Source organism: Nocardioides sp. URHA0032 (assembly GCF_000620645.1).
Classification (GTDB): domain Bacteria; phylum Actinomycetota; class Actinomycetes; order Propionibacteriales; family Nocardioidaceae; genus Nocardioides.
Genome location: NZ_KK211160.1, coordinates 339,204 through 393,281 on the forward strand (window position 1 = coordinate 339,204; position 54,078 = coordinate 393,281).

Below are 54,078 nucleotides of genomic sequence, written 5' to 3' on the forward strand. Positions count from 1 at the left end.
GCGGTCGGTGGCCGGGCAAGGTCGTGACCGAAGTGACCCCCGCCGGTCCGTTCTGGGAGGCGGAGCCGGAGCACCAGGACTACCTGGTGAAGAACCCGAACGGTTACACATGCCACTACGTCCGGCCGTACTGGCACCTGGCCGAACAGCACCCGGCCGGAACCTGAGACCCATGGGTCCGGGCGAATGACACTCGCATGGTTGCTGTTCGAGACCGACGGTGCCGTCCACGACCTTGCGTACGGTAGAACCTGGCTGGTTCGGGCGGCGTACCGCCAGTGAGTCCAAGACGGTCGAGACGCAGGCTGTGACGTGCTCCTAGCGCGCAGGCCGCAGAGGTCCGCTGGACGACGGCCGACCCACTGCCGGCGATACGCTCTCAGGCGCCCGCATTCAATCGGAGCCGAGATTGCGGGAAAGGGCAACCGAGTACGCAGACGAGACCAAGACCGACGAAGGTGGACGTGTGGCGAACAGTGCGCAGAACGATGCGAACGAGCAGCACAGCGATCACTGGGACCGGCTCGAGGCCTTCCTGCACACGGACCCCCGAGATGCGGGGTGCGACACGACGATGGAGATGCTGGACGTGTATGCCGAGCTCGTGGCGGCCGGCTCTGACCCAGCAGAACGGTTCCCGGGTATTCGTGCGCACCTCCTGGCATGCGGACCGTGCGCGGAGGACCTCGAGGGCCTGCTCATCGCCATCACCGGCGGGTCCTCACCGACGACCCCGGATGTGCCATGACCTCGGCGCTCAGGACGATCGACGGACCGCACCACGGCGCGGTCGCGTCCTGACGCACCACACGACCGACCGGGCGGCACTCGTGCGGCCGGGCCGCTCGAACGTGGGGCAGGCAGAGCGTTCTATGGACCAGATAGTCCAAGGTAAAGTTCCCATCGCGGTTGACGGTCAGCCTTGTTTGGACTGGATAGTCCGAACTACTGTGCAGAGACGAGACGTTGGACAGGTACCTGATCGGCGCGATGCCGCCTCGGGTCTCTCATGAAAGAGGTTGCAGTGGACGACGCGGTGATCGCTGGCGAGAACCGCCGGTGGGTGCGCGACCTCGGCAGTGAGGGACCCGCCAGAGAGGCAGCCTGCAGCGACCTGTACACGCTGCTGCTCCGCGTCGCGAAGTCAGAGGCGCGACGCCGGGCGCCGATCCTCCGCCTGGACGGTCCGGAGCTCGAGGACATCGCTCACCAGGCAGCCGCGGACGCGCTGATGGCTGTCACTGCACGCCTCGACAGGTTCCGGGGAGAGGCGCGATTCACCACGTGGGCGACCAAGTTCGTGATCTTCGACGTCGCCACCAAGATGAACCGTCATCACTGGCGGCGCCATGAGGTCTCCTACGCGGAGGAGGACTGGTCGAGGATCGCGTCACGGTTCGATCTCGGGCCGGAGGACGAAGCGCAGGTCCGCGAGTTCGTCGCAGCCGTGTCGGCCGCGGTCGAGGAGAGTCTGTCCGAGCGCCAGCGCCTGGTCTTCGTTGCCACCGTCCTGAACGGCGTGCCGACCGACGTCCTGGCCGATGAGCTCGGGTCGACGCACAACGCGCTGTACAAGGTGCTCTTCGACGCCCGCAAGAAGCTCCGTGCGGCGCTGGTGGCCGGCGGCTACCTCGCCGACGCCTCGGTGGCCCGCTCGGCCTGATCGCCACGGACGCCGGCTCCAGCGCGACCGGCACCGCAGCCCGCGCGGCAGGGCTGGAGGGCCGCCGCCACCTTCCTGCCGTACGCCGTGGACGAACAGGGATCGTGCCTGCGCCGGCGTTCAGTCCCGGGCCTCTCTCAGCGCGGCCTCGGCGGTGGCGCGGTCGGCGTAACCGGGGTGGCGTGGGTCGACGAGGTCGGTGTAGGCGGACGTCTTGGACAAGAAGTCCACGACGAACGGACAGATCGCGGTGACCGTCCCGGCTCGCGACCTGACCTCCTCGAGCACCTGGGTCACCATCGCGCCCGCGACCCCTCTCCCCCGGTGGGCGGCATCGACCTCGGTGTGCCGAAGTGCGTACCGGTTCGGGCTGAGGTGCGTGTAGTAGAGCCAACCGGCGAGGCTCTCGCCACGGTAGAGCTCGAACCGACCTTTTTCGGCGTTGTCGACCAGGTGCTCGGCCACGCGCCTCGGGGCGGCCGGCTCATCAGCGGCGAGATCTCGCCGGTCCTCGTCCATGGGCATGTTCGACCTCCTGTACGTCGTGACTCTTCTTGGGGGATGTGGGACTATGGGGTCCAAGTATGTCCTCGGTGGCCTGGCGCTTCCAAGCCCGCCCTCTCTTGGCGTGGACTGAACGGTCCGGTTTTGCCACTCGAGGTTGCGCGAGACAGGCGACCGACACCGAACCAGACGGGAAGAGACCATGGAGTCACCAGCCGCATCCGTCGAAGTACGCAAGAACGTCACTGCTCGCCTCTACGAGGCACTGATCGCCGGACAGGTCGTCGGCACCCTCGCCTACGAGCAGGTCGGCGGCCGGATCGCACTCACGCACTCCTACGTGGATCCGGAGCAGCGCAATCATGGGATCGCGTCGTCGCTGGCCCGATTCGCCCTCGAGGACCTCCGCGACAGCCAGTCACGGGCTGGGGTCTACTGCGGGTTCGTCGCCGACTACGTCCAGGAGCACCCTGAGTACGAGGACTTCGTCGAGATCAGCCGGTCTGCTTTCCTCGCGACGCGCACGGCTCTCGACACGAACCGCGGGCGCTGACGCATGGACGACCTGCATGTGACGATCGAGCCGGAACGCATCGTGACGGCCACGCTGGTGCTGCGGAGCTGGGCGGCTGAGGATGCGGTGGAAGCGCTCGAGATCTACGGCGATCGTGAGACGGCCGCGGCGATCGGATGGCCCAAGCCGGTGGTCGGCCTCCCTGAGATGCGCGAGCTGCTGACGCAGTGGGACCTACAGTCGTCCCGACGTCCGGTGCCGCAGGGCCTGTGGGCTGTCGAGGCGACCGAGGACGGCAGTCTTCTCGGCGGAGCAACGCTGCTGCCGTTCAGCTCCAGGGTCCCGGAGCTCGTGATGGGCTGGCACCTGAGGCCCGAGGCTCGCGGTCATGGGGTCGCCGGACAGATCGGGCACGCACTGGCCCATCACGCGTTCATCTCCGGTGACGCCAGCGCCGTCTACGTCGCTGCGCCGGCAGGGAGTGCGGCGGTGCTCGCCGTCGGTCGACGACTGGGGATGACGGCGGTGGACGACCTGGGTTGGACTCATGCCGGCACCCGTCTCGAGGTCCTCCGGATGGTCCGCGACGACCTCCACAGGATCCGCCCTGGTATCTCCCTCGACAGTTCCTACGACCCGGAGGGTCTGGGCGACTGGTGAACGGGGCTCGTCGACCGGTTCCCGTCCCGCCGTGCGAGCTGGCGGGCGCCGGGTGGCGGGGACTCCCGGCGCACCGGGGGTCCTAGCGGGAGGTCGAAAGACTCTCGATGTGGGCGAGCGCCATGTCGACCGACGTCGCCATCGGAGCGACGTCGCGCTCAGCCTGGGCCAGCATGTATCCGCCCTGAAGGGCGCCGATGAGCCCGGTCGCGAGCTGGTCGACGGAGACGTCGGGCTTGAGGACCCCGTCGTCCTGGAGCCGGCGCAGCACGTCAGCGAGGAGCCCCTGCCACTCGGAGAAGAGCTGGGACAGAGCTCTCCGGGCGAGGTCATCGTGGTCGGAGACCTCCGAGGCCAGCGTGCCGAGCGCGCACCCGTAGGCGCCATGTCGGAGGGCATTGCTCTGCACCAGCGCGTCCCGCCACCGGCGCAGGCCGCGGAGGGTCGAGACATGGCCCAGAGACTCACGCTCGCGGTCCAGGGTGTTCTGACCGACGTGGTCGACGACCGCGCGTACCAGCGCTTCCTTGCTGTCGAAGTGGTGATAGAGCTGCGACTTGCTCGACCCGCTCGCGGCCAGCACGTCGTCGATGGTGGTGGCAGCCACGCCCTTGACGTACATGAGCTCGGCAGCAGCGGCGACGATCCTGGCTCGCGTCTTCGCACCGCGCGCCGTGAGGCGTCGGCCGCTGTGCGAGTCAGTCATTGTCATCTGCTCATGTTACTGCCTGGTCGTACGCCGGCGGGCCTGCCTCGTCGCCCCGCGAACCTGCCATCAACGGCGCCAGGGCGATGTCGAGAGCTGCGTCGAGGGGTGCGGGATCCTCTGCAACGCGGCTCAAGGTGCCGCCTCCGTGCAATGCGGCGAGGATCAGCACAGCGAGCCGTTCGGCATCGGCTCCGCCAGCCTGACCCTGCGCGGCGACGGAACCGGCCTCCTGTGAGTCCCCGGATCGAAGCACGCGGTCGACCGCCGCGGCGAGCAGCTCACGCCACGCGACCAGGAACTCGCGCCCGGCGTCGCCATCGATCGCCCCCCGCAGGGCGAACGCGTACGAGGTCTCCGGCCTCAACAGCTCCCGCACGACCCGACGGCGCCAGCACGTCATGCCGGCACGATCCCTGACCTGCGCGAGAGCAGCACCCTCGATCGCCAGGACCTCTGCGAAGTACGTCGTCATCCATCCCTTTCCGGCCATCGTGACAGCAGGCCGCATCTTGCCACGCGGTTGGACTAACCAGTCCATCTGGTGCCCGGTGGTCGGGTCATCCAAGCGTCAAACCAGACGCCGATGCGCCGCTCCATGGACTTCAGGATCCAATGTCGTGAGTTCACGGCGGCTCGTGGTCCGCACCCGCGTCTCCGACGACCGGTGCGGGATCTGCGGCGGCTCGGGACGCGTTCAGCGTTCGACGGGACCGGGGGCGAGCGAGGAGTTGTCGAGGTCGGCCTTGCGGAGGCGGAAGACCTGGAGACGCAAGCCGTAGTACTTCTCGGTCTCGCCGGTCCACTCCATGCCGATGCGTCGGGCGACGCGTTCGCCACGTGTGTTCCGCGGCCGCACCACGGCGAAGAGCTCCTCCTCCCCGTTGGTGAACGCATAGTGCGCCAGGGCGTGCCCGGCCTCGGTGCCGTACCCACGCCCCCAGGCCCACGGTGCGAGCTGGTAGCCGAGCTCGAGGTCGTCGCCTTCGGGTGGGAGTGGAACGAGCTGGCACGATCCCGCGACGCGTCCGGTGTCGAGCTCCTGGATCGCCCACCGTCCCACAGGGCGACCCGGAGGCCCGGGTGGAGAGACGATCCAGTCGTCGAGCAACGCACGCATCTGGCGTACGTCACCGACCTCGGGAACCGCCGGAGCAAGCCACCGCGACACCTCGGGGCTCCCGTAGATCTCGAGGGCGTCGCTGGCGTCATCAACGCTCCACGCGCGCAGGCGCAGCCGCGGGGTGCGGATGGTGGTGCCGACGATCGTCACGTCGTGAGTCATCGCTGCTCCTCGCGGTCACGAAGGCGGTGGGCCGTCGTGGACCGACGTTACGCCGGACTGGACGAACTCGTCCAACTCGTCGGCGAAGGTGGTTGACGCGGCAGCCAAGCAGACGAAAGACCTGCGGCGCATTGGTCACCAACTGGTGCCGCGCGCGAGGAACGTCCCCGTCCGCGTTGTCCTGCAGAACGAAGCGTCCGGCCACGACTCATGGGGTCGACGCGTACGGAGGGGTGAGAGGAATGATGGTCAACATCGCGGCAGTCACGTTCAGCTGCGTCGACCCGCACAAGGTCGCTGACTTCTGGGCCGAGGCGCTGGGCAGCAGCGTCGCCGCAACGGCGACCTCGGGTTCAGCAGCCGTCATCGCCGACGTACCGCTCTTCTTCCGACGAGGGGAGGCTCCCGGAGAACGCGCGAACCGGATCCACCTCGACCTCAGCACAGACAACCTCGAGGCCGAGGCCGACCGATTGCGCGGGCTCGGCGCAACCGAGGTTCGCCGCAACCGTTGGCACTCGACGGAATCCGTCACCTTCCGCGACATCGAAGGCAACGAGTTCGATCTGGTCGCCGAGTAGCCGAGAGGTCGCGACTTCTCACGGCGCATCGAAACACCCATTGCTCGCAGTGGCAGCCGGGGCCCGGGCCGCGGGGCCACGACCTCTATGAAGGAGGCACTCGTGCCCGATCTCTTCGAAGGACTCGATGTCGACGACGGCGAACCCGTTGCCGCGACGCACATGGTCGATGCCCTGACCGCTGGCACCCTGGTCTTCGACGACGGCGCGACCCAGGTCTTCACCGCTGACGGTGGGACCACCTACACCGAGCGGGGACGCCCGAGCCCGGGTGAGTGGCGCGTCCTGGCTGACGGACAGTTCGAGTCGTTCTGGCCGCCGGCCTACAGGGCGGTCTATGAGCTCACCTGGGTCGTCGAAGGTGGCGCGATCACCGGGCTGACGTTCATCGAGCGCGGTCGTGGTGACCGCTTCATGGGCCGCTATCGGTGACGATCCAGCCTTCCTGGTGGCTGTGGGTAGCCCACAGCAACGCGGCCGCGAACGACCGGTGCGGCCGCCAGCCCGCCGCCAGTGCGTCGGCCGCCCCCGGCGTCGGCAGGGACGCCATGGCCCACTGGCGTCGGATCGCGTGTCTGAGGACGGGATCGGATGCGGGGAAGACGTCGGGGCGGTGGTACCCGCGGATCAGGAACAGCTCGACCGCCCAGCGCCCGACACCGGGCAGGAGCGTCAACACCTGACAGATCTGCTCGTCGGGGAGCTCGTCGAGCGCCTCGAGGCTCACCCGGTCGCTGTTGACCGCCTGAGCCAGTGCACCGATCGCCACCGCCTTGAATCTCGCGACGCCGGCCCGCTCCACGTCGGCGACACCGACGCCCGCGATGCTGCCGGGCGTGAGCTCACCACCGACGAGCCCGTTGAGGACGTCGTACTGCTCGGCCGCGACGCTCGGCGTCACGGCCTGGCCGACGATGAGGAAGGCCAGGGTGCGGAAGAGGTCGTGGCCACGTGGGCCGTGGTCGCCCCACTCGAAGGGGTCGGTCTCCGGGTACGACGCCGCCAACCGCGCGAGGACCGCGTCCTCTCGAGCGAGGTGCAGCCACGCACGGCGTCGTTGCATCGAGCGTGCGGGTCCGTCGTGCGCCTCCCGGACGGTCAGTCCGGCACCCTCGGTGTCGACGGTCCTGCGCACGGCCGGCGCTTCCGGGACTTCCGAGACCTCAGACGGGTGCGGGACGTCGTGGTCGGTCAGACCGTGCGAACAGGCGACCTCCTCGCCGGGGTGACGGGGGCTGGTCACGTGATCAGAGCAGTCCCATGTCGGCCCGCGACTCGAGCAGCACGACCTGGACCGGATCGAACGCGACGTAGCCACCGAAGTCGATGCCGACGTGGTCGATGGCCGTCGGCAGGGGCGACGGGTAGCTCCAGGCCGCGTCGGCGTGGGTGCCGGCGGGCGTGGTGACGTTCCAGTACTGCGCAGCACCCTTCCAGGGACACGTGTACGGCGTCGCGCTGTCGTCGACGAGATCCCACCTGACCGCTGTCGGTGGGAAGTAGAGGTTCCCCTCGATCCGGACCAACTGCTCTTCGTCGGCCTCGGCCACGACGGTGTCACCGATCCATGCCTGCACGCGAACCTCCTGGTCTCGGGCGCCGGCCAGGTCAGTGACGCCGTCATGGGTTGGTTCCGTTCGTGACCGCTCACGGGCGCCGTCTTACGCCTGGGCGACCTCGCGAGCGGCGCGCGGTCGTCGATCCCGGACGGTGCCGAGAGGTAAGACCTGGGCCTCGGCGACCTACTCACCTCCTGACACAACCAGCCGCACGAAGAGGGAGGGGTCGACCCATGACGGTGGTCAGTAGAGGCTTCGGAGGTCGTCGGGAGGTGGATCCCAGGGTCCCGCCCGGTCAGTACCGAACTGACGACTTCCCCGTTCTCACTGCCGGCCCGACGCCACTGATCAGCACCGGTGACTGGGCGCTGGACGTCACGTCCCTGGACGGCACGAGTCAGTCACTGTCATGGCCGGATCTGATGGCGCTTCCCGTCGAGGAGTTCACCGTCGACCTCCACTGCGTCACCAAGTGGAGCAAGCTCGGCACCCGGTGGCGGGGGGTGCCGATCGCCCATGTCCTGGAGGCGGTGGGCGCCGACCTGGAGGGCGTCGAGCACGTGATGGCTCACTCCCATGGCGGCTACACGACCAACCTCCCACTCCAGGACCTGTTGGGCGGGCAGGCATGGATCGCCTTCGAGTTCGATGGCGAACCGCTCGCCGCCGCGCACGGTGGTCCGGCGCGGCTGCTCGTACCGCACCTGTACCTGTGGAAGTCGGCGAAGTGGGTCAACCGCCTCGAGCTGCGTCAGGAGGACCAGCTCGGCTTCTGGGAGAACTTCGGCTACCACGCCTACGGGGACCCCTGGCGCGAGCAGCGATACGTGGGCGACTGATGCAGCACGCAGGTCGAGATCTCGGTCGGGAGGCCGAAGGGTCCGGCGGCTCGACGCCTCCGGTGCAACCGACGGCGCGTGCCGGCGATGACGGCACCGAAGCTGCTCCCGAGGCTCGGGAGCCAGGTCCCCTCAGGTGGCTGACCGGCGAGCTGCGGGGCAGCTGGATGGAGACCCGGTCGGCGAAGACGCTGCTCTTCTCCGTTCCCGACTGGGACGGCCATGACCCGGGCCAGCACGTGGACCTGAAGCTGACGTCGGCGGACGGCTACAGCGCGCAGCGCAGCTACTCGCTGGCGTCGGCATCGTCGCCCGGGTGGGTCGAGCTGACCGTGCAGACGGTCCAGAACGGCGAGGTGTCGCCGTACCTCGTCGAGACCATGCAGACCGGTGACGAGCTCCAGCTGCGCGGTCCGATCGGCGGGTGGTTCCGCTGGCACGCCGATCTGTCCGGGCCCGTGCTGCTGATCGGCGGGGGTTCCGGGATCGTGCCGCTGATGGCGATGCTGCGTCGACGAGTCGAGTCCGGTGTCACGACACCGTTCCACCTCGTCTACGTCACCCGCACCCCCGACCACGTCATCTACTCCAACGAGCTCGCCACGATGGCGCAGCTCCATCCCGGCATCGTCATCGACCGGCTGTACACCCGTGCCGGCCTGGTCGACGACGTCCGCGCCCCGGGACGGCTCACTCTTGCTGACCTCCCCGGCTCCGTGGACGCGAGCGACGCCGTCGACGCTGTGGCCGGTACCGGCTCGAACGGCACCCACCCCGGCGCCAGTCGGACGCGGGTCTACGTCTGCGGGCCCACCGGCTTCGTCGAGAACGCCGCACAGCTGCTGCAGGAGCGCGGTCATGCCCCGGAGATGATCAGGACCGAGCGCTTCGGACCGACAGGAGCGTGAGGTGGAGCCGCTGTCGCGGAACGCAGTGGGACCGAGGGCGATCCCCACGCGCTCGAGCCGAGGCGATGTGGATGGTCCGACCTTGGTCGGAAAGAACTCACGACGACCACGACACGAAAGACGTGAGTCGATCGGCCAGGGTGCCGACCGGCATGGAGGACCGTGCGAAACACGCGACGGTGACGGGAGGTTCCAGACTTTGACCAGCGTGGACAAGACGACGCGGGAGCGGCAGGCGGTGCGGTGCGACGACGTCGCCCGGTACGGCGGCTCGGCTCTCGACGGGTCGCTACCGCTCCGAGGTGCCGCCGAGATCGGCGAGCACCTGGTGAGCTGCGACGCCTGCACGAACTACATCGACCAGGTCGCGAAGACGGTTGCGCTGGTAGCGCTGCGTGGGCACGCGAACGATGGTCATGAGGGAGTCGGCGATCGGGGAGAAGACCCCGGCTCTGATGCTGAGCTGGCGCGAACACAGTCCTGTCTGATGTCGCTGGCGCGGGCGATCGACCCTTCCCACGCGGATGAACTGGTGCAGGGCGCCTGGGACCACCTGCTGACGGATCAGCCGGCAACGGCGCGGGATCGCGGTCAGCTCGTCTCCTTCCTGCTCCGCCGCGCTCGCGAGCACGTTCGAGCCGACGACGCGCGCGACCAGGCCTGGGCCGCGGATCTCGTGCGGCATCACCCCCACAACGCGGCAGACCTGGCCGAGACGGAGCATCCCGACCCGGGAAGCCACGAGGACTGGCGCGCACTCGCCGACCTCGATGTCCTCGACCCCGATGGTGACCGCGCCGAGCTGTACCTGCCGGACCTGTACGGCGACGGGCCGGACCAGGGCGAGTGGAGCGCACCACCGAGCGCGTGGCCCTCGGTGACGAACATCCTGGGCCCCGAGGCGGAGGCGGAGACGGCGGAGCTCTACTCGGTCCTGGACGCGGCACTCGACGAACTGACCGGTGCGGCCGCGGACGCCGTCTACCTTGTCGACATCGAGGGTCACTCGCTGGAGACGGCGAGCAGCCTGCTGGGGCGGAGCATCGGCGACCTCCAGCGGGACTTGCTCGAGTCGCGAGATCAGGTTCGCCGACGGATCAGCAGCTACCTCGCCGCCGGCTGAAACGTCGACCGCCGTCGTGGCCGCTCGACGTCATTCGCGTCCCGTCGCCGCTTTCCGCACACCTCACCTTTGCTGCACCGTTCGCATGTCGCAGCGCGTCCCGCTACGACACCCGTCGGTGTCGGTACCACCGAACACGTCACAGGAGCATCCATGGACCTCGACCTGGCCAAGCAGCTACTCGAAGCGGAGCGACAGAGGCTTCGTCGTCTCCTGGCCACCACCTCCGAAGCCAAGCTCGACGACAGCGCTGCCGAGCGCGCCGCGGGCGACGGCGACGTCGATGCCGCACAACCGCTCGAGCACGAAGCCATCGACAGCGCGATCGAGCAGAGCCTCCATGAACGGCTGGATGCGATCGCGCGGGCTGAGAAGAGGATCGAGGACGGGACCTACGGGAAGTCGGTGGAGAGCGGACGTGCCATTCCCGACGACCGGCTCGCGATCGACCCCGCAGCCGAGCTCACCGTCGCTGAGGCGGCCGGGCGCCACCGCCGCGACCACTGACCCGCGCCGCCCCGTTCCAGCGGTGACCGGACTAGCTGGACACCGCGGCCGGATCGGGGACGCCGATCAGGCGCAGGCTGTTGGCCCACAGTGCATCGAGCTGGCCGGGGTCGTTGAAGACCTTCGCGAACAGGACCAGGCCCTCGAGCTGCGCCACGATCGACCTCGCCGCGGTCGGGACGTCGTCGACGGTCAGCTCGCCGGTGTCGACGGCCGACTGCAGCTGCGCGCCGATCAGCGCGACCTGCTCCTCGAAGATCTCCTGGAGTCGTTTCTGCATCGGTGCGTTCGTCGAGCTCACTTCGATGGCGAGGTTCCCGAAGAGGCAGCCGGTCACCGAGCCCGTGCCCTGGAGAGCGGCCGACTGTCGCCGGGAGGTGGCGTCGAAGATGGCGTGCAGTCGTTCCAGCGCGGTCCCCTCCCTCTCGAGGAGGGTCGTCCACTCGTGGCGCTGCCCGGCCCAGTGCTCGTCGATCACCGCCAGCGCCAGCGCTTCCTTCGAGGGGAAGAAGTGGTAGAACGAGCCCTTCTGCACCCCGGCTCGGGCGGCGATCTCCGCCACACCCACCGAGCTATAGGCGCGCTCGCTGAACAGTTCCGTCGCGGCGGCGACCAGCCGCTCGCGGGCATCCGAGGTGCGTCCCATGCCTGAATTGTAGACCGGTCATCTACTGGAATAGTTGACCGACCGTCTCTGTTCAGGTCGGCATGAACACTCACAAGGTCGCCGTGATCACCGGCGCTTCTCAAGGAATCGGAGCCGCGCTCACCGCGGCCTATCAGGACCTCGGCTACGCCGTGGTCGCGAACTCCCGCTCCATCCCCGACGCCTCGACCGACACGCTCGAGACCGTTGCGGGTGACATCGGGGATCCCGCCGTCGCCCGTCGCATCGTCGACGTCGCCGTCGAGCGCTTCGGCAGGGTCGACACGTTGATCAACAATGCCGGCATCTTCGTCGCCAAGCCGTTCACCGAGTACACGCCGGAGGACTACGACGCCGTCAAGCGGACCAACGTCGACGGCTTCTTCCACATCTCGCAGGCCGTCATCGAGCAGCTGCTGAAGCAGGACCAGGGCGGGCACGTCGTCAGCGTGACCACCACGCTGCTGGAGAACGCGTCCTCGTCGGTGCCCTCGGCCCTGGCCTCGCTGAGCAAGGGCGGAATCGCTGCCGCGACGAAGTCACTGGCCATCGAGTACGCCGGACGTGGCATCCGCGTGAACGCCGTGTCTCCCGGCATCATCAGGACCCCGATGCACGCGCCCGAGACCCACGAGTTCCTCGCCGCCCTCCAGCCCGTCGGGTCGCTGGGTGAGGTCGCCGACGTCGTGCGCGGCGTCATCTACCTCGAGCAGTCGCCGTTCGTCACCGGCGAGTTCCTGCACGTCGACGGTGGCCAGAGCGCTGGCCACTGAGCCACCGCCTCGTCAACGAAAGGAGACGGACATGATCAGCGAGATCCCGACCGCCGAGAACGAAGTGCGGACCCTCCTGGACGCCTGGGCCGCCGGCATCGCTGAGCGACGCCCGGACGACGTCGCGTCGCTCTTCACCGAGGACGCCCTGTTCCAGGGCTTCGATCCCGAGCCGGGCTCAGGCCGCGAGTACATCGCCGGCTACTACGCCAAGCAGCCCGTCGGGCTTGCTGCCGACTACGAGCTCCTCTCGGTGCGCGAGCCGGCACCGGGAGCCTTGGTGGCCTACGCGCGAGTCATGTTCGCCCGGCCAGAAGGTGACGTCCCGGTCTACCTGACCGTGGTCGCCCAGCGGGGCCGGACCGGTTGGGCCCTGAGTCACTACCACGTGTCCAGGCTTGGCTGAGGCTGACGTCGCCACGAGGGGACGATCATGACGAGCAACACCAGTCCCTGACATCCTCCGGAAGCTCGAGGCCGTGGTCCTCGGCTCCAGCGAACCCGCACCGGCGGTCCCACCGCCGGTGCGGGTCGATCCCTTCCCCGAGTCCGTGGCGGACCAGGTCGCCGTGCAGCGGGGTGACGTGGGCGCTCACGGCGTCGCCGGACCGAGCGCGCGCCGCCGCAGGGCGCGCAGCCGTGCCATCACGTCGTTGCCGCCCCGGCCGAACCAGTCGTGCAGCTGGAGGTACTCCGCGTAGAGGAGGTCGTACGTCGCCGCGTCGTGCTCGTCCGGCGTGTAGACGACAGGTCCGCGTGAGCCCATCGCGGCGGCGGCGGCGCGGACGTCCGGGTGGACGCCCGCCGCGACGGCCGCGTGGATGGCGGACCCGAGGGCCGCACCCTGGTCGCTGCCGATCGTCGAGATCGGGAGGCCGAGGACGTCGGCGTAGGTCTGCATCAGCCGGGTGTTCCGCACCAGCCCGCCCGCGGCGACGACCTCGGTCACCGGCAAACCCGCGGCCGCGAACGTCTCGACGACCACCCGGGTCCCGAACGCGGTCGCCTCGAGCAGCGCGCGGTAGCCCTGCTCCGGCCGGGTCGCGAGGGTCTGGCCGACGACGACACCCGAGAGGCCGTGGTCGACCAGGACCGACCGGTTGCCCGAGTGCCAGTCGAGCGCCACCAGCCCGTGCGCGCCGGTCGGCTCCCGGTAGCCGAGCTCGGTCAGGTGCTCGTGCACCGAGAGGCCCAGGGCGGCCGCCTCCTCGGCGTACCGTCCCGGGACCTGGTTCTCGACGTACCAGGCGAAGATGTCGCCGACGCCTGACTGGCCGGCCTCGTAGCCGAACAGCCCGTCGACGATGCCGCCGTCGACCACGCCACACATGCCGGGCACCTCGACCAGGCGGGTGTCGCTGACCAGCTGGCAGGTCGAGGTGCCCATGATCGCGACCAGCTGGCCGGCCTCGGTCGCCTGCGCGGCCGGCGCGGTGACGTGGGCGTCGACGTTGCCGACCGCGACGGCGATGCCCGCCGGGAGGCCGGTCCAGGCGGCCGCCTCGGGGCTGAGGCCACCGGCCGCGTCGCCGAGCCGTCCGATCCGGCCGTTGAGCTTCTGCTCCGCGAACCGGGCGAAGCGGGGGTCGAGCGCCGCGAGGAAGTCGGCGTCGGGGTAGCGGCCGTCCTGGAACAGGCCCTTGTAGCCCGCCGCGCAGGCACTGCGCACGTAGCGCCCGGTCAGCTGCCAGACGATCCAGTCCGCCGCCTCGACGAACAGCTCGGCGCGGTCGTACAGCTCCGGGTCCTCCTGGAGCAGCTGCAGGCCCTTCGCGAACTCGCCCTCGCTCGAGACCAGGCCGCCGTACCGGCTGATCCAGGGCTCGGACCTCTGGTGCGCGAGCTCGTTGATCCGGTCGGCGTGCGGCTGGGCGGCGTGGTGCTTCCAGAGCTTCGCGTAGGCGTGCGGGCGGTCGGCGTACTCGGGGAGCTCGCAGAGCGGGGTCCCGTCGGCCAGGACCGGGAGGACCGTGCAGGCCGTGAAGTCGGTGCCGACTCCCACGACGTCCCGGGGTTCGACGCCGGCGGCGCGGACGGCCGCCGGCACCGCGGTGCGGAGCACGTCGACGTAGTCCTGCGGGACCTGCAGGGCCCAGTCAGGTGGCAGGGCGACGTGACGGCTTGTCGCCGCCGGGCCCGCGGTGAGTCGGGCGTCCATCACTGCGTGCTGGTACTCGTGGACCGCGGCGCCGAGCTCGGCGCCGTCGGAGGTCCGGACCACCACCGCGCGGGCGGACAGCGTGCCGAAGTCGACGCCGATGGTGCACGGGTCGCTGCTCACGGGACCTCCGGGTCGGGTGGACCGGATCGCCGACCGGCGGATGCTAGCAGCCACGACGGGGGCTCCGGGCTTCCTGCTTCCCCTCGCATCGGGCAGGCTGTGCGGGGTGCGACCACACGCCGTCGCCGGCGCCGCCTACGGCGTGCTTGCCGTCACCGACACCGTGCTGGCCGCCGCGCCCCCGCGGTGGCGGCGCTGGCGAAGTGTCACCAAGCCCCTGCTGATGCCGGCGCTCGCGGTCCGTCGCGGTGCGGGCCCGGTGGTGGCCGCGGCGCAGGCCTGCTCGTGGGCCGGTGACGTCGCGCTGATGCGCGAGGGGAGACGCCCGTTCCTGGCCGGGCTGTGCTCCTTCCTCGCCGCGCACGTCGCGTACGTCGTGGCGTTCCGGGGCCGGTCCTCGGTGCCGCTGCTCGGCTCGCCGGGGCGACGCCGGGTGCTGGTGGCCGGCGGGCTCGCTGCGGCGGGGATGGCCGCGGCCGCCGCGCGCGAGGACACCGCGGTGGCGCTCCCGGTCGCGGCGTACGGCTCGACCCTGGCCGCGATGGTCGCGGCGGCCTCGGCGATCGACCGCGACCGGGGACGGACCCGGGTGCTCGCGGGCGCGTCGCTGTTCCTGCTGTCGGACACCCTGCTCGGGGTGCGCACGTTCCTGCTGCACGACCGTGCCCCCGCCCTCGACGGGGCGGTGATGGCCACCTACACCGCGGCCCAGTGGTGCATCGCCGACGGGACGGCCCGGGTCCGATGAGGGCGCGCGGCGCGGACCTCGCCCGACAGCTCGGGACCGAGCGCCTCGTCCTCGCCGCCTACCTCGCGTTCGCGCTCTGGGTCCTCGTCGACCCCAGCCGGGAGAACCAGCGGTCCTGGGCGGCGGCCGCCACGATCGGGTACGCCGCGGCGCTGCTCGGGCTCTCGATCGGGCTGGGCTCGCGGCGCTCCTGCCTGGTGGCGGTGGTCGGCGCGGTCGTCGTACCGACCATCGGCCTGGTCGCCGGCGCGCACGGCCAGCCCGAGATCCACGTCGTGCACAACGGGGCGGTGCGCCTGCTCGATGCGGGAAGCCCCTACCTGACGAACCCGTCGTCGGTCTACGACTACCGCCCGTACCTCCCGGTGCTCTACCTCTTCGGGCTGCTCCCGGTGGCCGGCGGGGACCTGCGCATCCCGGCCCTCGCGCTGCTCGTGGTGGCCCTCGCCGCCGTCCGGTTCTGGGCGCCGCGGGTGCCCGCCGGCCCGCAGGACGCGGTTGCCGCCCTCGACACCCGGCTGCTGCTGCTGCTCGCGTGCCCCGTCGTCGCCGCCGCTGTCGCGGTGAGCGGCGTCGACGTGCCCCAGGCGGCGCTCACGGTGCTGGCGATCGCCCTCGTCTCGCGGCACCGGTACTCCTGGAGCGCGGTCGCGATCGGGCTGACGATGGCGATGAAGCCGACCGGCGTGTGCGCGGCGTTCGTCCTCGCGGTCTGCATCTACCGTCGCGACGGCCTGGCAGCGGCGGCGCGGTTCGCCGCGATCTCCGTGGGGACAGCGCTGCTGGCCGTGCTGCCGGTGGCCGCCAACGACCCGCGGGCGATGTGGGCGAACGTCGTCGAGTTCCCGTCGGGGAAGTCGCTCGTGCAGTCACCGGCGGCGTCGCCGCTGCCCGGAGTGCTGCTCCGCACGGCCGGGATCCCGTCCTGGGCGTCGCTCGCGATCGTGCTCGCGGGCGGGCTCGCCTTCGCCGCCTGGTGCATCGCGCGCTCGTCACCCGAGGTCAGCTGGGCCGCGTCGCGGATCGCGCTCGGTCTCTGCCTGGCGTTCCTGCTCGTCCCGTACAGCAGGGTCGGCTACTTCCTGGTGCCGGTGCTCGTGTTCTTCCCGTTCCAGCGGGTGCGGTCCCGGGCGCCCGCGCTCGGGAATCCGTAGCCGCCGCACGGGGTTGCTCACGGTCGTGAGCCTCCTCTTCTCCCCGATCACCCTTCGAGAGGTGACGATCCGCAACCGCGTCTGGGTCGCGCCCATGTGCCAGTACTCCGCCCTCGGTGGGGTCCCGAACGACTGGCACCTGGTCCACCTCGGGTCGTTCGCCCGGGGCGGGGCCGGCCTGGTCCTCACCGAGGCGACGGCAGTGGTGCCGGAGGGCCGGATCAGCCCGGAGGACACCGGGATCTGGAACGACGAGCAGCAGGCCGCCTGGCGCCGGATCGTCGACTTCGTGCACGACCAGGGTGCCACCGCGGGCATCCAGCTCGCGCACGCGGGCCGCAAGGCCTCGACGTACTCCGGCTTCACCGGCGCCCGCGGTGGCGTCCCGGACTCCGACGGTGGGTGGCGCCCTGTCGGTCCGTCGGCGGAGCCGTTCCCGGGTCTCCGTGAGGACCCCGAGCCGCTCGACCGCGCCGGTGTCGAGCGGCTCGTGACCGCGTTCGGCGATGCCGCCGAGCGCGCGGTGGCGGCCGGCTTCGACGTGCTCGAGGTCCACGCCGCGCACGGCTACCTGCTGCACGAGTTCCTCTCGCCGCTGTCGAACCACCGCGACGACGAGTACGGCGGCTCGTTCGAGAACCGCACCCGCCTCGTGCTCGAGGTCGTGCAAGAGGTGCGGCGACGGGTTGCCGCCGGGGTCCCGCTCCTCGTGCGCCTCTCCGCCACCGACTGGGTCGACGGCGGCTGGAGCGCGGACGACACCGTGCGGCTCGCGGGTCTGCTGCGCGAGGAGGGCGTCGACCTCGTCGACACCTCGAGCGGCGGCAACGTGGTCGCCCAGATCCCGGTGGGTCCGGGCTACCAGGTGCCGTTCGCCGCGCGGGTCCGCGCCGAGGCCGGCATCCCGACCGGCGCGGTCGGGAAGATCACCGAGCCCAAGCAGGCCGAGGAGATCCTGGCCGAGGGCTCGGCCGACGTCGTGCTGCTCGCGCGCGAGCTGCTCCGGGACCCCCACTGGCCGCTGCGGGCGGCCCACGAGCTCGGCGAGACGGAGGCCGACCTCTGGCCGGTGCAGTACCGGCGCGCGGCGCCCTGAGCTGGTCGGCTGCGGTCGATCGACCGGGTACCGCGTGGCCCGTTGGTGACGGCGGGCTGCGGGTCCCTGGGTGGTGGCGACCGAAGGCAGCTAAGCGGGTACGGCGGGCTCGCGTCGAGGTCGCTTCCCGGCTTGCGGACCGCTTGGACTGGCGGCACCTCGCGGCCATCTTGGGGTTGAGACCGACATGGCAGCGACGGGAACGGCGGGCGGGTGGTCGCCGTGGCTTGCCGGCTTGCGGGTCCGCGTCGGTGACAGCTGGCTGCGGGTCCGTGGGTGGTGGCGACCGACCGGCTGCGAGGCGGGTACGGCGGGCTCGGGTGGGGGTGGCTTCCCGACTTTCGGTCCGCCGCAGCTGCTGCGAAAATCTCTGCCGAACAATTTTCCGGGATTGTCCGAATGCTGGTCAAAACAAGGGTTCTGAGCGTCTGAGTGTCGGTGGCCAGTGCTGTGATGGATCCATGACAGCGATCGCGACGCCCCGGCACCGGGTCAGTGTCGCGACCGCGCACGTGCACGCCGAGCTGGACGCGGTCGCCGAGGCGTCGGTGTGGTCGATGGACCCGGTCGAGACCGGGCAGACGCTGGTCGCGCTGCAGCGCGCCGAAGCCCGGCTGGTCGAGCTGAAGGCCCGGGTGGCCGCGCACGCCGAGGAGCTGCACGTCGGCCAGGACGTGGGCGCCTCGTCCGCGGCGAACTGGCTGGCGCACGAGACGAAGGCGACCCGGGCGGCGGCGTATGCGGCGGTGCGGCTGGGCCGTGACCTCGAGGCGCATCGCCCGACGCGGGACGCGCTGGCCGCTGGGCGGGTGTTGGCCGACCAGGCGCGGGTGGTGATCCGGTGGGTCGAGGACCTCCCCGACACGGTCCCGGCCGGCAAGGTCGCCGAGGCCGAGGCGCACCTGCTGGCCCTGGCCCGCCACCACGACGCCCAGGGGCTGAACCGGCTCGGGAAGCACCTGTTCGAGGTGGTCGCACCCGCGGAGGCCGACGCCCGCGAAGCCGCACTCCTGGCCAAGGAGGAGGCCGCCGCCGCCAAGGCCTGCCGGCTCTCGATGTACGACGACGGCCACGGCAAGGCGCACTTCCGGGGCACCCTGCCCAGCTACCACTGGGCCGTCCTGCGGAAGATGCTCGGCGCCCTGGCCGCACCCCGGCACGTGGCCGCCACCCAGGGCGCCGGGGTGGAGCGGCCGGAGACCCCCGAGGCGTGGGGGCGGGCGTTGTGCGAGCTGATCGAGCGGTACCCCGCCGACCGGCTCCCCACCACCGGCGGCGTCTCCGCGACCGCGGTGGTGCTCCTCGACCTCGACGTCCTCACCGGCCGCCTCGAGAAGGCGGGGGTGTTGGACACCGGGGAGAAGATCTCCCCGAGCATGGCCCGGCGGCTGGCCTGCCAGGCCGGGATCATCCCGGTCGTCCTGGACGGCGACTCCCAGCCCCTCGACGTGGGCCGCAAGCGCCGGCTGTTCACCGAGGCCCAACGGACCGCGATGCTGGTCCGCGACCGGGGCTGCCGCGCCGAGGGCTGCGACCGCGCCACCGGCCTGCACGCCCACCACCGCACCCGCTGGACCGACGGCGGCCACACCAACCTCGCCGACGGCATCTCCCTGTGCCCCTGGCACCACGCCCGCGCCCACGACACCAACTACCAGACCACCCACCACCCCAACGGCGACGTCACCTTCCACCGGCGAACGTGACAGAGAGCGCCTCAGCAACCCACTGGTCGGGTAGCACCGCACTGCAGCGTCGACGCCCACAGCGGCTTCACTGCGTGGCGAACGCTGCCAGCCACTCCCGGCCCTCGTCGGACAGCCGGCCGTTCGCGCCGGCCACCTTCGCCCACCTGCGGGTGGCGCGCAGGAACGTCGCGGGGTTGTAGACGTCCTCCTCGCAGGACCACAGCCCGCCGCCGGCGTAGGTGAGGATCGTGATGTTGCTGGCGCCGTGCCGCTGCCCGTCGCCGGGGTCGACCAGGTCGTTCCACACCTCGCAGACGATCCGGCCGCGCTCCTCGTCGACGACGTACCACTCGATCGGGAAGCGCGGCATCTCGCTGCCGGGGAACGTCGTCATCGTGCGCACGATCCAGGTGCGGATGTCCTCCCGGCCGGCGAAGTCGCCGTACGCGTGCTCCCGGTACGTCGCGTCCTCGGCGAACAGGTCCGCGAACCGGGCCCAGTCGCCCGACCCGGCGATCCGGTCGACCTCGTCCTGGTACTGCTGGAACGCCTGCTCGAGCTCCTCGCGGGAGTAGCTGCCCATGCGGGGACTGTAGTGGAACACGTTCTAGGTCGCGACGGCTCGAGCAGCTTCCCCGTGCGAGCTCCAGCGGCGTCCCAGCGACCGTCAAGCGGGCCGGGTGACGGTGTGGTCCGCGGAGCAATCCGCTCCCACCACCGAAGTGAGGTCCCTCCCCGCACCGACAGGAATCTCGATGAACACGCTGATGGACAAGGTGTTCCCGCCCGGCCGTCGTACCGCCGACGAGCGCCGCCGTCGCCACGTCGCGCGCTACGTCGCCCGCCACCCGGGCACCGTCAACCTCGGCGACGTCGCGCGCCGCCTGGCCGACGAGCTGCCCGTGCACCACCACGACTTCGTGCTCGCGGAGGAGAGCCGCCGCCGGATCGACGCGGCGACGCTGTGGGCCTGGCTCGACCGGTTCGGCGCGGAGGCGCTCGTCCACGTGCTCGCCTCCGACGGCGGGTACGCCGGACTGCTGCGCCGGCTCGCCACCGACGTCCCGCTGGACCGGGTCGAGCTCGAGCTGCTCGCGCACCTGTCCCGCCCCGAGCTCTTCGTCGAGAGCGCGTTCGCCCTGGAGCTCGCCCCCCGCTGACCTCCAAGTCGCCTCCCAGTGGCCTCCAAGGCCCCCGCGGGAGCGTGATCACACCAATCCGACCGAACAAGGAGCAACACCATGGACGTCTCGTCCCTCCAGCCGGCCCTCATCGGCTTCTTCGTCATCGCCGGCATCGCGATCGCGATGGCCGTCGGCACCCTGGTGGTGCTCGCGACCGAGTCGCGTCGCCGCCCGACCCAGACCGTCGTCGCGATCTCCGCCGCCCACCCGGCCGTCGCGGCGGCCGCTCGACGCGCCGCCTGACGCGTGCGCACCGCACCCCGAGTGGCGGGTCGACCGGCTCCCCGGCCCGGTCGCCCGCCACTCGTGCGAGGGTGCTCCCCGTGGCTCGCCCTTCTCGCACCCCCCGCCCCGCTCGTCCCGCCATGCCGGTCCCTCCCGGCGCCCGCGAGGTGTTCACCGACGGCGCCTGCTCCGGCAACCCCGGCCCCGGCGGCTGGGCCTGGGCGGTCGACACGAGCGTGTACGCCTCCGGCCACGAGTCGGCCTCGACCAACCAGCGGATGGAGATCCGGGCCGCGCTCGAGGCGGTCCGCGCGCTCGACGGGCCGCTGCTCGTGGTGAGCGACTCGACGTACGTCGTCAACTGCTTCCGCGACCGGTGGTGGCAGGGCTGGCTGGACCGCGGCTGGGTGAGCTCCGCCCGCACGCCGGTCGCGAACCGGGACCTCTGGGAGCCGCTGATCACGCTGTTCCACGACCGCGGCGACGTCGCGTTCAGCTGGGTGAAGGGCCACTCCGGTCACGCGATGAACGACTTCGTGGACCGGCTCGCGGTCGCAGCCTGTCGGGAGAATCCGCCGACACTCGCGTGACCTGCGAGGCCCCAGATGCTGCTGGGGCTAGCGTGATCGGACCTGACGAACGAGCTGAGGGGAAGCAGCGTGGTCCGACGGGTCCGTCTGGGGCGCCGCCATGACCTCGGCCGACCCCTGCCCCGGCGAGGGTTGCGCTGGGCGGGGCCGCCGCCACTCCTGCTGATCGCGACCGTGGCTGCGCTGGCGGTCGCGCCGTTCGTCGACGACGACCCGCAGCCGCCGGCGCAGATCACCACCACGTCGATGACGACCTCGGCCCGCGCCGTCGAGCCGCGCACGCCCGACCCGCAGCGGGTGGCGGGCGGCCAGGGGACCCACGGCGTCGCGCCCGTGCACCTCAAGCCTGCGGCCGTCGGGGTCGCCAGCTTCAACATGTTCCGCCGGCTCTCGACCGCGCATGCCCACCAGGACGCGATGCGGCTGACCCGGCACCCCGGGGTCGACGTGGTCGGCTGGCAAGAGGCGGACCGGTTCGCCGGGGCGCTGCACGACCTGCCCGGCTGGCAGACCAGGACCTTCCCCTTCGGCCAGCGGCACTCCGAGCTCGCGGTGTCGTGGCGGGCCTCGGAGTTCCGGCTCGTCGCCGCGCGCCAGCGCCAGGTCGCGTTCGGCGTGAGCTACCGCGAGGGCCGGTATCCGTTCGGCAACCGGTTGGTTGTCACCGTCACGCTGCAGCACCGGCTCACCGGCCGGCTGCTCACCGTCGTCGACGCCCACCTCCCGCAGAAGATCGAGGACTTCGCGCGGCCGGGCCGGTGGACGCCGACGATCAACGCCTACCGGGCCCGCAACCAGCTGCACCGCATCGCCGACATCTGGAAGCAGGTGCCCGGGCGCTGGATCGTCGGCACGGGCGACTACAACTTCGACGCCCGCGCGGATGCCGTGCACCACCTCTCGAGCGCGCCGCGGGCGACGCTGGGACCGATCGCGATCTCGTCGTACATGAAGCTCGGGATGGACGTCCCGCCCACCTACCCGGAGAACGGCCGCAACATCGACTACGTCTGGGCCGACCGTCAGGCGTACGCCGAGGGGCGGATCCGGTTCGCCGGCCAGTGGGTGCTCGGCGGATTCAACAGCGACCACAACGCGCTGCTCGCGCGACTGGTGCTGTCCTAGAACGAGAGCCGCACGCCGGGCTCCGCGAGCAGTGCGCTGACCTCGGCCTGGCCCGCCATGGCCTCGAGGAACCGCTGCCCCGGTGTGGTGAACAGCCGCTCGTGGTTGGCCTTCGCGACCCGGCGCAGGCCGACCGGCCAGAACGTCCCCCAGTGCACCGGGACCGCGACGGTCGCGCCGACGGCGAGCACCGCGGCTGCGCCGTCGACCGGGTTCATGTGGCCGTCCTCGAGGGTCGGACCCCACCCGCCGATCGGGACCAGAGCCAGGTCGACGTGGCCGACCTTCCCCATGTCCGGGCGCAGCTCGGTGTCGCCGGGGAACCAGAACGAGCGGTCGCCGCCGTCGACCCGGAACCCCAGCGCCGGTCCGGTCACCTTCGTGTGCGGGCCGCGGCCGCCGTCGTGGGTCGCGGGCAGCACCGTGACGGTCACGCCGGCGACCTCGAGCACGTCGCCGGGGGCGACGGGCTGCACGCGATCGGCGCCCATCGACCGCAGCAGCGACTCCCCGCCGCGCGGCACCAGGATCGGCAGCTCGCGGCCGAAGCGGCGCAGCGACGGCAGGTGCAGGTGGTCGTGGTGGAGGTGCGAGATCAGCACCACGTCGGCCTCGAACGCGCGGGCGGCCGGGCGGGCGGCGTACCGCCGCAGGTGCAGTAGCCGGTCGCCCAGCAGGGGGTCGGTCGCGACCCGCGCGCCACCGATCTCGACGGTCGTCGAGGCGTGCCCCCACCAGGTGAGGGCGAGGCCGGTGCTCACGGTTGGACTGTAGTGCGCGTGCCGGCGACCGCCTGGCCGTCGACCTCGGCGTCCAGTCCGGCCGCCGCCATCAGCGCCGCACTGACGGCCGCCTGACGGTCGCTGGACTCGACGAGCACCCGACCCCCCGGCGCGAGCCAGTCGGGCGCCCCCGCGATCACCCGGCGCTGCACGTCGAGCCCGTCGGCGCCGCCGTCGAGGGCGACCCGGTGCTCGTGGTCGCGGGCCTCGGGCGGCATCGTCGCGATCGCGTCGGTCGGCACGTACGGCGCGTTGGCGACGATGACCGTCACCCGGCCGCGGAGGTCGTCCGGCAGCGCGTCGTACAGGTCACCCTCGTGGACGCGCGGCACGTTGCGTCTCGCGCAGGCGACCGCGGCCGGGTCGATGTCGGCGGCGTGCAGCTCGATGCCGGGGACGGCTGCGAGGACTGCGGCCCCGAGGGCGCCCGTCCCGCAACAGAGGTCGACGACCACGTCGCCGGCGTGCAGGCCGGCGGCGGCCGCGTCGACCAGTGCCCTCGAGCGCTGGCGGGGCACGAACACCCCGCGAGCCACCGCGATCCGCAGCCCGCAGAACTCGGCGTACCCGACCACCTGCTCCAGGGGCTCGCCCCCGACCCGACGGGCGACCATCGCGGCGAGCGCGTCCTCGTCCGCTGCCTCGCGCAGGAGCAGCGCGGCCTCCTCCTCGGCGAAGACGCACCCCGCCGCCCGGAGGGTGGCTGTGAGGACGTCGGCATCCATGGCCGATGATGCTCCCATGCCGAGCGTCTCCACCCAGATCACCTACATCGTGGTCGGGTACGCCGTCCTCGTCGCGGTGCTCGCGCTCGTCATCGCTCTGCGTCGCCGGGAGCGGCCGCGCTGGCTGGACCAGATGGTGTGGATGCTCGAGCTGCTGCTCATCGTCCGGGCCCTCGCCGGCCTCGGCCCGCTGGTGGGTGACGACGAGCCCGACTCGACCTCGACGTACGTCGGCTACCTGATCGCGTCGATCTGCGTGCTGCCGATCGCGATGAAGTCGATCGAGGGCGATCGGGCCGTCTGGTCGTCGGCGGTCGTCGCGGTCGCCGCGCTCGCGATCGGCGTGATCGCCGTACGACTGGAGATGACCGCATGAGCACCCGCTCGGGGCCGCACAAGGTCCTGCTCGCGTTCTACGCCCTGTTCACCCTCGCCGCCGGTGCGCGGGCGCTCGTCCAGCTGACCACGCAGTACGACGAGGCGCCGGTCGCGTACTGGCTCTCGCTCGCGGCGGCGGTCACCTACGCGCTCGGGTGGTACGCGATCCGCGAGGCGTCGGCCGGCCGCACGGGATTCGCGAGCGTGATGCTCTGGATCGAGCTGGCGGGCGTGCTCACCGTCGGCACGCTGAGCATCGCGGTCGAGCGCTGGTTCCCCGACGCGTCGGTGTGGTCGGACTACGGCATCGGCTACGGCTTCGTGCCCGCGGTGCTGCCGATCGCCGGCCTGCTGTGGCTGCGGCGGCAGAAGCAGGACACTCGCACGAATCTGTAACGTGTTCTAGATTCGGCTCGTGACCGACGTCTTCGCCCCCGCGACCCTGGGCCCGGTGCGGCTGCGCAACCGGACCGTCAAGGCCGCCACCTTCGAGGGCCGCACGCCCGAGGGGCAGGTCACCGACGAGCTGATCGAGTACCACGCGTCGGTCACCCGCGGCGGCGTCGGCCTCACCACGGTCGCGTACCTCGCGATCGCGCCGGAGGGCCGCACCCACCGCGAGCAGATCGTCGTGGGCGAGCACTCGCTGGCCGGGCTGCAGCGGCTCACCGACGCGATCCACGCGACCGGCGCCGCGATCGCCGGCCAGGTGGGGCACGCCGGCCCGGTCGCCAACGGCCGGTCCAACGGGGTCAAGGCGCTCAGCGCGTCGCGGATGCCGAGCCCGCTGTCGATGCAGATGATCGGGTCGGCCTCCGAGGCGGACCTGACCCGGATCACCCGGGCGTACGTCAGTGCCGCCCGGACGCTGGTCCGGGCCGGCTTCGACGTGCTCGAGCTGCACATGGCGCACAGCTACCTGATCTCCTCCTTCCTCGCGCCCGGGCTGAACCGCCGCAAGGACCGGTGGGGCGGCTCGCTGGAGAACCGCGCCCGGCTGGGGCGCCAGGTCGCGCGCGCCGTACGCGACGAGGTGGGTGCGGAGGTGGCGCTCACGGCCAAGGTCTCGCTCTCCGACGGGTTCAAGGGTGGGGTCACGACCGAGGAGGGGCTGGCGTACGCGCAGCTGCTCGAGGCCGACGGATGCCTGGACGCGCTGCAGATGAGCGGCGGCTCGTCGCTGATGAACCCGATGTACCTGTTCCGCGGTGAGGCCCCGGTCTCGGAGTTCGCCTCGACCATGCCGCTCGTCGTACGACTCGGCATGAAGACCCCGGTCGGCAAGGGCTTCCTCAAGAGCTACCCGTTCGAGGAGGCCTACTTCCGGGAGAAGGCGCTGCGGTTCCGCGCCGGGCTGTCCCTGCCGTTGATGCTGCTCGGCGGCATCAACCGCCGCGACACGATGGAGCAGGCGGTGGCCGACGGCTTCGACTTCGTGGCGATGGGCAGGGCGCTGCTCCGCGAGCCCGACCTGGTCGACCGGCTCCAGTCCGAGCAGGCCGACGCGGGCGTCTGCATCCACTGCAACCGCTGCATGCCGACCATCTACTCCGGGACCCGCTGCCCGGTCATCACGGCGGCGCCCCTTCCGCGAAACTAGAACATGTTCTAGGTTGACCGCATGGCAGAACCACTGAAGGTCGTCGTCTGGTCCACGGGCACCGTCGGGCGGCACGCGATCGCCGGCATCGACGCGCACCCGGACCTCGAGCTGGTCGGGGTGTGGGTGTCGAACCCCGCCAAGCACGGCAAGGACGCCGGCGAGCTGGCCGAGCTGGGCCGCGAGCTCGGGGTCCCGGCGACCACGGACCGCGACGAGCTGCTGGCGATGAAGCCGGACGCGATCGTGCACACCGCGATGACCGACGACCGGGTGTTCGAGGCCATCGAGGACCTGACCGGGTTCCTCGAGGCGGGGGTGAACGTGACCTCGAGCGGCCCGGTGCTGCTGCAGTGGCCGGAGCAGATCCTGCCGCCGGAGCTGATGGAGCGGATCACCAAGGCCGGGGAGCGGACCGGAGCGAGCCTGCACGTCAACGGCATCGACCCGGGCTTCGCGAACGACGTGCTGCCGCTGGTCCTCACCAGCCTCAGCCAGCGCATCGACGAGGTGCGGGTCATGGAGATCTGCGACTACTCGACGTACTACCAGCCGGTCGTGATGAACGACCTGTTCGGCTTCGGCAAGCCGATGGACCAGCCCGGGTTCCTCTTCGCGCCCGGGATCCTGAGCATGGCCTGGGGCAGCGTGGTCCGGCAGCTCGCCGCCGGGCTCGGGATCACCCTGGACGAGCCGCTGACCGAGGACGTCGACCGACGCCCGGCGGAGGTCGACACCGAGAGCGTGTCGGGCGAGGTGAAGGCCGGCACCATGGGCGCCGTCCGGTTCCAGGTGATCGGCAAGGTCGAGGGCGTGCCCCGCGTCGTGCTCGACCACATCACCCGTACGGCGCCCGACCAGGTGCCCGAGTGGCCGACCCCGCCCGAGGGTGACGGCTGCTACCGCATCGTGATCAAGGGAGAGCCCTTCATGCAGTGCGACTTCGTCCACCACGGCGAGCACGGCGACCACAACGTGTCCGGGATGATCGTCACCGCGCAGCGGATCGTGAACACGGTCCCGGCCGTGGTCGCGGCGAAGGGCGGCCTGGTGACCGCGCTCGACCTGCCGCTGGTGACCGGGAAGGGCCTGGTGAGCAAGGCATGACCATCCTCGACCGCTTTGCGATCCCCGGCCAGGTCGCGATCGTCACGGGCGCCGGCCGCGGGCTCGGCGCAGGCACGGCCGTCGCCCTCGCCGAGGCGGGCGCCGACGTCCTCATCTCCGCGCGCACGGAGCGCCAGCTGGACCGGGTCGCCGAGCAGGTCCGCGCCGCCGGACGGCGGTGCCTCGTCGTACCGGCCGACCTCAGCGACCTGGACGCCGTCGCCGGCCTCGCGCAGGCGGCGTACGACGAGTTCGGCCGGCTCGACACGGTCGTGAACAACGTCGGCGGCACGTTCCCGACCGAGTTCCTCAAGACCAGCAACGAGTTCCTCAACGAGGCGTTCGCGTTCAACGTCACCACCGCCCATGCGCTGACCAGGGCGGCCGTGCCGCTGATGCTGCAGGACGACGACGGCGCCCAGAAGAGCGTCGTCACGATCAGCTCGATGATGGGCCGGACGGCGGACCGCGGCTTCATCGCCTACGGCACCGCCAAGGCCGCGCTCGCGCACTGGACCAAGATGGCCGCCCGGGACCTCGCGCCGCGGATCCGCGTCAACGGGATCTACGTCGGCTCGATCATGACCAGCGCCCTCGAGTACGTCGCCGGCCAGCCCGAGATGATGAGCCAGCTCGAGACGAAGACGCCGCTCGGCCGCGTCGGCGAGCCCGAGGACATCGCGGCCGGTGTCCTCTACCTCGCCTCGAAGGCCGGGCAGTACGTCACCGGCAAGCTGCTCGAGATCGACGGCGGCATCCAGCAACCGACCCTCGACCTCGGGTTCCCGGACATCGCGCCGTAGGGTCCGACCCGTGACCACGACCTCCACGGCGCACGCCGTCTCGCCGGACTCGGGCGAGCACTGGAGCAAGGAAGGCGCGTGGCGGGTGGCCGACGGGATCCACCGGATCCCGCTGCCGCTGCCGATGGACGGGCTCAAGGCCGTCAACGTGTACGCGATCGAGACCGACGACGGCCTCACGCTGATCGACGGCGGCTGGTCGATCGAGGTCGCCCGCGACCTGCTCGAGCGCTGCCTGCGCGACATCGGTTTCGGCTTCGGCGACATCCGGCGCTTCCTGGTCACCCACATCCACCGCGACCACTACACGCTGGCGACCGTGCTCGGCCACGAGTACGCCGCCGACGTCGCGCTCGGCCTCGACGAGAAGCCGGGCCTGGACCTGCTCAACGGCAAGCTCGAGCTCACCGGCAACCCGTTCCTCGACGTGCTGCGTACCGCCGGCGCGCACGAGGTCGCCGACCAGTGGGCGGCCGGTCCGGCCGAGCTGCCGGACCCGGCGTGGTGGCAGTACCCGCACACCTGGCTCGTGGGCGACCAGCGGATCGCGGTCGGCGACCGCACCCTGGACGCCGTGCACACGCCCGGCCACACGCCCGGCCACTTCGTGTTCGCCGAGCAGGCCGCCGGCCTGCTCTTCGCGGGCGACCACGTGCTGCCGACGATCACGCCGTCGATCGGCTTCACGGTGCCGGCCGTGGCCGACCCGCTCGGCGACTTCATGGCCTCGCTCACCAAGGTGCGCGCGCTGCCCGACCTGACGATCCTGCCCGCGCACGGTCCGGTCGCGCCGTCCTCGCACGCCCGGGTGGACGAGCTCCTCGTGCACCACGAGAAGCGGCTCGACCTCAGCCTCGCCGCCCTCGCCGGTGGCCCGCTCACCGGGCACCAGGTCGCCCACCACCTGCCGTGGACCCGCCACGACCACGCGTACGACGAGCTGGACCTCTTCGCCCAGGGGATGGCCTCGATGGAGACCAAGGCGCACCTGGACCTGCTCGTCGCGCAGGGCCGGGCGAGCGCCGAGCACACCGCGGACGGCGTGCGCTACTCCGCTACCGGCTGAGCCGCATCGGGGTGTGCGGGATCCCGTCCTCGAGGAACTCCGGTCCGTCGACCTCGAACCCGAGAGACGCGTACCAACGCACCAGCGGCGACTGCGCGTCGAGGACGACGTCACGGCCCTTCGAGACGTCCAACGCGGTCCTCATGATCAGGTCTGCCCAGCCGCGTCCACGGGCATCGGGCGCGAGGAGGACGCGACCGATCCGCCAGGTCTCGCCCTCGTCGAGCACCCGGCCGTAGCCGAGCAGCGCGTCGTCGATGGTCAGGAGCACGTGCCTGGTCTCCGGGTCGACGTCCCGGGCGTCGAGATCGGGGTAGGGACACTGCTGCTCTACGACGAAGACGTCCTGCCGCAGCTTGCAGATCGCGTACACCGCATAGGGATCGAGCCGGTCGAAGGGAACCGCGACGGCCCTCAGCGGAGGAATGCCAGTGTGCTTCGCCATGCGTCTCTCGCTTCCGGGATCAGGGGCAGCAGGGGATAGACGTGGAGGAGTCCGGGCCGCTCGACGTACGTGAGGTCCCAGCCGGCCTCGGCCGCGCGCCGCGCGAGCAGGCGGCAGCCCGGCGCGAGGGTGTCGCGCGTGCCGCAGAACGTCAGCGCCGGCGGCAGTCCGGCCAGGTCGCCCAGCGCCGGCGACACCTCCGGGCGGCCGAGGTCCTCGTGGGTGCCGGCCCACCAGCCGGCGTACGCCTCGAGCTTCCCGAGGAAGAGCCACGGGTCGTCCGCGGAGTACGCCGCCGTCTCCGGGGTGCTGGTCGTCAGGTCCACCCAGGGCGAGTGCAGGAGCAGCCGGCCGGGCTGCGGGCCGCCGCGGTCCCGGAGCGTCAGTGCGACCGCGAGCGCGAAGCCACCGCCGGCCGAGTCCCCCGCCAGCACCAGGTCGTCGGAGTCCGCCGCCCAGCGCTCGGTCAGGTCGGCGACCTGGTCGTGGGAGTCGCGCCACGTGTGGGCGGGCGCGAGTGGGTAGTCCGGCAGCACGATCCGCGCGTCGAGCGCGGTCGCGAGGCGCGCCAGGTAGCGGACGTGGAACGGGTCGACCCCGGCGACGTACCCGCCGCCGTGCAGGTAGACGACGGTCCGGTGCGGGTCGCTGCCGCGCGGGGTGATCACGTACGACGGGAACTCGCCGCTCGCCCCCTTCAGCTCCTCGGTGAGGACCGAGAAGCGCTTCTCGAAGCGCGGCACCAGCTCGCGGCGGACCCCGCCCTTCGTCGTCGATCGTGCCTTCGCCTGCCACGCCAGGAGGGCGGCGCGCTCGGCCTCCGGGCTCTCGAGCTCGGCGCTGCCCCGCAGTCGGGGGAGGGCCCAGGCGAGGAGCTCGTGTCGACGGCTCGGGCGCATGGGGGGAGTGTCACAGATCCGCGGTGGTCGGTGTCTCGTGGTCGACGATCGAGAACGAGGAGTCAGCATGCCCAGCACGTTCCGCATCCCCAAGGCCCCCGTGACGGGCCTCTACGGCAAGTTCCTCACGGCGTACGCCCGCCGGACCTACGGCGAGGTCCCGGACGGGGTCCACGTCTACTTCCACCACAAGCCGGTGCTCAAGGCGGTCCTCGGCTTCGAGGGCAAGGTCGCCAAGTGGCGCGAGCTCGACCCGTCGCTGAAGTCGTACGCCCAGCTCGCGAGCGCGTCCGTGATCGGGTGCAGCTGGTGCATGGACTTCGGCTACTTCCTCGCCCACAACGACGGTCTCGACGAGGCGAAGGTCCGCGAGGTGCCCCGGTGGCGCGAGTCGGGCGTGTTCACCCCGCTGGAGCGCGAGGTGCTGGCGTACGCCGAGGCCATGTCCACGACGCCGATGACGGTCACCGACGAGATGACCGCCAGCCTGCTCGCCCAGCTCGGGACACGCGCGGTCGTCGAGCTCACCCAGATCGTCGCGGTCGAGAACATGCGGTCGCGCTTCAACTCCGCCGCCGGGCTGCAGAGCCAGGGTTATTCGGATGTGTGCGAGCTGCCGCTCGCCGTACCGTCGGGTGCTGTGAGGGACGCACCGCGGGACCCATCGGGGCACGCATGAGGAACACGGACGTCTTCGTCGAGCACCGCAACCTGCTCTTCACGGTGGCCTACGAGATGCTCGGCTCCGCGGCGGACGCCGAGGACGTCCTCCAGGAGACCTGGCTGCGCTGGTCCGAGGTGGACGCCGCCGAGGTGCGCGACGAGCGCGCCTACCTGGTCCGGATCACCACCCGGCTGGCCCTGAACCGGATGCGCACCAACGCCCGCCGCCGCGAGTCCTACGTCGGCCCGTGGCTGCCCGAGCCGCTCCTCACCACCCCGGACGTGGCCGAGGACGTCGAGCTCGCCGACAGCGTGTCGATGGCGATGCTCACCCTGCTCGAGTCGCTCGGTCACACCGAGCGCGCGGTGTTCGTGCTGCGCGAGGTCTTCGCCTTCGGGTACGACGAGATCGCGGCAGCCGTCGACAAGACGCCGGCCGCCGTACGCCAGATCGCGCACCGCGCCCGGGCCCACGTCGACGAGCGTCGGCCGCAGGGCGCGCCGACCTCGTCGGAGCACGACCGGGCGATGCAGGGCTTCCTCAACGCGGTGGCCACCGGCGACATCCAGAGCCTGATGGACGTGCTCGCGCCGGACGTCGTGCTGATCACCGACGGCGGCGGCGTGAAGAAGGCCGCGCTGCGGCCGATCCTCGGGCGCGAGAAGGTGGTCCGGTTCCTCGACGCGGTCAGCGCTGGCCTCGACGCGGTCGCCGACGTGGTCGTCGTCAACGGCGCCCCGGCGCTGCGCGTGGTGGTCGACGGCGAGCTCGACACGATCGCGTCGATGGTCGTGGAGGACGGCCTGGTCACGGGACTCTACGTCGTCCGCAACCCGGCCAAGCTCGCCCGGCTGGACGCCGCCGTCACGCTCACGAGGTGAGGGCGGCGCTTCGCGCGTCTCGCTCGACCACCTTCAGCGGAGCCGCTGGCGGGTCTCCGCTACCCTCGACATCAGAAGACAGGGGAGCACGCCTCACCACGTGCTGAGAGTGCGGATCAGCCGCAGACCCTACGAACCTGCTCCGGTTAGCACCGGCGAAGGGAGTCGGAGTTGAGACGCATGCTGGCCTTGGCGCCTGCCCTGGTCCTCGTGGCCACGGGCTGCTCGGCGATCGGGCAGGACAGCGGCGGCGACGGGCCGTCGTTCGACCGGGTCGTGCTCGTCACCCACGACTCGTTCGCGCTGCCGAAGCCGCTCATCCGGCAGTTCGAGCAGGAGTCCGGCTACGACCTCGTGGTCCGCGGGTCCGGTGACGCCGGGGTCCTCACCAACAAGCTGGTCCTCACCAAGGACGACCCGCTCGGCGACGTGTCGTTCGGCGTCGACAACACCTTCGCCTCCCGGGCGCTCGACGAGGGCGTGTTCGCGCCGTACGACGCGCAGCTCCCGACCGGTGCCGACCGGTACCGGCTGCCCGGGGACGGTGCGGACGGCAAGGCCCACGACCTCACGCCGATCGACGACGCCAGCGTGTGCGTCAACGTCGACGACACCTGGTTCGCCGCCCACCACCTCGCGCCGCCGAAGGCCCTCGACGACCTCGTCGACCCCCGGTACCGCGACCTGTTCGTCACCCCGGGCGCCACCACCAGCTCGCCGGGCATGGCGTTCCTGCTCACCACCATCGCGGCGTACGGCGAGGACGGCTGGCAGGACTGGTGGTCGAAGCTGATGGCCAACGGCGCCAAGCTCGACGACGGGTGGTCGCAGGCCTACGAGGTCGACTTCACCCAGGGCGGCGGCAAGGGCGACCGGCCGATCGTGCTGTCCTACGACTCCTCACCGGCGTTCACGGTCTCCGACGGGAAGTCCTCGACGAGCGCACTGCTGGACACCTGCTTCCGGCAGGTCGAGTACGCCGGCGTGCTCGCCGGCGCCGAGAACCCGGACGGCGCCGAGGCGCTGATCGACTTCCTGCTGACCCCGGAGGTGCAGGCCGCGCTCCCGGACAGCATGTACGTCTTCCCCGTCGACTCCTCGGTCGAGCTGCCGGCGGAGTGGGCGAGGTTCGCCGTGCAGCCGACGGACCCGTACGCCGTGGCTCCTGCGGACATCAGCGCGCACCGCGACGAGTGGCTGCGCGAGTGGAGCGACCTCACGTCCCGATGATGACCAGGTGGTCACGGCCACTCACCCTGGCGGGGCTGGCTGCGGTGCCGCTCGTGGTGCTCGGCGTCTTCTTCGTGCTGCCGGTGCTCGGGATGCTCTCCGAGGGCTTCTGGGCCGACGGGAAGCTCGACCCGGGAGCGGTCGCGGAGGTGCTGGCCCGGCCGCGGGTGCACCGGGTCGTCTGGTTCACCGTCTGGTCCGCACTCGCCGGTACGGCGTTCTCGCTGCTGCTCGGCATCCCTGCGGCCCACCTCCTGCACCGGCGCCGGTTCCCGGGGCGGCGGGCGCTCCGCGCACTGCTGCTGGTGCCGTTCGTGCTGCCGACCGTGGTCGTCGGCGTGGCGTTCCGCGAGCTGATCGGCGAGGCCGGGCCGCTGGGCTTCCTCGGCCTCGACGGCTCGGCGGGCGCGATCGTCGCCGGTCTGGTGTTCTTCAACGTCGCGGTCGTGATCCGCGCGGTCGGCGCCGCGTGGGAGTCGATCGACCCGCGGCCGGCCGAGGCCGCGGCCGCGCTCGGCGCGAGCCCGGCGTACGTGTTCCGCACCGTCACGCTGCCGATGCTGCGGCCGGCGATCGTGTCGGCGGCGAGCGTGGTGTTCCTGTTCTGCGCGACCGCGTTCGGGGTGGTGCTGACCCTCGGCGGCCTGCGGTACTCCTCGGTCGAGACCGAGATCTACCTCCTCACCACGAACCTCCTCGACCTCCAGGCGGCCGCGGCCCTCTCGATCGTGCAGCTGCTCGCGATCACCGGCCTGCTGTTCGTCACCAGCCGGCTGCGGGCGGTGCCCGACCCGACCCTGGCGCGGTCGACGGGCCGGCCGCCGCGGGTCTCCCGCGGGGACTGGCCCGGTGTCCTGTCGACGCTGGTGGTCGTCGTGCTCGTCGGCCTGCCGATCGGCGCGCTCGTCGTCGGCTCGCTGCAGGTCGGCGACGGGTACGGGTTGGCGAACTACCGCGCGCTGACCACCGAGGGGTCGCGGAACGCGCTCCTGGTGCCGGTCACCGACGCCCTGACCACCTCGCTGCGGACCGCCGTCGACGCGACCTGGATGTCGCTGTCGCTCGGGCTGCTGGTCGCCGTCGCGGTCACCCGGCGCTCGCGCACCCGTGCCGAACGCCGCGCGCGCGGGTTGCTCGACGGCCTGTTCATGCTGCCCCTCGGGGTGTCCGCGGTGACGCTCGGCTTCGGGTTCCTGATCACGCTCGACCGGCCGCCGGTCGACTTCCGCGACTCGCTGCTGCTGGTCCCGGTCGCGCAGGCCCTGGTGGCGCTCCCCCTTGTCGTCCGCACCCTCGCGCCGGCCCTCGGTGGTGTCGACGACCGGCAGCGGCAGGCCGCGGCGTCGCTCGGGGCTGGCCCGCTGCGGACGTTCGTGACCGTCGACCTGCCGGTGATGTGGAAGCCGCTGCTCGCCGCCGCCGGCTTCGCCTTCGCGGTCTCGCTCGGCGAGTTCGGGGCGACGTCGTTCCTCGCCCGCGAGGACCACCCGACGATGCCGATCGTGATCTTCCACCTGATCGGGCACCCGGGTGCGATGAACTACGGCATGGCCCTCGCCGCCTCCGTCGTCCTCGCCGCCACCACCGCCCTGGTCATGCTGCTCGTCGAGCGGCTCCGCGTCCCGTCGGTGGGGTCGTTCTAGTGCTCACCCTCGACGGCGTCACGATCGCCTACGACGGCAGGCCCGCCGTCGTCGACGCCTCGCTCGCCCTCGAGGACGGCCACGTGCTGGCGGTGCTCGGCCCGAGCGGCTCGGGGAAGTCCACGATGCTCCGGGCGATCGCCGGGCTGGAGCCGACCGCGGCCGGCCGGATCTGCTGGGACGGCGCCGACCTGGCCGCCGTACCGACCCACAAGCGCGGGTTCGCGCTGATGTTCCAGGACGGGCAGCTGTTCGGGCACCTCACCGTCGCGCGCAACGTCGGCTACGCGCTCCGGCTGCGGCGTACGCCGGGCGCGGCGAGCAGGGTGCGCGAGCTGCTCGCGCTCGTCGGTCTCTCCGGGTACGAGGACCGGCTGCCCGCCACCCTCTCCGGCGGGGAGCGGCAGCGGGTCGCGCTGGCCCGCTCGCTGGCCGTGCAGCCGCGGCTGCTGCTGCTCGACGAGCCCCTGTCCGCGCTGGATGCCGGGCTGCGCGAGCGGCTGGCCGCAGACCTGCGCGACATCCTGCGCCAGGCCGGCACCACGGCGCTCATGGTCACCCACGACCAGGAGGAGGCGTTCGCGGTGGCGGACCGGCTGGCGGTGATGCGCGACGGCCGCATCGTCCAGCAGGGCGACATCGCCCAGGTCTGGCGGGCCCCCGCGGACGCGGAGACGGCGCTGTTCCTCGGGTACGCACGCGTCCTCTCCGGTGCGCCGGCCGCGGCGCTGCTCCGGGCCGCGGAGCTGCCCGCGGCGCCCGCGGTCGCCGTACGGCGCTCGGCCCTGGTCGTGGCCGCGAGCGGACCGTTGTCGGGGACCGTCGCGTCCGGCCGGGTCACCCCCGAGCAGATCCGGCTGGTGGTCGACGTGGACGGCATCGGCGAGCTCGACGCCGTGGCGAGGCTCGACTCGCACCCGGGCGCCGGCGACCGCGTCGCGCTCGTGGTGGACGCCTCACGGTTGGCGCCGACGCCGTACGCCGGCTGACTCCCTAGACTGGCGGGCGTGTACCGCCGCGCCTATGTCCTCCTCGTGGGGAACGCCGTCTTCATGGGCGTGGCCGCGATCGTCGTCGCGATCGTCTACGACAAGCGGCTCGTCGACCCCGACGGCAGCTTCCTCGGCCCGTCCTGGGCGCGGCTGCCCATCCTGCTCGGCGCCGCGGTGCTGATCGACCTGCTGCCGCGCGCGTTGTGGCTGTCGAGGATGAACCCCAAGCTGATGCCCGCCGTCGTCCGGGAGCGCTGGCGGACGCACTGGAACCGGGAGCGGCTCACCCTGGTGGCCCTCGGCGTCGTGTGCTTCTACGTCGTGTACGTGAGCTACCGGAACCTCAAGTCGTTCCTGCCCTCGGTCATCTCGACCAAGTACGACCGCGAGCTGCACATGCTGGACCGGGCCCTGCTCTTCGGACACGACCCCGCCGTCCTCCTCCACCACATCTTCGGCGAGGGCTTCATGGCCTGGCCGCTGTCGTTCGTCTACCTGTGGTTCCTGCCGCTCGTCCCCATCGCGGTCACCGTCTGGCTGGTGTGGTCGCGCAACCTGTCGTTCGGCTACTGGTTCGTGACCTCGCAGTGCCTCGCGTGGACGCTCGGCACCGCGTCGTACTACGCGCTGCCGACCCTGGGCCCCGGCCTGAAGTACGTCTGGCTCTACGAGGGCCTGCCGAACACCCCGGCCAGCCAGCTGATGGAGTCGCTGGCCAACGGCCGGCACATCGTGCTGTGGGCGGGGAGCACCGACACCGTCCAGTCTGTCGCGGGCTTCGCGAGCCTGCACGTCGCGATCACCCTGCTGGTCGCGCTGATGGTGCAGTACACCGTCCGCGCCCGCTGGCTGAAGATCGTCTTCTGGGTCAACTTCTCCTTCACCGTCGTCGCCACCCTCTACTTCGGCTGGCACTACATCGCCGACGACATCGCCGGCGTGATGATCGCGTTCGTGTCCTTCTGGGTCGGCGGGCTCGCCAGCGGCCAGAAGTTCGACCGGCAGGGCCTCTCCTCGCACCCCACCACCACCGACTCGCGGGTGCCGGTCGAGCGCTGAGGTCGGGGTAGTCCCTGCCCGAAATGTCGGTTTCGGCATGCCCGGAGAGCATTTTCGGCAGGGACTACCGCAGTCTTCGAAGAGTTACACGCGTGTAGTTCGTCAAGCCGACACGCCGTGCGTTCGAGAAAAAGTCGAGGAATTCGTTCCCTTTGTGACAAAAGTTGTCTAGCGTGCTCCGAGTGCCGCATGGGGCGGCAGTGACGACGAGGGGGATGACACGGTGCGTGCGAGCGGCGCGGCAGCGGCTCTGGCCCTGGTGCTCGTCACGGGCGGTGCCATCAGCGGCGCGGCGGTCGCGGACGACCACGGGACCCCCACCCGGCAGGACGTCCGCGACGCCCGCGCCGCGGTCCGTCACACCGCCGGCACCGTGGCCGGTGTCCGCGCCCGGCTGGTCGTCGCCAACCAGGCGCTTGAGCAGTCCGCGGTCGTCGCCGCTCAGGCCGCTGAGGCCTACAACGGCGCGCGCTGGAAGGCGGCCGAGGCCCGCAAGGCCGCCCGCGAGGCCCGCCAGCGGTCCCGGACCGCCGCCGCCGACGTACGCCGCCAGCAGGAGTCGTACGGCGACGCGCTGGTGTCGTCCTACGAGATGTCGCCCACCCTCACCGCGCTCGCCGGCATCGTCAGCTCCGACGGCATCGACACCGTCGTCGAGCGCACCACCGCGCTGCAGAACGCCGAGAGCGCGATGGACGACACCTACGACCGGTACCGCGCCTCGGCGACGCTCGCCGACGTCGCCACCAGCCAGGCGGAGGACGCCGAGGACGCGGCCGTCGCCGCGCAGCAGGAGGCCAGGGACGCCAAGGTGGCCGCGCAGGCCGCCGCCGACCAGGCCGCCGCACAGGCGTCCTCGATCGCCGCGGAGAAGACCGCGCTGATCGGCCGGCTCGCCGAGCTCCAGCACGTCAGCGTCCGGCTCGCGCAGCAGCGGCAGTCCGCCCTCGAGGAGCAGGCCGCCGCAGCCGCCGCGGCCGCCGCCCGGCACGAGCAGGAGCAGCAGGGGCAGCAGTCCGCCGGCACGCCGACTCCGACCCCCACCCCGGAGTCGACCCCCACGCCGACCCCGAACCCGACGTCGACCCCGGACCCGACGCCCACCCCGGATCCGACGCCCACCCCCACGCCCGACCCCACCCCGCCGCCACCGGCCTCGGGCGCATCCGCGGCGATCGCGTTCGCCCGGGCCCAGATCGGCGAGCCGTACCGCTGGGGCGCCGCGGGCCCGGGCGCGTGGGACTGCTCGGGTCTCACGATGGGCGCCTGGGGCGCGGGCGGGAAGCCGCTGCCGCACTACTCGGTCGCGCAGTACGAGCAGTCCACGCCCGTGTCGGCGAGCCAGCTCCAGCCCGGGGACCTGGTCTTCTGGGGTTCGTCCAGCGACCCGTCGTCGATCTACCACGTCGCCCTCTACGTCGGCGGCGGCCGGATCATCCAGGCGCCCCGGACCGGTGAGAACGTCGAGGAGACCTCGATGTACTACTGGATCTCGCCGAACTTCTTCGCCCGCCCGTAGCGGTCCAGATCACTGCTTGGCGAGTCGTCGGCGCGGGTAACGGACGGACATGGCCACCGACACCGCGGCGCCGCCGACGACCGGCTACGTCCAGCCCGAGGTCGACGTACCCGCCCTGACCGCCCTGCTCGACGGCAGGTACGCCGAGGTCCGCGACCTGGTCCGGGCCAACCTCGCGACGTACGCCGACATCCTCGAACAGGCGGAGGAGCTGTCCGTCGACGACTTCCGCGAGCGGGTCCGCGAGGTCGTCGTCGAGATGGCCGCGACCGGCCAGACCGGCATGGGCTTCCCCGAGGAGTACGGCGGCGGCGGCGACATCGGCGCGTCCATCGCGGCGTTCGAGACCCTCGCGTACGGCGACCTCTCGGTCCTCGTGAAGGTCGGCGTCCAGTTCGGGCTGTTCGGCGGCGCGATCCTCCAGCTCGGCAGCAAGCACCACCACGACGCCTACCTCGCGGACCTGGTCAGCGGGAAGGTGATGGGCTGCTTCGCGATGACCGAGACCGGCCACGGCTCCAACGTCCAGGCGCTCGGCACGGTCGCCACGTACGACGCGGACGCGCAGGAGTTCGTGATCACGACGACGACCGAGTCCGCGCGCAAGGACTACATCGGCAACGCCGCGAAGCACGCCGAGCTCGCGGTCGTCTTCGCGCAGCTCGAGGTCGGCGGCACGTCCGAGGGCGTGCACGCGTTCGTCGTCCCGATCCGCGAGGACGGCGAGCCGTGCGCCGACGTACGCATCGAGGACGACGGCCGCAAGCTGGGCCTCAACGGCGTCGACAACGGGCGACTCTGGTTCGACGGCGTCCGCGTGCCGCGCACCGCGCTGCTCAACCGGTTCGCCGACGTGACGCCCGAGGGCCGCTACGAGAGCCCGATCGAGAACCCCCACAAGCGCTTCTTCACCATGCTCGGCACCCTGGTCCAGGGCCGGGTCTGCGTCGGCGGGGCGGGCATCAACGCGGCCAAGGTGGCGCTCGCGATCGCGACGAAGTACGCCGTCCGTCGCCGGCAGTTCGAGGCCACCTCGGACACCGAGGAGGAGCTGCTGCTCGACTACGGGCTGCACCAGCGCCGGCTGTTCCCGTTGATCGCGCGCACCTACGCGCTGCACTTCGCGCAGGAGGTCGTCTCGGGTCAGCTGCACGACGTCTTCTCCGGCATCACCGACGACGAGCACACCCGGCGCGAGCTGGAGTCCCGCGCCGCCGGCACCAAGGCGCTCGGGACCTGGCACGCGACCCGCACCATCCAGGAGTGCCGCGAGGCGTGCGGCGGTGCCGGCTACCTGGCGGTCAACCGGTTCGCCGCGCTCAAGGCCGACAGCGACATCTTCACGACGTTCGAGGGCGACAACCACGTGCTGCTGCAGCTCGTCGCCAAGGGCCTGCTCACCGACTACGCGAGCGAGTTCGAGGACCTGGACCAGCTCGGCATGGTCCGCTTCGTCACGAACCTCGCGGTCGAGACCGTCATCGAGAAGACGTCGGTCCACAAGCTGTTCGAGCGGGTGAAGGACCTGCTCCCCGGCGGTGACGAGTGGGACCAGGAGGCCGGCCTCCTCGACCCGGAGTACCAGCTCGCGATGCTGCGGTTCCGCGAGGAGCACATGCTCGCCGGCGTCGCCCGTCGCCTCAAGCGCGGCATCGACCAGAAGATGAACCCCGGCCAGGTGTTCTCCCACGTCCAGGACCACGTGGTCGCGGCCGCGAACGCGCACGTCGAGCGCCTGGTGCTCGAGGCGTTCGTCGAGAAGGCCCGCGCCGTACCGGACGGCGACAACAAGGTCGCGCTGAACCTGCTCCGCGACCTCTTCGCGCTGTCCACGATCGAGGCCGACCGTGCCTGGTTCATGGAGCACGGGCGGCTGACGGTGCAGCGCTCGAAGACGATCAGCCGCGAGGTGAACAACCTGTGCCGCAAGATCCGCCCGATCGCGGTCGACCTGGTCGACGCCTGGGCGGTGCCGCCGGAGATGCTCCGGTCACCCGACCTCGTGGGGTGACGGACCGCTGCGACCGGGTCAGTGGCCGTCGGTCGCGAGCCGCTTGAACGACGCCTGCACCTCGGCCTCGGCCTCGGTGCGGCCGACCCACTCGGCGCCCTCGACGGACTTGCCGGGCTCGAGGTCCTTGTAGACCTCGAAGAAGTGCTGGATCTCGAGCCGGTCGAACTTCGAGACGTGCGAGATGTCGCGCAGGTGCTCGAGGCGCGGGTCGGTCGCCGGGACGCAGAGGACCTTGTCGTCGCCGCCGGCCTCGTCGGTCATCCGGAACATGCCGATCGCGCGGCACCGGATCAGGCAGCCGGGGAAGGTCGGCTCCTGCAGCAGCACGAGGGCGTCGAGCGGGTCGCCGTCCAGGCCGAGGGTGTTCTCGATGTAGCCGTAGTCGGCCGGGTACTGCGTCGAGGTGAAGAGCGTCCGGTCCAGCCGGATCCGGCCGGACTCGTGGTCGACCTCGTACTTGTTGCGCTGACCCTTGGGGATCTCCACCAGCACGTCGAACTCGAGCACGTCATCCTCCGGCAATCGTCTGCGTCGTCCATCGTCGAGGGGCCCGGGACGCGGGCCTCGTCCAGTCTCCCGCACAATGACCGCAAACAGTGAGTCGGGAAGGGGAGACGAGTGGGCGGACGTGACGCACGCCACCTGACGCTCTGGCTCCCCGTGATCCTCGTCCTGGCGGTCCTCGCCGCCGCGACGACGGCGTACCTCCTGGACCCCGGCGCCCCCGAGCCCGACCAGCCGGCCGCGATCCCGCCGCCGCCCGGGCTGGACCTCCCCGCCGTCCGGACGCCCGCGCCCGTCGCCGCCGCCGCCACCGGCACCCCCGACCCCGCGAAGGTGCGCCGGGCCGTCGCCGGCCTGCTCGAGGACTCCGACCTCGGCCCGCACGTCCTCGCGACCGTGGCCGGGCTCGACGGCACGCTGCTCTACACGCGCGGCACGGGCGAGGCGACGCCGGCATCGACGCTCAAGCTGCTGACCACGACCGCCGCGCTCGAGACGCTCGGCCCCGACCACACCTTCGACACCACCGTCGTCGCCGACGGACGGCACGTGGTCCTGGTGGGCGGCGGGGACCCGCTGCTGTCCCACGTGGACCTCCGCAGGCTCGCCCGGCAGGCGGCGCCGCAGCTCGGTGGCAAGGTCCGGGTCGGCTTCGACACCAGCCTGTTCAGCGGGCCGGCGGTCAACCCGCACTGGCCGGACACGTACGTGCCCGAGGGGGTCGTCGCGCCGATCGAGCCGCTGTGGGTCGACGAGGGCAGGACGAACGGCGGGTTCGGCAGCGCCACTGACCCGGCCGCGGCCGCCGCGCGGGAGTTCGCCGCCGAGCTCACCCGCGCCGGCGTCACCGTCGTGGGTACGCCGGAGGAACGGCGCGCCCCCGACGCGGCGTCGCGGCTGGCGGTGGTGACCAGCAAGCCGCTCGGGCTCATCGTCGAGCACACGCTGGCCACCAGCGACAACGAGGCGGCCGAGGTGATCGCCCGCCAGGTCGGGCTCGCCACCTCCGGCGTCGGGTCCTCCGTCGCCGGCGTCGCCGGCGTGCTCGACACCCTCGAAGCCCTCGGCGTACCCACGACGGGCGCGGTCGTCCACGACGGCAGCGGGCTGTCCCGCGAGGACCGTCTCGACCCGGACACCCTCACCGCGGTGCTGGAGACGGCGGGGTCGGCCGGGCACCCGGAGCTCCGGTCGGTGCTGACCGGTCTCCCGGTCGCCGGGTTCACCGGGTCCCTCGAGTACCGGTTCGACGCCGGGGACCCCGGCCGCGGGCTGGTGCGCGCGAAGACCGGCACGCTGTCCGGGGTCACTGGGCTCGCCGGCACGGTGATCGACCGGGACGGTACCCCGATGGTCTTCGCGCTCCTGGTCGACCGGGTCGCGCTGGTCGACACCCTCGGTGCGCGGGCCGCGCTCGACGACGTGACGAGCGCGCTCGCGGACTGCCGTTGCGGGGGCGCGGGTACGGTCGCTCCATGAGCAGCGCCGGCATGGTCGACTGGGGCCTCGCGGTCTCGTTGGGGTCCCGTCTCGCGGGAGAGGGCCCCCGGGTCTCCGGGGCCGACGCTGCCGCGGTCGTGGCCGAGTTGCGCGCGGATGCCCACCGCTCGACCGGTCTGGTCCGTGACTTCACCGGCCTCGACACCGCGTCGGGCACCGCGCCGGTCCTCGTGGTCGACCGCGCCGGCTGGGTCGCCGCGAACGCCGACGGCTTCGCGACCGTGCTGGCGCCGGTGGTCGACAAGCTCACCTCGAAGAAGGGCGCTCCGTCCGGCCTGTCGCTCGCGATCGGGTCCCGGGTCACCGGCGCCGAGGTCGGGGCGCTGCTCGGGTTCCTCGCCGGCAAGGTCCTCGGCCAGTTCGACCCGTTCCACCCGCCCAGCGGCCGGCTGCTGCTGGTGGCGCCGAACGTCGTCCACGTCGAGCGCGAGCTGGGCGTCGACCCGCACGACTTCCGGCTCTGGGTCTGCCTCCACGAGGAGACCCACCGGGTCCAGTTCACCGCGACACCCTGGCTCGCCGACCACCTGCTCGACGAGATGCACGCCCTCGCGGAGACCCTGGAGCCGACCGGCCTCCTCGACGACGGCCTCGGCCGGATCCTGGAGGTGGTGAAGGGGGAGGGCAGCCTGATCGACGCGATCGGCAGCCCGGAGCAGAAGGAGATCGTGGACCGGGTCACCGGCGTCATGTCGCTGCTCGAGGGCCACGCCGACGTGGTGATGGACGGCGTCGGTCCGAGCGTGATCCCGACCGTGGCCACGATCCGCTCGAAGTTCAACAAGCGCCGCAAGGGCTCCGGCTCGCTCGACCGGATCGTGCGTCGCCTCCTCGGCCTGGACGCGAAGATGGCCCAGTACCGCGACGGCGCCCGGTTCGTCCGCGCCGTCGTCGACAAGGCGGGCATGGCCGAGTTCAACGCCGTCTGGGAGCGGGCGGAGAACCTGCCCTCCAAGGCCGAGATCGCCGATCCCCCGGCCTGGATCAACCGGGTGCTGTGACACCCGGATGAGCCTGCACCCGGCGGTCGCGGCGGTACGCCGGTCGGTCCGCCGCTCGCTCTCCGGCGTCGACCCCGGCCGGACCGTCGTGGTCGCGTGCTCCGGCGGAGCCGACTCGCTGGCGCTGCTCGCAGCAACCGTCTTCGAGGGCAGGAGGGCCGGCTGGCACGTGGTCGGCGCCACCGTCGACCACGGCCTCCAGGAGGGATCGGCGGCGCACGCCGCCCACGTGGTCGACCAGATGGCCGTCCTCGGCGCGGACGAGACCGTCGCCGCGACCGTCCAGGTGGACGCACCCGGGCTCGGCCCCGAGGCCGCTGCCCGTCGCGCGCGGTTCGCGGTCCTCGAGGAGCTGGCGGAGCGACTCGACGCCGCGGCGGTGCTGCTCGGCCACACCCGCGACGACCAGGCGGAGACCGTGCTGCTCGGCCTCGCCCGCGGCTCCGGCGGCCGGTCGCTGGCAGGGATGCGCCGCTCGTTCGACCGGTTCGTGCGACCGCTCCTCGACCTCTCCCGCGACGACACGGTCACCGCCTGCCAGGTCGAGGGGATCGAGTACTGGCTGGACCCGCACAACGAGGACTCCGCCTACGCCCGGGTGCGGGTCCGCCGCACCGTCCTGCCGGTCCTCGAGGAACAGCTCGGCCCCGGTGTGGCGGCGGCTCTCGCGCGCACCGCCGACCAGCTCCGCGCCGACATGGACCTGCTGGACGACGTCGCGGAGGCGGCGTACGCCGAGCTCGCCGACCTGCCCGTCGACGGGCTGCTGGCCCAGCCGGCCCCGGTCCGGCGCCGGGTGCTCCGCCTCGCCGCGCTGGCCGCCGGGAGCCCCGCGTCGGAACTGTTCCACGAGCACGTGCTCGGGCTCGACGCCCTGCTGACCGACTGGCACGGCCAGAAGTGGGTCGACCTGCCGGGGCCGGTCCGCGCCACCCGGCGCGACGGCCGCCTCCACCTCGAACGGTGAGAGTTCCGGCGTTCGCGTCACGGGGAGCGCCTCGCGGCGTCACACTCGTACGCGTGCCGGAACCGAGGAGAACCATGCATCGTCGTATCGCCGCCGCGATCACCGCCTGTGGCGCCCTGATCGTCGCCTCCCAGGCGCTGCCCGCCTCGGCCGCGCCGACAGCCGCGGACGCCGGCTCATCCGCTGTCGCCGCGGCCCGGCCGCCGGTCGGCAAGGCGTGGTTGGTCGGCGTGGTCTCCGACCAGGCGAAGCACCCGCTCCAGGACGTCAACGTCGAGGCCTGGCTCGACGACCCCACGGCCGAGGCGCCGGTCGCGAGCGACCTGACGTACGAGGACGTCGCCGACGGGCAGGAGGGCTACTTCCGGCTCGAGGTCCCGATCCACGCCCACTACCTGATCGTCGTCTCCTCCGACACCGGGGACCCGTACCGCACCTTCGAGTACAACAACGGCGACCCGATCAAGGTCGGTCTCCGCAAGGTGCGCACGCTGGGCACCACCGAGATCCCGAGGGTCGCGCTCCAGGCGTCGACCACCTCCGCCAAGCTCAAGCCGGGGACCGTCAAGGTGAACAAGGCGGGCGCCATCACGATCACGGTGCGGTGCAAGAACGTCTACCCCGTCCTCGGCAAGGTCACCGCCGCGGTCGGCGGGAAGAAGGTCGTGGGCGTCCTGAAGCAGAAGGACCACGGCCAGCTGACCCTGACGCTGCCGAAGCTGAAGAAGCCCGGCAAGTACACCGTCGAGGCGTCGTACCTCGGGGACGACTTCGTGAAGAAGTCCTCGAAGAAGATCACCCTGACGGTCAAGAAGTAGGCGGCGCGGGGACCCGACCCTCGCTGATCTAGAGTCTGCGCCATGGACTCGTCCCACGTGGAGAACGACCTGGTCAACGTCCTCTTCACGGAGGAGCAGATCCAGGGCCGGCTCCGGGAGCTCGCGGCCGAGATCGAGGCGGACTACCAGGGCAAGGATCTGCTCATCGTCGGCATCCTCCGGGGGGCCGTGATGGTGATGGCGGACCTGGCCCGCAGCTTCACCCGGCACCTCGAGATGGACTGGATGGCGGTGTCGTCGTACGGCTCCGGCACCAAGTCGAGCGGTGTCGTGCGGATCCTCAAGGACCTCGACACCGACATCTCGGGCCGGCACGTGGTCATCGTCGACGAGATCATCGACACCGGGCTGACGCTGTCCTGGCTGACCTCGAACCTGACCTCGCGCAGCCCCGCGAGCGTCGAGATCTGCACGTTGCTGCGCAAGCCCGAGGCCCTCACCATGCCGATCGAGGTGAAGTACGTCGGCTGGGACATTCCTAATGAGTTCGTCGTCGGCTATGGCCTCGACTACCGGGAGCGCTACCGGAACCTCCGCGACATCGGCACCCTCGCCCCGCACGTGTACTCCTGACCGGTCCGGTGCGCCGATCGAGGTGAAGTACGTCGGCTGGGACGCTGAGCACGTTCCGGGCAACGAGTTCGTCGTCGGCTACGGCCTCGACTACCGGGAGCGCTACCGGAACCTCCGCGACATCGGCACCCTCGCCCCGCACGTGTACTCGTAGCGGATCGTCGGCTCGCCGGGCCTGCTTGCCCACCCCGACGCCTGAAGGGGTCGGCTCTGGACCGGCCTGCGACAATGGGAGGGGCCGGCGGTGCCTGTACCGTCGACTCTTCCGATCAGGTCGTCCGAGAGAAGTCTGTGAAGCGCATATTCAAGGGTCCGTGGCTCTGGATCGTCCTCGCCGTGGTGGGCGTGCTGCTCGCCCTGCAGTACCTCGCCCCGAACGGCGGGTACGACGAGGTCGAGTCCTCCAAGATGGAGAGCTACATCACCAGCGGCGAGGTCAAGGAGATCACCTTCGTCGACGGCGGTGACCAGCAGATCAAGGCGACCCTCGACGACGGCAAGAAGGTGTCGTCCTTCTGGCTGGACGGCACCCAGGCCGACATCAAGAACGAGATCCAGGCGCAGGTCGACAAGGGGGCCATCGAGCAGTACAACGTCGACGTCCCGAAGCCCAGCCTGATCGGCTCCATCCTCGCGACGCTGCTGCCGTTCGCGCTGATCATCCTGCTGTTCCTGTTCCTCATGAACCAGGTCCAGGGCGGCGGCGGCCGCGGCGTGATGCAGTTCGCCAAGTCGCGCGCCAAGCTGATCACCAAGGACATGCCGAAGACGACGTTCGCGGACGTCGCCGGCTGTGACGAGGCCGTCGAGGAGCTCGGCGAGATCAAGGAGTTCCTCCAGGAGCCGGCGAAGTTCCAGGCGGTCGGCGCCAAGATCCCCAAGGGCGTGCTGCTCTACGGCCAGCCCGGCACCGGCAAGACCCTGCTGGCGCGTGCCGTCGCGGGCGAGGCGGGGGTCCCGTTCTACTCGATCTCCGGCTCCGACTTCGTCGAGATGTTCGTCGGTGTGGGCGCCTCGCGCGTCCGCGACCTGTTCGAGCAGGCCAAGGAGAACGCTCCGGCCATCGTGTTCATCGACGAGATCGACGCGGTCGGGCGGCACCGCGGCGCCGGCATGGGCGGCGGCCACGACGAGCGGGAGCAGACGCTGAACCAGCTGCTGGTCGAGATGGACGGCTTCGACGTCCGCGGCGGCGTGATCCTGATCGCCGCGACCAACCGCCCCGACGTGCTCGACCCGGCGCTGCTGCGTCCCGGCCGCTTCGACCGCCAGATCCAGGTCGACGCCCCCGACCTGTCCGGCCGCGAGCAGATCCTCCAGGTCCACTCCCGCGGCAAGCCGCTCGCGCAGGACGTCAACCTGCTGTCCGTCGCCCGGCGTACGCCCGGCTTCAGCGGCGCCGACCTCGCGAACGTGCTCAACGAGGCCGCGCTGCTGACCGCGCGCAACAACGAGAAGCTGATCACCAACCTCGCGCTCGACGAGGCCATCGACCGCGTGATCGCCGGCCCGCAGCGGCGGACCCGCCTGATGAGCGAGAAGGAGAAGCTCATCACGGCCTACCACGAGGGTGGCCACGCGCTCGTCGCGGCGGCGCTGCCGGGCAACGACCCGGTGCACAAGATCACGATCCTGCCGCGTGGCCGGGCGCTGGGCTACACGATGGTGCTGCCCGACGACGACAAGTACTCCCAGACGCGCTCGCAGATGTTGGACACGCTGGCGTACATGCTCGGCGGCCGGGCCGCGGAGGAGATGGTCTTCCACGACCCGACGACCGGCGCCGGCAACGACATCGAGAAGGCCACCAACCTCGCCCGTGCCATGGTCACCCAGTACGGCATGACCGAGCGCCTCGGGGCGATCAAGCTGGGCGACACCAACTCCGAGCCGTTCCTGGGCCGCGACCTGGGCCACTCGCGGAACTACTCCGAGGAGATCGCGGCGATCGTCGACGAGGAGACCAAGAGGCTGCTCGCGACCGCCCACCAGGAGGCGTTCGAGATCCTGGAGGAGAACCGCGACGTCCTGGACGCCCTGGTCCTCGAGCTCTTCGACAAGGAGACGCTCGACAAGGCGCAGGTCGCCCGGATCTTCGAGCCGCTGCGTCGCCGTCCCGAGCGCCCGGCATGGACCGGGTCCGACCGACGCCACCCGTCGGCGATCCCGCCGGTGGAGATCCCGCAGTGGATCAGGGACCGCACCGCCGCCCAGAACGGTCAGAACGGCCGTCCCGAGCAGGAGGCCGGCGCCGTCCTGACGCCGCCGGGCGCCGGTGGGGACGTGCACGGCGACCCCGGCGTCGAGCAGCCCAGCTCCGGCCCCGACCTGCCTTCGCACTGATATGACCGACGCGATCCGGTACGCCGACCGCGATCCGGCCGACATCCCGCCCTACGACCACGCCCGGGCGGCGGCAGCGGTGCGCGAGCTGCTGATCGCGATCGGGGAGGACCCCGAACGGGAAGGCCTGCACGACACCCCGGCCCGGGTGGCGCGGGCTTACGCCGAGCTCACCTCCGGGCTGCGGATGCGTCCCGAGGACGTGCTCACGACGACGTTCGACCTCGGCCACGACGAGATGGTGCTGGTGCGCGACATCGAGCTCTGGTCGATGTGCGAGCACCACCTGGTGCCGTTCACCGGCGTCGCGCACGTCGGGTACATCCCGGCCGAGAGCGGCAAGATCACCGGGCTCTCCAAGCTGGCCCGGCTGGTGGACGTCTACGCGAAGCGGCCGCAGGTCCAGGAGCGGCTCACGACCCAGGTCGCCGACGCGCTGATGCGGATCCTCGAGGCCCGCGGCGTGATCGTCGTGATCGAGGCCGAGCACCTGTGCATGACCATGCGCGGCGTGAAGAAGGCCGGCGCCCGCACCATCACCTCTGCCGTCCGGGGCACCATGCGCTCCAACGCGTCCACCCGCGCCGAGGCGATGGCCCTGATCCACCGGAACCGCTGACCGATAGCCTCCGGACCCATGACGACGATCCCGGTGCTGATGGGCGTCGTCAACGTCACGCCCGACTCGTTCTCCGACGGCGGCCGCTGGCTGGAGCCGGGAGCCGCGGTCGCGCACGGCCGGGAGCTGCTCGCCGACGGCGCCGACATCCTCGACATCGGCGGCGAGTCGACGCGCCCCGGCGCCACCCGTCCGCTGGTCGAGGAGGAGCTGGGCCGCGTCGTGCCGGTGATCACCGCGCTGGCCGGTGACGGCGCCGTCGTCTCCGTCGACACCATGCGGGCCGAGGTCGCCGAGGCGGCCCTCGCTGCGGGCGCGACGATCGTGAACGACGTCTCCGGCGGGCTGGCGGACCCGCGCATCCTGGACGTGGTCGCGGCACACGACGCGACGTACGTCGCGATGCACTGGCGGGCGCACGCCGACCACATGCGCGACTTCGCCGTGTACGACGGCCCGGGCGGGGTGGTCGCGGCGGTCTGCGACGAGCTGTCCGCCCGGGTGGAGGCGATCCTCGCCGCCGGCGTACGCCGCGAGCAGGTGGTGCTCGACCCGGGCCTGGGCTTCGCCAAGCGGGCCGAGCACAACTGGCAGCTCCTCCGCGACCTCGAGCCGCTGCTCGGGCTCGGCCACCGGGTCCTGGTGGGCGCCAGCCGCAAGTCCTTCCTCGGTAGGCTGCTCGCCGACAGCGGCGGGACGATGCGCCCCGTCGACCAGCGCGAGCACGCGAACACGGCGCTCACGGTCCACCTCGCCCAGCGCGGCGTCTGGGGGCTGCGGGTGCACGACGCACGAGCCGCTCGGGACGCCCTGCGCGTCCTCGAGCGCCTGGACGGGGAGGTGAGGGCGTGACCGACGAGCCCTTCGACGTGACCGCTCGTCCCTCGCGGGTCACTCAGGACGAGCCCTTCGATACGACCGCTCGTCCCTCGCGGGTCACTCAGGACGAGCTCTCCGTGACCGGCATCGAGTGCTACGGCCACCACGGCGTGTTCGAGTTCGAGAAGCGCGAGGGCCAGGTGTTCGTCATCGACCTGGCGCTCGGCATCGACACCAGTGCCGCGGCGGCTTCGGACGACTTGCAAGACACGGTGGACTACGGAAGTCTCGTGGCCTCGGTGAAAGCCGCCGTCGAGAAGGATCCGGTCGACCTGATCGAGACCCTCGCCCAGCGGATCGCGGACGTCTGCCTCTTGGACGACCGTGTTGAATGGGCGCGGGTGACGGTCCACAAGCCGGATGCCCCCATCGAGGCGACGTTCTCGGACGTCGTCCTCACGATCACCCGGAAACGTGAGGTCCCTCGTGACTGAGACCCCCAACCCGAACATCGTCGACACGGACACGCTGACCGGCGAGATGCGCCCGATCCGGCGAGCCGTGCTGGCCCTGGGGTCGAACCTCGGCGAGCGGATGGCGAGCCTCCAAGGCGCTCTCAACGCGTTGGCGGACACTCCCGACGTCTGGATCACCGCTGTGTCCCCGGTCTACGAGACGGAGCCGGTCGACTGCCCGCCCGAGGCCAAGACCTTCCTCAACGCGGTGGTGCTGATCGACACCACCCTGGCCGCGAGCCGGCTGATGGACCGCGCGCTGGCCATCGAGGACGCCTTCGCCCGCGAGCGCGGCGAGGTCCCCAACGCCCCGCGCACCCTCGACGTCGACCTGATCGTCGTCGGCGACCGGCGCAGCGACGAGCCCTCCCTGCGGCTCCCGCACCCGCGGGCCGCCGAGCGCGCGTTCGTGCTGCGCCCCTGGCTCGACGTGGAGCCGGACGCGGAGTTCCCGGACCGCGGTCGGGTGGCCGACCTCGTGGAGAAGACCGACCAGAGCGGGCTCAAGCTGCGCGACGACCTGGTCCTCGAGATCCAGTGAGCGCCGGCCCGGCCGGCGACGAGCCGTCGGGCGGCCGGCTGAGACCCACCTCCGCGGCGACCCTCACGGTGTGGGCCGTCGTCGGCCTGGTCGGTGGCTGGCTGCTGCACCCGATCGCCGCCCGGGTCCTGGACAGCGCCCCGATCGTGACCTGGGCCCAGCCGCTGGCCCTGGTGCTGGTCGCCACGATCCTCGGCGCGACGGCGTACCTCACCTGGCGCACGATGCACGTCCAGCACCAGCGGCTCGAGCCGCACCGCGCCGTCAACCGGCTGGTGCTCGCCCGCGCCTGCGCCCTGGTCGGCGCGCTGGTGGCCGGCGGGTACGCCGGCTACGCGCTGAGCTGGGTCGGCATGGACTCCGACCTGGCCTCCCAGCGGCTGTGGCGCTCGGTCGCCGCCGCGCTCGCGGGCGTTGCGATCGTCGTCACAGCGGTCGTCCTCGAGCGTGCGTGTCGCGTCCGATCCGACGAGGACGAGGCCTAACGTGGTCGCATGGCTTCCCCCCAGGCACCTGCCGCCGCCCGTCCCGGTCGGCGTCGCCAGCGCAGCACCCGGCTGACGGTCGCCGTCGCCCTCCTCCTCGTCGCCGCCGCCCTGGTCGTCGCGACGATCGCCAGCGGCTCGCTGGTGCTGGTCGCGGTCGCCGCGGCCGGCGCCGTCGTGCTCGGTGCCGCCGCCACCCGCATCACCCACTCCGAGCTCGCCCTGACCCGCCGCGAGGCCGCCCGCGACCGCGCCGAGCAGGCGCAGGCCTACCGGGAGATCACTGCGGCCCGCACCGCCGAGAACGCCGCGTTCGCGGAGTCGATGCAGGCCCGGATCCAGCGGCACGAGGCGTCGATCCACGACCTCGAGGACGCCCTGACCGCCGCCCAGGGCCGCGCTGCCGACGCGACCCGCAAGATGAACGTCGAGGCGCGCCGCGCGGACGCCGCCGAGCGCGACGGGCAGGCCGTCTCCGTCCGGCTCGCCGAGGCCGAGCAGCGGGCCGCGGACGCGGTCGTCCGGGTCGCCGAGCTCGAGCAGGAGCTGGACGTCGTCCGGGCCGAGCTGGACGTCGTCACGACCGCCTGGCACGAGGCCGAGGCCGCGCAGCGCAAGCACGCGTGAGGTCCTCCCCACGTTTCCGCCCCCCTGCGGAGCGGGCAATGGGGGACAGTGATCCCCGATCAGAACCGCTTCCAGAGCGATCCCGACCAGCTGGTCGGTGATCGGCCCGGCCTCCCCGACGGCTGGACCGTGGGGACCCCCGACCCGGCCGACCGGTTCGACGTCGCGCGGCTGACCCACCTGCTCCGCGCGCACGAGCGGCACGGCCGCGGCTGGGCGGGCTCCGGGGTCGACGACGTGCTGGTGGAGGTCTCCGAGCGGGGCCTGCAGATGCGGGAGAACGTCGTCGTGCGCGACGCGTCCGGCGAGATCCACGCGTGGGGGAGCGTCCACGACCGCTCCGCGGGGCGGATGCTGTTCGTGCACATCGTCGAGCGCGACCTCGCCGACGAGGTCGCGGACGCCTGCTCCGACGTGCTCCTGGCGTGGGCGGAGGGCCAGGCCAGGTCGGTGGGATCGGCGCGCGGCCTGCCGGCCCAGCAGATCGACACGGGCACGTTCGACGGCGACGAGCGGCAGGCCCGGTGGCTCCGCGAGGCCGGGTACGAGAAGGTGCGTCGCTGGTGGCAGATGAGCCGCCCGGTCAGCCCCGACGAGCGGGACCTGGTGCCCGACCCCGACCGCTGGGAGACCGGCGGCGTGGTGTTCCGGCTGGTCGGACGCAGCGGCGACGGCATGCCGGACCACGACGACCTGCGCGAGGTGCACGACGTCCTCGAGGGCGCGTTCGTGGACCACTTCAACTCCAGCGAGGAGACCTTCGAGGAGTTCCTGTTCCGGCTCCGCGAGGACCCCGGCCACCGCTGGGACCACTGGTGGCTGGGCGAGCTGCTCGACGGTGACCGACCGCAGCCCGTGGGCGCGCTCATCGGCACCGTCTCGGAGAGCTCCACGGGCCCGGACGGGTCCTACGTCTCCTACCTCGGCGTCCTCGAGGCCGCCCGCGGTCGCGGGGTCGCCAAGGGACTGCTCCGCACGATCATCGCCGACGCCGCCGCCCGGGGGCGGGACCGGGTCGGGCTCGAGGTCGACGCCGACTCACCCACCGGCGCCGCTGGGCTCTACGCGTCGATGGGCTGGACGACGAAGTACGCCACGGAGTCCTGGCACCGGGACGTGCCGGTCAGCTGACGGTGGCCATCTCGGCGAGCGCGGCCCGCAGTGCCCGGTGGACGCCGTTCGGCGTGAGGACGCCGACGAACTGCGCGTCGCGCTTCACCGCGACCATCCCCCGGTCGTCGCGAAGCAGCACGGTGAGCGCCTCGCCCAAGGTGGTGTCGATGTCGATCGCCGCACCGAGGTCGCCGACGCTCACGCCGTCCAGCGGCTCGAGGTGTGCGGGGTCCAGCGGGATCACCTGGAGCCGCCGCAGCCCGGTCGTCGAGCCGACGAAGTCGGCCACGAAGTCGTCCGCCGGCCGGCCCAGCAGCCGCGCCGGAGTGTCGTACTGCGCCAGCCGTCCGCCGGCAGCGAACACCGCGACCCGGTCGCCGAGCCGGACCGCCTCGTCGATGTCGTGCGTGACGAACACGACCGTCACGCCCAGCTCCGCCTGGAGCCGGAGGAACTCGTCCTGGAGCCGGAGCCGGACCAGCGGGTCGACCGCGCCGAACGGCTCGTCCATCAGCAGGACGGGCGGCCTCGCCGCGAGCGCGCGGGCGACGCCCACCCGCTGCTGCTGTCCACCGGAGAGCTGGTGGGGGTAGCGGTCGGCGTACCGCGCGGGATCGAGCCCGACCAGCTCCAGCAGCTCGAGCGCCCGCTCCCGGGCCGTCGCCTTGGACTCGCCGTGGAGCAGCGGCACGGTCATCACGTTGGCGAGGATCTTCTGGTGCGGGAAGAGCCCGACCTCCTGGATCACGTAGCCGATGTTGCGGCGCAACCGGACCGGGTCCTCCCCGGTGATGTCCTGGCCGTCGATCTCGATCCTGCCGGAGGTCGGCTCGATCAACCGGTTGATCATCTTCAGGGTCGTCGACTTGCCGCACCCCGACGGCCCGACGAGGCAGACCAGCTCGCCCCGCCGGACGTCGAGGTCCAGCTCGCGTACGGCGACGGTGCCGTCGTCGTACGTCTTCCCGACTCCGGAGAGCCGGATCATCGGCTCGTTCAGAGCAGTCCCTTGTCCTCGAGGAACTGCTGGGCGACGTCCTCGGGCTTCTTGCGCTCGAGGTCGACCTGCACGTTCATGTCGGCGAGGTCCTCGGTGGTCAGCGCCGCGGACAGCTGGTTGAACACGTCCTCCAGGTCGGGGTTGGCGTCGATGAAGTCGCTGTTGACCGCCGGGGTGAGGTTCTGGGCCGGCTGGATGCCCTTGTCGTCGTCGAGGAGCACCAGGCCGAGGTCCTCGAGCGTGCCGTCGGTCGTACCGGTCTCACCCAGCTGCACCTCGCCCTTCTTCACGGCGTCCTTCACCTGCGCGCTGGCGAAGTCCAGCGGCACGATCTCCTTGATGTCGAAGCCGTAGGTCTTGGTCAGCCCACCCGCGCAGTCGGAGCGTCCCTCGCAGTCCGGCGGCGCGCCGAGCTTGATCGGCTGGTGCATCGCCGCGAAGTCGGACAGCGTGGTCAGGTCGTTCT

General features: G+C 71.6%; 64 protein-coding genes, 1 pseudogene and 1 riboswitch (2 of these 66 running past the window's edge). Of the genes and pseudogenes, 49 read left to right on the forward strand and 16 right to left on the reverse strand.

Translation table 11 applies throughout. The features are described from left to right. The 3 genes from msrA to N538_RS0119730 form a co-directional block, all read left to right on the forward strand. Positions 1–167, forward strand: partial view of a peptide-methionine (S)-S-oxide reductase MsrA gene (gene msrA / locus N538_RS0119720; protein WP_036571347.1) — the 3' portion only. Its footprint begins 367 nt before the window's first position; 167 of the gene's 534 nt are visible here — the last part of the coding sequence; the start codon falls outside the window, past its left edge; the stop codon is at positions 165–167. A 299-nt stretch (positions 168–466) separates the two neighbouring features. Then, positions 467–748 carry a hypothetical protein gene (locus N538_RS26385; RefSeq protein WP_036571350.1) on the forward strand — a complete coding sequence of 94 codons (282 nt, stop codon included), beginning with the start codon at positions 467–469 and terminating at the stop codon, positions 746–748. 261 nt (positions 749–1,009) lie between these two features. After that, positions 1,010–1,663 (forward strand): sigma-70 family RNA polymerase sigma factor, encoded by a 654-nt coding sequence (locus N538_RS0119730; protein WP_081790597.1) that lies wholly within the window; start codon positions 1,010–1,012, stop codon positions 1,661–1,663. A 120-nt stretch (positions 1,664–1,783) separates the two neighbouring features. On the opposite strand, the gene N538_RS27635 is transcribed toward N538_RS0119730, so the two are convergent. Beyond that, the gene (locus N538_RS27635; RefSeq protein WP_051549461.1) at positions 1,784–2,188 is read right to left on the reverse strand and encodes a GNAT family N-acetyltransferase; all 405 of its coding nucleotides are present in this window, start codon (positions 2,186–2,188) and stop codon (positions 1,784–1,786) included. Between the two features lie 181 nt (positions 2,189–2,369). Between N538_RS27635 and N538_RS26395 the strand changes: the two genes are divergently transcribed. Together N538_RS26395 and N538_RS0119745 are read left to right on the forward strand one after the other, a co-directional pair. Then, positions 2,370–2,720 (forward strand): GNAT family N-acetyltransferase, encoded by a 351-nt coding sequence (locus N538_RS26395; RefSeq protein WP_051549462.1) that lies wholly within the window; start codon positions 2,370–2,372, stop codon positions 2,718–2,720. A 3-nt stretch (positions 2,721–2,723) separates the two neighbouring features. Further along, the gene (locus tag N538_RS0119745) at positions 2,724–3,341 is read left to right on the forward strand and encodes a GNAT family N-acetyltransferase (RefSeq protein WP_028638727.1); all 618 of its coding nucleotides are present in this window, start codon (positions 2,724–2,726) and stop codon (positions 3,339–3,341) included. 82 nt (positions 3,342–3,423) lie between these two features. On the opposite strand, the gene N538_RS0119750 is transcribed toward N538_RS0119745, so the two are convergent. From N538_RS0119750 to N538_RS0119760, 3 genes are all read right to left on the reverse strand, one after another. Further along, positions 3,424–4,047, reverse strand: coding sequence for a TetR/AcrR family transcriptional regulator (locus N538_RS0119750; protein WP_028638728.1), 624 nt, complete (start codon positions 4,045–4,047; stop codon positions 3,424–3,426). A gap of 10 nt (positions 4,048–4,057) precedes the next feature. Continuing rightward, on the reverse strand, positions 4,058–4,615 hold the full coding sequence (locus tag N538_RS27640) for a hypothetical protein (RefSeq protein WP_155992278.1): 558 nt from the start codon (positions 4,613–4,615) through the stop codon (positions 4,058–4,060). A 129-nt stretch (positions 4,616–4,744) separates the two neighbouring features. After that, positions 4,745–5,332, reverse strand: coding sequence for a GNAT family N-acetyltransferase (locus N538_RS0119760; RefSeq protein WP_028638730.1), 588 nt, complete (start codon positions 5,330–5,332; stop codon positions 4,745–4,747). 242 nt (positions 5,333–5,574) lie between these two features. Between N538_RS0119760 and N538_RS26405 the strand changes: the two genes are divergently transcribed. Both N538_RS26405 and N538_RS0119770 read left to right on the forward strand, forming a co-directional pair. Beyond that, complete coding sequence (locus N538_RS26405; RefSeq protein WP_051549463.1) at positions 5,575–5,913, forward strand: VOC family protein; 339 nt, start codon at positions 5,575–5,577, stop codon at positions 5,911–5,913. Positions 5,914–6,015: 102 nt separating this feature from the next. After that, on the forward strand, positions 6,016–6,345 hold the full coding sequence (locus N538_RS0119770; protein WP_028638731.1) for a hypothetical protein: 330 nt from the start codon (positions 6,016–6,018) through the stop codon (positions 6,343–6,345). On the opposite strand, the gene N538_RS27645 is transcribed toward N538_RS0119770, so the two are convergent. Further along, entirely contained in the window at positions 6,326–7,156 is an 831-nt protein-coding gene (locus tag N538_RS27645) for a DNA-3-methyladenine glycosylase family protein (RefSeq protein ID WP_051549464.1), read from the reverse strand. The two genes, N538_RS0119770 and N538_RS27645, sit on opposite strands and share 20 nt — an antisense overlap. A gap of 4 nt (positions 7,157–7,160) precedes the next feature. Further along, positions 7,161–7,490, reverse strand: coding sequence for a DUF427 domain-containing protein (locus N538_RS0119780; protein ID WP_028638732.1), 330 nt, complete (start codon positions 7,488–7,490; stop codon positions 7,161–7,163). A gap of 215 nt (positions 7,491–7,705) precedes the next feature. Between N538_RS0119780 and N538_RS0119785 the strand changes: the two genes are divergently transcribed. From N538_RS0119785 to N538_RS26420, 4 genes are all read left to right on the forward strand, one after another. After that, entirely contained in the window at positions 7,706–8,311 is a 606-nt protein-coding gene (locus N538_RS0119785; RefSeq protein ID WP_028638733.1) for a molybdopterin-dependent oxidoreductase, read from the forward strand. A gap of 167 nt (positions 8,312–8,478) precedes the next feature. Beyond that, positions 8,479–9,219, forward strand: coding sequence for an FAD-binding oxidoreductase (locus N538_RS0119790; RefSeq protein WP_051549465.1), 741 nt, complete (start codon positions 8,479–8,481; stop codon positions 9,217–9,219). Positions 9,220–9,547: 328 nt separating this feature from the next. Next, a complete protein-coding gene (locus tag N538_RS0119795) occupies positions 9,548–10,342 on the forward strand; it encodes an RNA polymerase sigma factor (protein ID WP_155992282.1) in 795 nt (264 codons plus the stop codon). A gap of 153 nt (positions 10,343–10,495) precedes the next feature. After that, the gene (locus tag N538_RS26420; RefSeq protein ID WP_036571358.1) at positions 10,496–10,849 is read left to right on the forward strand and encodes a TraR/DksA family transcriptional regulator; all 354 of its coding nucleotides are present in this window, start codon (positions 10,496–10,498) and stop codon (positions 10,847–10,849) included. A gap of 31 nt (positions 10,850–10,880) precedes the next feature. On the opposite strand, the gene N538_RS0119805 is transcribed toward N538_RS26420, so the two are convergent. Further along, positions 10,881–11,495 (reverse strand): TetR/AcrR family transcriptional regulator, encoded by a 615-nt coding sequence (locus N538_RS0119805; protein ID WP_028638736.1) that lies wholly within the window; start codon positions 11,493–11,495, stop codon positions 10,881–10,883. Positions 11,496–11,557: 62 nt separating this feature from the next. On the opposite strand from N538_RS0119805, the gene N538_RS0119810 reads away from it, so the two are divergent. Further along, positions 11,558–12,268, forward strand: coding sequence for an SDR family NAD(P)-dependent oxidoreductase (locus N538_RS0119810; RefSeq protein ID WP_028638737.1), 711 nt, complete (start codon positions 11,558–11,560; stop codon positions 12,266–12,268). Positions 12,269–12,299: 31 nt separating this feature from the next. Then, complete coding sequence (locus tag N538_RS26425; protein WP_036571360.1) at positions 12,300–12,674, forward strand: SgcJ/EcaC family oxidoreductase; 375 nt, start codon at positions 12,300–12,302, stop codon at positions 12,672–12,674. A gap of 186 nt (positions 12,675–12,860) precedes the next feature. On the opposite strand, the gene araB is transcribed toward N538_RS26425, so the two are convergent. Next, a complete protein-coding gene (araB, locus tag N538_RS0119820) occupies positions 12,861–14,549 on the reverse strand; it encodes a ribulokinase (RefSeq protein ID WP_028638738.1) in 1,689 nt (562 codons plus the stop codon). Positions 14,550–14,655: 106 nt separating this feature from the next. Here araB and N538_RS0119825 point away from each other — a divergent pair, with 106 nt between their 5' ends. The 4 genes from N538_RS0119825 (at position 14,656) to N538_RS0119840 (ending at position 19,253) form a co-directional block, all read left to right on the forward strand. Beyond that, positions 14,656–15,297 (forward strand): lysoplasmalogenase, encoded by a 642-nt coding sequence (locus tag N538_RS0119825; RefSeq protein WP_051549507.1) that lies wholly within the window; start codon positions 14,656–14,658, stop codon positions 15,295–15,297. After that, the gene (locus tag N538_RS26430) at positions 15,294–16,451 is read left to right on the forward strand and encodes a glycosyltransferase 87 family protein (protein ID WP_081790599.1); all 1,158 of its coding nucleotides are present in this window, start codon (positions 15,294–15,296) and stop codon (positions 16,449–16,451) included. Before N538_RS0119825 ends, N538_RS26430 begins: the two co-directional genes overlap by 4 nt. 25 nt (positions 16,452–16,476) lie before the next feature. After that, complete coding sequence (locus tag N538_RS0119835) at positions 16,477–17,547, forward strand: NADH:flavin oxidoreductase/NADH oxidase (protein ID WP_028638740.1); 1,071 nt, start codon at positions 16,477–16,479, stop codon at positions 17,545–17,547. A 461-nt stretch (positions 17,548–18,008) separates the two neighbouring features. After that, positions 18,009–19,253: an HNH endonuclease signature motif containing protein gene (locus N538_RS0119840; RefSeq protein ID WP_028638741.1), complete on the forward strand. Its 1,245-nt coding sequence runs from the start codon at positions 18,009–18,011 to the stop codon at positions 19,251–19,253. Between the two features lie 67 nt (positions 19,254–19,320). On the opposite strand, the gene N538_RS0119845 is transcribed toward N538_RS0119840, so the two are convergent. Next, entirely contained in the window at positions 19,321–19,818 is a 498-nt protein-coding gene (locus N538_RS0119845; RefSeq protein ID WP_036571362.1) for a nuclear transport factor 2 family protein, read from the reverse strand. 172 nt (positions 19,819–19,990) lie between these two features. Here N538_RS0119845 and N538_RS0119850 point away from each other — a divergent pair, with 172 nt between their 5' ends. The 4 genes from N538_RS0119850 (at position 19,991) to N538_RS0119865 (ending at position 22,359) form a co-directional block, all read left to right on the forward strand. After that, positions 19,991–20,395, forward strand: coding sequence for a hypothetical protein (locus N538_RS0119850; RefSeq protein WP_028638743.1), 405 nt, complete (start codon positions 19,991–19,993; stop codon positions 20,393–20,395). An 81-nt stretch (positions 20,396–20,476) separates the two neighbouring features. Next, the gene (locus tag N538_RS0119855) at positions 20,477–20,662 is read left to right on the forward strand and encodes a hypothetical protein (protein WP_028638744.1); all 186 of its coding nucleotides are present in this window, start codon (positions 20,477–20,479) and stop codon (positions 20,660–20,662) included. A gap of 122 nt (positions 20,663–20,784) precedes the next feature. Next, positions 20,785–21,234, forward strand: a complete 450-nt coding sequence (locus tag N538_RS0119860) for a ribonuclease H family protein (protein WP_028638745.1) — start codon at positions 20,785–20,787, stop codon at positions 21,232–21,234. Positions 21,235–21,408: 174 nt separating this feature from the next. Next, entirely contained in the window at positions 21,409–22,359 is a 951-nt protein-coding gene (locus N538_RS0119865) for an endonuclease/exonuclease/phosphatase family protein (RefSeq protein ID WP_155992286.1), read from the forward strand. Here the strand turns inward: N538_RS0119865 and N538_RS26435 are convergent. Together N538_RS26435 and N538_RS0119875 are read right to left on the reverse strand one after the other, a co-directional pair. Further along, positions 22,356–23,120 carry an MBL fold metallo-hydrolase gene (locus N538_RS26435; protein ID WP_036571365.1) on the reverse strand — a complete coding sequence of 255 codons (765 nt, stop codon included), beginning with the start codon at positions 23,118–23,120 and terminating at the stop codon, positions 22,356–22,358. The two genes, N538_RS0119865 and N538_RS26435, sit on opposite strands and share 4 nt — an antisense overlap. Further along, positions 23,117–23,884: a putative protein N(5)-glutamine methyltransferase gene (locus tag N538_RS0119875; RefSeq protein WP_036571368.1), complete on the reverse strand. Its 768-nt coding sequence runs from the start codon at positions 23,882–23,884 to the stop codon at positions 23,117–23,119. Before N538_RS0119875 ends, N538_RS26435 begins: the two co-directional genes overlap by 4 nt. Here N538_RS0119875 and N538_RS0119880 point away from each other — a divergent pair. From N538_RS0119880 to N538_RS0119905, 6 genes are read left to right on the forward strand one after another with little or no spacing between them, the layout of a single operon-like run. Continuing rightward, positions 23,883–24,242, forward strand: coding sequence for a hypothetical protein (locus N538_RS0119880; RefSeq protein WP_036571375.1), 360 nt, complete (start codon positions 23,883–23,885; stop codon positions 24,240–24,242). The genes N538_RS0119875 and N538_RS0119880 overlap by 2 nt on opposite strands. After that, positions 24,239–24,640, forward strand: coding sequence for a hypothetical protein (locus N538_RS0119885; protein ID WP_028638749.1), 402 nt, complete (start codon positions 24,239–24,241; stop codon positions 24,638–24,640). Before N538_RS0119880 ends, N538_RS0119885 begins: the two co-directional genes overlap by 4 nt. A gap of 19 nt (positions 24,641–24,659) precedes the next feature. Beyond that, entirely contained in the window at positions 24,660–25,844 is a 1,185-nt protein-coding gene (locus N538_RS0119890) for an oxidoreductase (RefSeq protein WP_028638750.1), read from the forward strand. 21 nt (positions 25,845–25,865) lie between these two features. Continuing rightward, the gene (locus N538_RS0119895) at positions 25,866–26,951 is read left to right on the forward strand and encodes an NAD(P)H-dependent amine dehydrogenase family protein (RefSeq protein ID WP_028638751.1); all 1,086 of its coding nucleotides are present in this window, start codon (positions 25,866–25,868) and stop codon (positions 26,949–26,951) included. Then, entirely contained in the window at positions 26,948–27,754 is an 807-nt protein-coding gene (locus N538_RS0119900) for an SDR family oxidoreductase (RefSeq protein ID WP_028638752.1), read from the forward strand. Before N538_RS0119895 ends, N538_RS0119900 begins: the two co-directional genes overlap by 4 nt. Positions 27,755–27,764: 10 nt before the next feature. Next, positions 27,765–28,820 carry an MBL fold metallo-hydrolase gene (locus N538_RS0119905; RefSeq protein WP_028638753.1) on the forward strand — a complete coding sequence of 352 codons (1,056 nt, stop codon included), beginning with the start codon at positions 27,765–27,767 and terminating at the stop codon, positions 28,818–28,820. Here N538_RS0119905 and N538_RS0119910 read toward each other — a convergent pair. Then, positions 28,810–29,265, reverse strand: a complete 456-nt coding sequence (locus N538_RS0119910; RefSeq protein WP_081790600.1) for a GNAT family N-acetyltransferase — start codon at positions 29,263–29,265, stop codon at positions 28,810–28,812. The genes N538_RS0119905 and N538_RS0119910 overlap by 11 nt on opposite strands. Next, entirely contained in the window at positions 29,235–30,164 is a 930-nt protein-coding gene (locus tag N538_RS26440; RefSeq protein WP_051549467.1) for an alpha/beta hydrolase, read from the reverse strand. The genes N538_RS0119910 and N538_RS26440 overlap by 31 nt, the downstream gene beginning before the upstream one ends. Before the next feature lie 67 nt (positions 30,165–30,231). On the opposite strand from N538_RS26440, the gene N538_RS0119920 reads away from it, so the two are divergent. The 8 genes from N538_RS0119920 to N538_RS0119955 all read left to right on the forward strand — a co-directional run bounded on the left by N538_RS0119920 (position 30,232) and on the right by N538_RS0119955 (position 40,163). Then, complete coding sequence (locus N538_RS0119920; protein ID WP_028638755.1) at positions 30,232–30,843, forward strand: carboxymuconolactone decarboxylase family protein; 612 nt, start codon at positions 30,232–30,234, stop codon at positions 30,841–30,843. Beyond that, a complete protein-coding gene (locus N538_RS0119925; protein ID WP_028638756.1) occupies positions 30,840–31,709 on the forward strand; it encodes an RNA polymerase sigma-70 factor in 870 nt (289 codons plus the stop codon). Before N538_RS0119920 ends, N538_RS0119925 begins: the two co-directional genes overlap by 4 nt. Before the next feature lie 70 nt (positions 31,710–31,779). After that, a riboswitch (TPP riboswitch) is annotated at positions 31,780–31,890 on the forward strand. Beyond that, the gene (locus N538_RS0119930; RefSeq protein WP_051549468.1) at positions 31,890–32,939 is read left to right on the forward strand and encodes a thiamine ABC transporter substrate-binding protein; all 1,050 of its coding nucleotides are present in this window, start codon (positions 31,890–31,892) and stop codon (positions 32,937–32,939) included. (Overlaps the previous riboswitch by 1 nt.) After that, positions 32,939–34,582: an ABC transporter permease gene (locus N538_RS0119935; protein WP_036571579.1), complete on the forward strand. Its 1,644-nt coding sequence runs from the start codon at positions 32,939–32,941 to the stop codon at positions 34,580–34,582. Before N538_RS0119930 ends, N538_RS0119935 begins: the two co-directional genes overlap by 1 nt. Beyond that, on the forward strand, positions 34,582–35,571 hold the full coding sequence (locus N538_RS0119940; RefSeq protein ID WP_028638759.1) for an ABC transporter ATP-binding protein: 990 nt from the start codon (positions 34,582–34,584) through the stop codon (positions 35,569–35,571). Before N538_RS0119935 ends, N538_RS0119940 begins: the two co-directional genes overlap by 1 nt. Positions 35,572–35,589: 18 nt before the next feature. Beyond that, positions 35,590–36,633, forward strand: coding sequence for a phosphatase PAP2 family protein (locus tag N538_RS0119945; protein WP_028638760.1), 1,044 nt, complete (start codon positions 35,590–35,592; stop codon positions 36,631–36,633). Positions 36,634–36,856: 223 nt separating this feature from the next. Beyond that, positions 36,857–38,152, forward strand: a complete 1,296-nt coding sequence (locus N538_RS27650; RefSeq protein WP_051549470.1) for a C40 family peptidase — start codon at positions 36,857–36,859, stop codon at positions 38,150–38,152. Positions 38,153–38,201: 49 nt separating this feature from the next. Next, entirely contained in the window at positions 38,202–40,163 is a 1,962-nt protein-coding gene (locus N538_RS0119955; RefSeq protein ID WP_028638761.1) for an acyl-CoA dehydrogenase family protein, read from the forward strand. 18 nt (positions 40,164–40,181) lie between these two features. On the opposite strand, the gene N538_RS0119960 is transcribed toward N538_RS0119955, so the two are convergent. Next, on the reverse strand, positions 40,182–40,673 hold the full coding sequence (locus N538_RS0119960) for an inorganic diphosphatase (RefSeq protein ID WP_028638762.1): 492 nt from the start codon (positions 40,671–40,673) through the stop codon (positions 40,182–40,184). Positions 40,674–40,784: 111 nt separating this feature from the next. Here N538_RS0119960 and dacB point away from each other — a divergent pair, with 111 nt between their 5' ends. The 14 genes and pseudogenes from dacB (at position 40,785) to N538_RS0120030 (ending at position 52,630) form a co-directional block, all read left to right on the forward strand. After that, positions 40,785–42,149 carry a D-alanyl-D-alanine carboxypeptidase/D-alanyl-D-alanine endopeptidase gene (dacB, locus tag N538_RS26450; RefSeq protein WP_051549471.1) on the forward strand — a complete coding sequence of 455 codons (1,365 nt, stop codon included), beginning with the start codon at positions 40,785–40,787 and terminating at the stop codon, positions 42,147–42,149. Beyond that, entirely contained in the window at positions 42,146–43,171 is a 1,026-nt protein-coding gene (locus N538_RS0119970) for a zinc-dependent metalloprotease (protein WP_231496280.1), read from the forward strand. The genes dacB and N538_RS0119970 overlap by 4 nt, the downstream gene beginning before the upstream one ends. Before the next feature lie 7 nt (positions 43,172–43,178). Then, on the forward strand, positions 43,179–44,138 hold the full coding sequence (gene tilS, locus N538_RS0119975; RefSeq protein ID WP_028638764.1) for a tRNA lysidine(34) synthetase TilS: 960 nt from the start codon (positions 43,179–43,181) through the stop codon (positions 44,136–44,138). Between the two features lie 74 nt (positions 44,139–44,212). Then, positions 44,213–44,956 carry an Ig-like domain-containing protein gene (locus tag N538_RS0119980; RefSeq protein ID WP_028638765.1) on the forward strand — a complete coding sequence of 248 codons (744 nt, stop codon included), beginning with the start codon at positions 44,213–44,215 and terminating at the stop codon, positions 44,954–44,956. Positions 44,957–44,998: 42 nt separating this feature from the next. Beyond that, positions 44,999–45,550, forward strand: coding sequence for a hypoxanthine phosphoribosyltransferase (hpt, locus tag N538_RS0119985; protein WP_028638766.1), 552 nt, complete (start codon positions 44,999–45,001; stop codon positions 45,548–45,550). Between the two features lie 13 nt (positions 45,551–45,563). Beyond that, positions 45,564–45,704 (forward strand): annotated as a pseudogene (locus N538_RS28670) (hypoxanthine phosphoribosyltransferase); the annotation flags it as partial. A 137-nt stretch (positions 45,705–45,841) separates the two neighbouring features. Beyond that, positions 45,842–47,893 carry an ATP-dependent zinc metalloprotease FtsH gene (gene ftsH, locus N538_RS26455; RefSeq protein WP_036571378.1) on the forward strand — a complete coding sequence of 684 codons (2,052 nt, stop codon included), beginning with the start codon at positions 45,842–45,844 and terminating at the stop codon, positions 47,891–47,893. Between the two features lies 1 nt (position 47,894). After that, the gene (gene folE, locus N538_RS0120000) at positions 47,895–48,512 is read left to right on the forward strand and encodes a GTP cyclohydrolase I FolE (protein WP_028638767.1); all 618 of its coding nucleotides are present in this window, start codon (positions 47,895–47,897) and stop codon (positions 48,510–48,512) included. 18 nt (positions 48,513–48,530) lie between these two features. Next, positions 48,531–49,364, forward strand: a complete 834-nt coding sequence (folP, locus tag N538_RS0120005) for a dihydropteroate synthase (RefSeq protein ID WP_028638768.1) — start codon at positions 48,531–48,533, stop codon at positions 49,362–49,364. Positions 49,365–49,468: 104 nt separating this feature from the next. Beyond that, positions 49,469–49,825 carry a dihydroneopterin aldolase gene (gene folB, locus N538_RS0120010; protein WP_028638769.1) on the forward strand — a complete coding sequence of 119 codons (357 nt, stop codon included), beginning with the start codon at positions 49,469–49,471 and terminating at the stop codon, positions 49,823–49,825. Beyond that, complete coding sequence (folK, locus tag N538_RS0120015) at positions 49,818–50,387, forward strand: 2-amino-4-hydroxy-6-hydroxymethyldihydropteridine diphosphokinase (RefSeq protein WP_028638770.1); 570 nt, start codon at positions 49,818–49,820, stop codon at positions 50,385–50,387. Before folB ends, folK begins: the two co-directional genes overlap by 8 nt. Next, positions 50,384–50,872: a DUF3180 domain-containing protein gene (locus tag N538_RS0120020; protein WP_028638771.1), complete on the forward strand. Its 489-nt coding sequence runs from the start codon at positions 50,384–50,386 to the stop codon at positions 50,870–50,872. Before folK ends, N538_RS0120020 begins: the two co-directional genes overlap by 4 nt. Before the next feature lie 9 nt (positions 50,873–50,881). Beyond that, positions 50,882–51,499: a hypothetical protein gene (locus N538_RS0120025; RefSeq protein ID WP_028638772.1), complete on the forward strand. Its 618-nt coding sequence runs from the start codon at positions 50,882–50,884 to the stop codon at positions 51,497–51,499. 48 nt (positions 51,500–51,547) lie between these two features. Further along, positions 51,548–52,630: a GNAT family N-acetyltransferase gene (locus tag N538_RS0120030; protein WP_155992288.1), complete on the forward strand. Its 1,083-nt coding sequence runs from the start codon at positions 51,548–51,550 to the stop codon at positions 52,628–52,630. On the opposite strand, the gene N538_RS0120035 is transcribed toward N538_RS0120030, so the two are convergent. Both N538_RS0120035 and N538_RS0120040 read right to left on the reverse strand, forming a co-directional pair. Then, positions 52,623–53,600 carry an ABC transporter ATP-binding protein gene (locus tag N538_RS0120035; RefSeq protein ID WP_028638774.1) on the reverse strand — a complete coding sequence of 326 codons (978 nt, stop codon included), beginning with the start codon at positions 53,598–53,600 and terminating at the stop codon, positions 52,623–52,625. The two genes, N538_RS0120030 and N538_RS0120035, sit on opposite strands and share 8 nt — an antisense overlap. An 8-nt stretch (positions 53,601–53,608) precedes the next feature. After that, positions 53,609–54,078: the end of an ABC transporter substrate-binding protein gene (locus tag N538_RS0120040; protein WP_028638775.1), read on the reverse strand. 487 nt of this gene lie beyond the right edge of the window; only the last 470 of its 957 coding nucleotides appear in the window; its start codon lies beyond the right edge, outside the window; its stop codon occupies positions 53,609–53,611.

Bases quoted from the DNA above. Each gene is read 5' to 3' on its own strand.
- N538_RS0119730 (WP_081790597.1), top strand. From the start codon at position 1,010: ATGAAAGAGGTTGCAGTGGACGACGCGGTGATCGCTGGCGAGAACCGC.
- N538_RS27635 (WP_051549461.1), bottom strand. From the start codon at position 2,188: ATGCCCATGGACGAGGACCGGCGAGATCTCGCCGCTGATGAGCCGGCC.
- N538_RS26395 (WP_051549462.1), top strand. From the start codon at position 2,370: ATGGAGTCACCAGCCGCATCCGTCGAAGTACGCAAGAACGTCACTGCT.
- N538_RS0119745 (WP_028638727.1), top strand. From the start codon at position 2,724: ATGGACGACCTGCATGTGACGATCGAGCCGGAACGCATCGTGACGGCC.
- N538_RS0119750 (WP_028638728.1), bottom strand. From the start codon at position 4,047: ATGACTGACTCGCACAGCGGCCGACGCCTCACGGCGCGCGGTGCGAAG.
- N538_RS0119760 (WP_028638730.1), bottom strand. From the start codon at position 5,332: ATGACTCACGACGTGACGATCGTCGGCACCACCATCCGCACCCCGCGG.
- N538_RS26405 (WP_051549463.1), top strand. From the start codon at position 5,575: ATGATGGTCAACATCGCGGCAGTCACGTTCAGCTGCGTCGACCCGCAC.
- N538_RS0119785 (WP_028638733.1), top strand. From the start codon at position 7,706: ATGACGGTGGTCAGTAGAGGCTTCGGAGGTCGTCGGGAGGTGGATCCC.
- N538_RS0119790 (WP_051549465.1), top strand. From the start codon at position 8,479: ATGGAGACCCGGTCGGCGAAGACGCTGCTCTTCTCCGTTCCCGACTGG.
- N538_RS26420 (WP_036571358.1), top strand. From the start codon at position 10,496: ATGGACCTCGACCTGGCCAAGCAGCTACTCGAAGCGGAGCGACAGAGG.
- N538_RS0119805 (WP_028638736.1), bottom strand. From the start codon at position 11,495: ATGGGACGCACCTCGGATGCCCGCGAGCGGCTGGTCGCCGCCGCGACG.
- N538_RS0119810 (WP_028638737.1), top strand. From the start codon at position 11,558: ATGAACACTCACAAGGTCGCCGTGATCACCGGCGCTTCTCAAGGAATC.
- N538_RS26425 (WP_036571360.1), top strand. From the start codon at position 12,300: ATGATCAGCGAGATCCCGACCGCCGAGAACGAAGTGCGGACCCTCCTG.
- N538_RS26430 (WP_081790599.1), top strand. From the start codon at position 15,294: ATGAGGGCGCGCGGCGCGGACCTCGCCCGACAGCTCGGGACCGAGCGC.
- N538_RS0119840 (WP_028638741.1), top strand. From the start codon at position 18,009: ATGACAGCGATCGCGACGCCCCGGCACCGGGTCAGTGTCGCGACCGCG.
- N538_RS0119845 (WP_036571362.1), bottom strand. From the start codon at position 19,818: ATGGGCAGCTACTCCCGCGAGGAGCTCGAGCAGGCGTTCCAGCAGTAC.
- N538_RS0119850 (WP_028638743.1), top strand. From the start codon at position 19,991: ATGAACACGCTGATGGACAAGGTGTTCCCGCCCGGCCGTCGTACCGCC.
- N538_RS0119855 (WP_028638744.1), top strand. From the start codon at position 20,477: ATGGACGTCTCGTCCCTCCAGCCGGCCCTCATCGGCTTCTTCGTCATC.
- N538_RS0119860 (WP_028638745.1), top strand. From the start codon at position 20,785: ATGCCGGTCCCTCCCGGCGCCCGCGAGGTGTTCACCGACGGCGCCTGC.
- N538_RS0119880 (WP_036571375.1), top strand. From the start codon at position 23,883: ATGCCGAGCGTCTCCACCCAGATCACCTACATCGTGGTCGGGTACGCC.
- N538_RS0119875 (WP_036571368.1), bottom strand. From the start codon at position 23,884: ATGGGAGCATCATCGGCCATGGATGCCGACGTCCTCACAGCCACCCTC.
- N538_RS0119885 (WP_028638749.1), top strand. From the start codon at position 24,239: ATGAGCACCCGCTCGGGGCCGCACAAGGTCCTGCTCGCGTTCTACGCC.
- N538_RS0119895 (WP_028638751.1), top strand. From the start codon at position 25,866: ATGGCAGAACCACTGAAGGTCGTCGTCTGGTCCACGGGCACCGTCGGG.
- N538_RS0119900 (WP_028638752.1), top strand. From the start codon at position 26,948: ATGACCATCCTCGACCGCTTTGCGATCCCCGGCCAGGTCGCGATCGTC.
- N538_RS0119910 (WP_081790600.1), bottom strand. From the start codon at position 29,265: ATGGCGAAGCACACTGGCATTCCTCCGCTGAGGGCCGTCGCGGTTCCC.
- N538_RS26440 (WP_051549467.1), bottom strand. From the start codon at position 30,164: ATGCGCCCGAGCCGTCGACACGAGCTCCTCGCCTGGGCCCTCCCCCGA.
- N538_RS0119920 (WP_028638755.1), top strand. From the start codon at position 30,232: ATGCCCAGCACGTTCCGCATCCCCAAGGCCCCCGTGACGGGCCTCTAC.
- N538_RS0119925 (WP_028638756.1), top strand. From the start codon at position 30,840: ATGAGGAACACGGACGTCTTCGTCGAGCACCGCAACCTGCTCTTCACG.
- N538_RS0119930 (WP_051549468.1), top strand. From the start codon at position 31,890: ATGCTGGCCTTGGCGCCTGCCCTGGTCCTCGTGGCCACGGGCTGCTCG.
- N538_RS0119935 (WP_036571579.1), top strand. From the start codon at position 32,939: ATGACCAGGTGGTCACGGCCACTCACCCTGGCGGGGCTGGCTGCGGTG.
- N538_RS0119955 (WP_028638761.1), top strand. From the start codon at position 38,202: ATGGCCACCGACACCGCGGCGCCGCCGACGACCGGCTACGTCCAGCCC.
- N538_RS0119970 (WP_231496280.1), top strand. From the start codon at position 42,146: ATGAGCAGCGCCGGCATGGTCGACTGGGGCCTCGCGGTCTCGTTGGGG.
- tilS (WP_028638764.1), top strand. From the start codon at position 43,179: ATGAGCCTGCACCCGGCGGTCGCGGCGGTACGCCGGTCGGTCCGCCGC.
- N538_RS0119980 (WP_028638765.1), top strand. From the start codon at position 44,213: ATGCATCGTCGTATCGCCGCCGCGATCACCGCCTGTGGCGCCCTGATC.
- hpt (WP_028638766.1), top strand. From the start codon at position 44,999: ATGGACTCGTCCCACGTGGAGAACGACCTGGTCAACGTCCTCTTCACG.
- folE (WP_028638767.1), top strand. From the start codon at position 47,895: ATGACCGACGCGATCCGGTACGCCGACCGCGATCCGGCCGACATCCCG.
- folP (WP_028638768.1), top strand. From the start codon at position 48,531: ATGACGACGATCCCGGTGCTGATGGGCGTCGTCAACGTCACGCCCGAC.
- N538_RS0120025 (WP_028638772.1), top strand. From the start codon at position 50,882: ATGGCTTCCCCCCAGGCACCTGCCGCCGCCCGTCCCGGTCGGCGTCGC.
- N538_RS0120035 (WP_028638774.1), bottom strand. From the start codon at position 53,600: ATGATCCGGCTCTCCGGAGTCGGGAAGACGTACGACGACGGCACCGTC.